Annotated in this window: 46 protein-coding genes, 1 tRNA gene and 3 pseudogenes; 23 read left to right on the top strand and 27 right to left on the bottom strand. The window is 69.7% G+C overall.

Translation table 11 applies throughout. The features are described 5' to 3' along the window. The first annotated feature begins 54 nt into the window (after positions 1–54). Positions 55–996 carry a helix-turn-helix domain-containing protein gene (locus tag ABT288_RS23195; RefSeq protein ID WP_351610870.1) on the top strand — a complete coding sequence of 314 codons (942 nt, stop codon included), beginning with the start codon at positions 55–57 and terminating at the stop codon, positions 994–996. A gap of 212 nt (positions 997–1,208) precedes the next feature. Here the strand turns inward: ABT288_RS23195 and ABT288_RS23190 are convergent, their stop codons facing one another. The 4 genes from ABT288_RS23190 to ABT288_RS23175 form a co-directional block, all read right to left on the bottom strand. Next, positions 1,209–3,440, bottom strand: a complete 2,232-nt coding sequence (locus tag ABT288_RS23190) for an ABC transporter permease (protein ID WP_351610867.1) — start codon at positions 3,438–3,440, stop codon at positions 1,209–1,211. Beyond that, entirely contained in the window at positions 3,437–4,123 is a 687-nt protein-coding gene (locus ABT288_RS23185; RefSeq protein ID WP_351610864.1) for an ABC transporter ATP-binding protein, read from the bottom strand. The genes ABT288_RS23190 and ABT288_RS23185 overlap by 4 nt, the downstream gene beginning before the upstream one ends. Further along, positions 4,120–4,644: a PadR family transcriptional regulator gene (locus ABT288_RS23180; RefSeq protein ID WP_351610861.1), complete on the bottom strand. Its 525-nt coding sequence runs from the start codon at positions 4,642–4,644 to the stop codon at positions 4,120–4,122. The genes ABT288_RS23185 and ABT288_RS23180 overlap by 4 nt, the downstream gene beginning before the upstream one ends. 90 nt (positions 4,645–4,734) lie before the next feature. Continuing rightward, entirely contained in the window at positions 4,735–5,079 is a 345-nt protein-coding gene (locus ABT288_RS23175; RefSeq protein WP_351610858.1) for a hypothetical protein, read from the bottom strand. 725 nt (positions 5,080–5,804) lie between these two features. Between ABT288_RS23175 and ABT288_RS23170 the strand changes: the two genes are divergently transcribed. Both ABT288_RS23170 and ABT288_RS23165 read left to right on the top strand, forming a co-directional pair. Next, complete coding sequence (locus ABT288_RS23170; RefSeq protein WP_450862497.1) at positions 5,805–7,070, top strand: PP2C family protein-serine/threonine phosphatase; 1,266 nt, start codon at positions 5,805–5,807, stop codon at positions 7,068–7,070. A gap of 242 nt (positions 7,071–7,312) precedes the next feature. After that, the gene (locus ABT288_RS23165; RefSeq protein WP_351610855.1) at positions 7,313–8,014 is read left to right on the top strand and encodes a TetR/AcrR family transcriptional regulator; all 702 of its coding nucleotides are present in this window, start codon (positions 7,313–7,315) and stop codon (positions 8,012–8,014) included. A 372-nt stretch (positions 8,015–8,386) separates the two neighbouring features. On the opposite strand, the gene ABT288_RS23160 is transcribed toward ABT288_RS23165, so the two are convergent. Beyond that, positions 8,387–8,824 (bottom strand): hypothetical protein, encoded by a 438-nt coding sequence (locus ABT288_RS23160; protein WP_351610853.1) that lies wholly within the window; start codon positions 8,822–8,824, stop codon positions 8,387–8,389. A 730-nt stretch (positions 8,825–9,554) separates the two neighbouring features. On the opposite strand from ABT288_RS23160, the gene ABT288_RS23155 reads away from it, so the two are divergent. From ABT288_RS23155 to ABT288_RS23145, 3 genes and pseudogenes are all read left to right on the top strand, one after another. After that, complete coding sequence (locus ABT288_RS23155) at positions 9,555–9,875, top strand: GYD domain-containing protein (protein ID WP_351610850.1); 321 nt, start codon at positions 9,555–9,557, stop codon at positions 9,873–9,875. 84 nt (positions 9,876–9,959) lie between these two features. Then, a pseudogene (locus ABT288_RS23150) lies at positions 9,960–10,061 on the top strand (IS5 family transposase); the annotation flags it as partial. Positions 10,062–10,114: 53 nt separating this feature from the next. After that, a complete protein-coding gene (locus tag ABT288_RS23145; protein WP_351610900.1) occupies positions 10,115–10,492 on the top strand; it encodes a hypothetical protein in 378 nt (125 codons plus the stop codon). Here ABT288_RS23145 and ABT288_RS23140 read toward each other — a convergent pair. Further along, the gene (locus ABT288_RS23140) at positions 10,476–11,018 is read right to left on the bottom strand and encodes a GNAT family N-acetyltransferase (RefSeq protein WP_351610848.1); all 543 of its coding nucleotides are present in this window, start codon (positions 11,016–11,018) and stop codon (positions 10,476–10,478) included. The genes ABT288_RS23145 and ABT288_RS23140 overlap by 17 nt on opposite strands. Positions 11,019–12,174: 1,156 nt before the next feature. Between ABT288_RS23140 and ABT288_RS23130 the strand changes: the two genes are divergently transcribed. Beyond that, positions 12,175–13,992: a hydroxysqualene dehydroxylase gene (locus ABT288_RS23130; RefSeq protein ID WP_351610845.1), complete on the top strand. Its 1,818-nt coding sequence runs from the start codon at positions 12,175–12,177 to the stop codon at positions 13,990–13,992. Positions 13,993–14,731: 739 nt separating this feature from the next. Here the strand turns inward: ABT288_RS23130 and ABT288_RS23125 are convergent. Genes ABT288_RS23125 through ABT288_RS23115 form a run of 3 tightly spaced genes read right to left on the bottom strand, consistent with a single transcriptional unit; the run spans position 14,732 to position 19,251 of the window. Then, the gene (locus tag ABT288_RS23125) at positions 14,732–15,703 is read right to left on the bottom strand and encodes an antibiotic biosynthesis monooxygenase (protein ID WP_351610842.1); all 972 of its coding nucleotides are present in this window, start codon (positions 15,701–15,703) and stop codon (positions 14,732–14,734) included. Between the two features lie 6 nt (positions 15,704–15,709). Further along, positions 15,710–18,427: a molybdopterin-dependent oxidoreductase gene (locus ABT288_RS23120; protein WP_351610840.1), complete on the bottom strand. Its 2,718-nt coding sequence runs from the start codon at positions 18,425–18,427 to the stop codon at positions 15,710–15,712. Then, positions 18,424–19,251, bottom strand: a complete 828-nt coding sequence (locus tag ABT288_RS23115) for an FAD binding domain-containing protein (protein WP_351610838.1) — start codon at positions 19,249–19,251, stop codon at positions 18,424–18,426. Before ABT288_RS23115 ends, ABT288_RS23120 begins: the two co-directional genes overlap by 4 nt. A 605-nt stretch (positions 19,252–19,856) precedes the next feature. Here ABT288_RS23115 and ABT288_RS23110 point away from each other — a divergent pair. Beyond that, on the top strand, positions 19,857–20,531 hold the full coding sequence (locus ABT288_RS23110) for a hypothetical protein (RefSeq protein ID WP_351610835.1): 675 nt from the start codon (positions 19,857–19,859) through the stop codon (positions 20,529–20,531). 638 nt (positions 20,532–21,169) lie between these two features. On the opposite strand, the gene ABT288_RS23105 is transcribed toward ABT288_RS23110, so the two are convergent. Then, a complete protein-coding gene (locus tag ABT288_RS23105; RefSeq protein ID WP_351610895.1) occupies positions 21,170–22,252 on the bottom strand; it encodes an endonuclease/exonuclease/phosphatase family protein in 1,083 nt (360 codons plus the stop codon). A 376-nt stretch (positions 22,253–22,628) separates the two neighbouring features. Here ABT288_RS23105 and ABT288_RS23100 point away from each other — a divergent pair, with 376 nt between their 5' ends. Both ABT288_RS23100 and ABT288_RS23095 read left to right on the top strand, forming a co-directional pair. Next, positions 22,629–23,324: a response regulator transcription factor gene (locus ABT288_RS23100; RefSeq protein ID WP_351610833.1), complete on the top strand. Its 696-nt coding sequence runs from the start codon at positions 22,629–22,631 to the stop codon at positions 23,322–23,324. Continuing rightward, positions 23,317–24,426 (top strand): sensor histidine kinase, encoded by a 1,110-nt coding sequence (locus ABT288_RS23095; RefSeq protein WP_351610831.1) that lies wholly within the window; start codon positions 23,317–23,319, stop codon positions 24,424–24,426. Before ABT288_RS23100 ends, ABT288_RS23095 begins: the two co-directional genes overlap by 8 nt. A gap of 297 nt (positions 24,427–24,723) precedes the next feature. Here ABT288_RS23095 and ABT288_RS23090 read toward each other — a convergent pair whose 3' ends face one another. Beyond that, entirely contained in the window at positions 24,724–26,955 is a 2,232-nt protein-coding gene (locus ABT288_RS23090) for an N-acetylmuramoyl-L-alanine amidase (RefSeq protein ID WP_351610830.1), read from the bottom strand. 564 nt (positions 26,956–27,519) lie between these two features. On the opposite strand from ABT288_RS23090, the gene ABT288_RS23085 reads away from it, so the two are divergent. Beyond that, positions 27,520–27,852 carry a helix-turn-helix domain-containing protein gene (locus tag ABT288_RS23085; RefSeq protein WP_351610828.1) on the top strand — a complete coding sequence of 111 codons (333 nt, stop codon included), beginning with the start codon at positions 27,520–27,522 and terminating at the stop codon, positions 27,850–27,852. A gap of 57 nt (positions 27,853–27,909) precedes the next feature. Here ABT288_RS23085 and ABT288_RS23080 read toward each other — a convergent pair whose 3' ends face one another. The 7 genes and pseudogenes from ABT288_RS23080 to ABT288_RS50280 all read right to left on the bottom strand — a co-directional run. Further along, the gene (locus tag ABT288_RS23080; protein WP_351610825.1) at positions 27,910–28,647 is read right to left on the bottom strand and encodes a hypothetical protein; all 738 of its coding nucleotides are present in this window, start codon (positions 28,645–28,647) and stop codon (positions 27,910–27,912) included. A gap of 1,672 nt (positions 28,648–30,319) precedes the next feature. Further along, positions 30,320–30,922: a hypothetical protein gene (locus tag ABT288_RS23075; RefSeq protein ID WP_351610822.1), complete on the bottom strand. Its 603-nt coding sequence runs from the start codon at positions 30,920–30,922 to the stop codon at positions 30,320–30,322. Positions 30,923–30,966: 44 nt separating this feature from the next. Then, positions 30,967–31,158, bottom strand: coding sequence for a NucA/NucB deoxyribonuclease domain-containing protein (locus ABT288_RS50285; protein ID WP_450862475.1), 192 nt, complete (start codon positions 31,156–31,158; stop codon positions 30,967–30,969). Between the two features lie 26 nt (positions 31,159–31,184). Beyond that, positions 31,185–31,433, bottom strand: a complete 249-nt coding sequence (locus ABT288_RS23070; protein WP_351610819.1) for a hypothetical protein — start codon at positions 31,431–31,433, stop codon at positions 31,185–31,187. A gap of 289 nt (positions 31,434–31,722) precedes the next feature. Continuing rightward, the gene (locus tag ABT288_RS23065) at positions 31,723–32,238 is read right to left on the bottom strand and encodes a DUF6083 domain-containing protein (RefSeq protein WP_351610816.1); all 516 of its coding nucleotides are present in this window, start codon (positions 32,236–32,238) and stop codon (positions 31,723–31,725) included. Positions 32,239–32,682: 444 nt separating this feature from the next. Next, positions 32,683–33,267 (bottom strand): TerD family protein, encoded by a 585-nt coding sequence (locus ABT288_RS23060; protein ID WP_351610813.1) that lies wholly within the window; start codon positions 33,265–33,267, stop codon positions 32,683–32,685. Between the two features lie 309 nt (positions 33,268–33,576). Then, a pseudogene (locus tag ABT288_RS50280) lies at positions 33,577–33,720 on the bottom strand (helix-turn-helix domain-containing protein); the annotation flags it as partial. Between the two features lie 273 nt (positions 33,721–33,993). Between ABT288_RS50280 and ABT288_RS23050 the strand changes: the two are divergent. Next, on the top strand, positions 33,994–34,413 hold the full coding sequence (locus tag ABT288_RS23050) for a DUF5959 family protein (protein WP_351610811.1): 420 nt from the start codon (positions 33,994–33,996) through the stop codon (positions 34,411–34,413). Positions 34,414–34,572: 159 nt separating this feature from the next. Here the strand turns inward: ABT288_RS23050 and ABT288_RS23045 are convergent. Then, positions 34,573–34,662 (bottom strand): annotated as a pseudogene (locus ABT288_RS23045) (IS5/IS1182 family transposase); the annotation flags it as partial. Between the two features lie 400 nt (positions 34,663–35,062). Between ABT288_RS23045 and ABT288_RS23040 the strand changes: the two are divergent. Genes ABT288_RS23040 through ABT288_RS23025 form a run of 4 tightly spaced genes read left to right on the top strand, consistent with a single transcriptional unit; the run spans position 35,063 to position 39,024 of the window. Continuing rightward, entirely contained in the window at positions 35,063–35,593 is a 531-nt protein-coding gene (locus ABT288_RS23040) for a (2Fe-2S)-binding protein (protein ID WP_351610810.1), read from the top strand. Beyond that, the gene (locus ABT288_RS23035) at positions 35,580–36,569 is read left to right on the top strand and encodes an FAD binding domain-containing protein (protein WP_351610807.1); all 990 of its coding nucleotides are present in this window, start codon (positions 35,580–35,582) and stop codon (positions 36,567–36,569) included. Before ABT288_RS23040 ends, ABT288_RS23035 begins: the two co-directional genes overlap by 14 nt. Continuing rightward, positions 36,566–38,773: a xanthine dehydrogenase family protein molybdopterin-binding subunit gene (locus tag ABT288_RS23030; protein WP_351610805.1), complete on the top strand. Its 2,208-nt coding sequence runs from the start codon at positions 36,566–36,568 to the stop codon at positions 38,771–38,773. Before ABT288_RS23035 ends, ABT288_RS23030 begins: the two co-directional genes overlap by 4 nt. An 8-nt stretch (positions 38,774–38,781) precedes the next feature. After that, positions 38,782–39,024 carry a hypothetical protein gene (locus tag ABT288_RS23025; RefSeq protein ID WP_351610804.1) on the top strand — a complete coding sequence of 81 codons (243 nt, stop codon included), beginning with the start codon at positions 38,782–38,784 and terminating at the stop codon, positions 39,022–39,024. Between the two features lie 171 nt (positions 39,025–39,195). On the opposite strand, the gene ABT288_RS23020 is transcribed toward ABT288_RS23025, so the two are convergent. Beyond that, on the bottom strand, positions 39,196–39,867 hold the full coding sequence (locus tag ABT288_RS23020) for a transglycosylase family protein (RefSeq protein ID WP_351610800.1): 672 nt from the start codon (positions 39,865–39,867) through the stop codon (positions 39,196–39,198). A gap of 711 nt (positions 39,868–40,578) precedes the next feature. Between ABT288_RS23020 and ABT288_RS23015 the strand changes: the two genes are divergently transcribed. The 6 genes from ABT288_RS23015 (at position 40,579) to ABT288_RS22990 (ending at position 47,742) form a co-directional block, all read left to right on the top strand. Next, a tRNA-Met gene (locus ABT288_RS23015) sits at positions 40,579–40,653 on the top strand. Between the two features lie 893 nt (positions 40,654–41,546). Next, positions 41,547–42,668 carry an alpha/beta hydrolase family protein gene (locus ABT288_RS23010; RefSeq protein ID WP_351610793.1) on the top strand — a complete coding sequence of 374 codons (1,122 nt, stop codon included), beginning with the start codon at positions 41,547–41,549 and terminating at the stop codon, positions 42,666–42,668. 506 nt (positions 42,669–43,174) lie between these two features. Then, positions 43,175–45,346: a SpoIIE family protein phosphatase gene (locus ABT288_RS23005; protein WP_351610790.1), complete on the top strand. Its 2,172-nt coding sequence runs from the start codon at positions 43,175–43,177 to the stop codon at positions 45,344–45,346. A 304-nt stretch (positions 45,347–45,650) separates the two neighbouring features. Further along, positions 45,651–46,271: a DUF6230 family protein gene (locus tag ABT288_RS23000; protein WP_351610787.1), complete on the top strand. Its 621-nt coding sequence runs from the start codon at positions 45,651–45,653 to the stop codon at positions 46,269–46,271. 11 nt (positions 46,272–46,282) lie between these two features. Next, the gene (locus ABT288_RS22995; RefSeq protein WP_351610784.1) at positions 46,283–46,810 is read left to right on the top strand and encodes a DUF6114 domain-containing protein; all 528 of its coding nucleotides are present in this window, start codon (positions 46,283–46,285) and stop codon (positions 46,808–46,810) included. Between the two features lie 533 nt (positions 46,811–47,343). After that, positions 47,344–47,742, top strand: a complete 399-nt coding sequence (locus tag ABT288_RS22990) for a hypothetical protein (RefSeq protein WP_351610782.1) — start codon at positions 47,344–47,346, stop codon at positions 47,740–47,742. Positions 47,743–48,059: 317 nt separating this feature from the next. On the opposite strand, the gene ABT288_RS22985 is transcribed toward ABT288_RS22990, so the two are convergent. From ABT288_RS22985 to ABT288_RS22960, 6 genes are all read right to left on the bottom strand, one after another. Continuing rightward, complete coding sequence (locus ABT288_RS22985; RefSeq protein ID WP_351610893.1) at positions 48,060–48,938, bottom strand: alkaline phosphatase family protein; 879 nt, start codon at positions 48,936–48,938, stop codon at positions 48,060–48,062. A 496-nt stretch (positions 48,939–49,434) separates the two neighbouring features. Further along, positions 49,435–50,547, bottom strand: a complete 1,113-nt coding sequence (locus ABT288_RS22980) for an ABC transporter substrate-binding protein (protein WP_351610779.1) — start codon at positions 50,545–50,547, stop codon at positions 49,435–49,437. Between the two features lie 253 nt (positions 50,548–50,800). Then, positions 50,801–51,871, bottom strand: coding sequence for a PP2C family protein-serine/threonine phosphatase (locus ABT288_RS22975; RefSeq protein WP_351610776.1), 1,071 nt, complete (start codon positions 51,869–51,871; stop codon positions 50,801–50,803). 286 nt (positions 51,872–52,157) lie between these two features. After that, complete coding sequence (locus ABT288_RS22970; protein ID WP_351610773.1) at positions 52,158–54,554, bottom strand: glycoside hydrolase family 65 protein; 2,397 nt, start codon at positions 54,552–54,554, stop codon at positions 52,158–52,160. Continuing rightward, positions 54,551–55,294: a beta-phosphoglucomutase family hydrolase gene (locus ABT288_RS22965; RefSeq protein ID WP_351610771.1), complete on the bottom strand. Its 744-nt coding sequence runs from the start codon at positions 55,292–55,294 to the stop codon at positions 54,551–54,553. Before ABT288_RS22965 ends, ABT288_RS22970 begins: the two co-directional genes overlap by 4 nt. 148 nt (positions 55,295–55,442) lie before the next feature. Continuing rightward, a complete protein-coding gene (locus ABT288_RS22960; protein ID WP_351610768.1) occupies positions 55,443–55,910 on the bottom strand; it encodes a winged helix-turn-helix transcriptional regulator in 468 nt (155 codons plus the stop codon). A gap of 89 nt (positions 55,911–55,999) precedes the next feature. Between ABT288_RS22960 and ABT288_RS22955 the strand changes: the two genes are divergently transcribed. Then, the gene (locus tag ABT288_RS22955; RefSeq protein WP_351610765.1) at positions 56,000–56,530 is read left to right on the top strand and encodes a PaaI family thioesterase; all 531 of its coding nucleotides are present in this window, start codon (positions 56,000–56,002) and stop codon (positions 56,528–56,530) included. A gap of 200 nt (positions 56,531–56,730) precedes the next feature. Here the strand turns inward: ABT288_RS22955 and ABT288_RS22950 are convergent. Beyond that, the coding region (locus ABT288_RS22950; protein ID WP_351610762.1) for a S1 family peptidase at positions 56,731–57,671 on the bottom strand (941 nt) is incomplete at its 5' end.

Here is a 57,671-nt window from a genome sequence, read left to right as displayed (position 1 = left end):
CCAGGTCCTGACAGGGCCCCCCACGTCCCCGGTCCACCTGCCACAATGGGCCGAATGGCAGCAGCAGACCCACGGGGCACCGAACTCGGCAGATATCTGAAAGCCCGCAGGGCGCAGGTCCGGCCGGAGGACGTCGGCCTCCCGGCCGGCGCGGGACTGCGCCGTACTCCCGGACTGCGCAGGGAGGAACTGGCCGCGCTGGCCGGAGTGAGCGTCGACTACTACATCCGTCTGGAGCGCGGCCGGGAGACCAACCCCTCCCCCGCCGTCGTGGACGCCCTCGGCCGCGCCCTGCGCCTGCGCGGCGACGCCTACGAACGCCTCCACGAACTCGCAGAGTTGGCCTCCGGACGGATCGGTGAACTGCCCGCCTCCTCCGAACACGCCGTCCGCGACTCGGTGCTGCGGATGCTGGAGTCGGTGCGTCCGCTCCCCGCCTACGTGGTCAGCCGCTACAACCGCATACTGGCGGCGAACCCGCCCGGCCGTCGACTGCTGCCCGGACTCTGGGACTGGCCGCAGGAGCAGCGCAACCTGACCCGCTATCTCTTCCTTCACCCGGTCGGCCGGACGCTCTATCAGCCCTGGGAGGAGACCGTCGCGCTCTCGGTGGCGCATCTGCGGGCCGTTGCCGGAGCCGATCCTGATGATCCCGAGCTGACCGCGCTCGTCGGTGAACTGGTGGTGAAGTCACCGGAGTTCGCTCGGCTCTGGGAGCGGTACGACGTCTGCGAACGCGGCGGAGGGCAGAAGTCCTTCCGGCATCCGCAGGTCGGACCGATGACCCTGACCTACGAGGTCATGCAACTGGCCCGGACGGGCGGCCAGCGAATGGTGGTCTACCAGGCAGTCCCCGGCACCCCGGACGAGACCGCCATGCTCCGCCTGGACTCCGCGGGCGCCCGACCGGAGTCGGTACCCTCGGAACATCCGGAGCCAGCCGACGAGCCATGCCCCACCGGCACGCTTTCCCCGGCCCACACCTCCGCCGGCTGAGCCTGGCCCCCCCGGACGGAGCCGGCAATTCCTGGAGGTCTTCGTCGGCACCGCGCAGTTGCGCGGTGCCGACGCTTCACGGAACGACGCTGGCCTTCGATCATGACGAGGGCGGTCGGCATCCCGCCCTTCGACCAGCCGAACATGCCTATGCGGTGCGCCACTTCGAGGATGTTCACCGCAGAACACTGCTCCATCAACGAGTTGGCGCGTCAGCCGTTGCGGGCGGCCCCTGGGCCGGTGATGCGTTTGAGCAGAGGGAGGGTCGAGGCGATGATGCCCAGCGAGGCGACGAGGCCGAGGGCGACGAGCGCGTAGTACGCCGCGCCCGGCGACACCAGGTCGTAGTGCATCTGCGATTTCAGGAACAGGGCGGAGGCGGCGAAGGCCGTACCGATCGAGATCGCAGCCACCGCCAGCAGCGGCAGCATGCTCTCCAGGCCGATCACCCGCTGCAGCAACCGCAGCGGCGCGCCGGTGAGCCGCAGCAACGCGAACGCGCGTCGGCGATCCGACAGTCCCGCGACGACGCTCACCGCCAGGCTGCAGCCTGCTATCGGCAGGGTGGTCAGCAGCACCACGTTGGCCAGTTGCCGCCAACCGGCCAGCTCTTGCTGCAAGTTGGTGCCCCAGTCGCCCACCGTGCGGGCCTGTTGGTGCGGGTAGGCGGTGGTGAGCAGGGTCCGTACGCGTTCCATGGCGGCTTTCGACCCGTCGGTGGGCACGTAGACCATCTGCACGGGCAGCCTGGCGAGGGCGGCCGTGCTGATCGAGGCGGCGCGCCACTGGTCCGGCCGCGACTGCAGGCTGACGAAGGCGTAGAAGTCGACGGCCGTGGCGCTCGCTCCGGCCGGGCAGCGGCCGACCATCGGGGTCTGCGCCAGGTCGGAGCAGGACACCAGCGCAGGCGCCTCCGGGCGGGGATCGGTGGGATCCTTGCCGATGCCGTCGGGGTTGGCGTGAACGACGGCCACGCCCCGCACGCCCGGGATCGCCCGCACCTCGGTGAGCAGCCGTGCCGGGATGGCCCCGGCCAGCGGCGCCTCGCCGTCGCCGCCGTCCTCCACAACCGTCCGGGTCTGCCGGTCGCCGCCCAGTGTGCCTCGGTAGTCGTTGATGGTGCCGATGATGCTGACTGTTGCCGTGGTCACGAACAGGGCCAGGACGAGGCCGCTGACCGCGCGGAAGCCGGTCTTCGGGTCGTCGGCGAGCCGGCGCACCGCGATCAGGGCGGCCGGGCGTCGGGTGCGCCGGGCCACCGCCCGGGCGGCGGTCATGGTCAGCCACGGCCCGGCGATCACCAGGCCCAGCATCACCACCAGGAATCCCGGGAGGTAGGCCGCCGTCTGGCCGTTCCCGGTCGCCGGGCGGCGGCCTGCGAAGACGAAGTACGCCAGCTCGGCGAGGCCCGCCAGCAGCGGGATCAGCCGCCAGGCGCGCGGCGGGCGCGGGGTCACCCGGCGGGTCACGCCGAGCGGGGAGATGGTGACCCGGCGCAGCGCGAGGCGCGCCGCGATCGCCGCCGCCACCGGCACGCCGACGACGACGCCGAGGGTCTGCGGGGTGCTGAGCGTCAGATCCGCAAGGAAGAACCGCTGCTGCCCGGTGAGCGGAATGGTGGCGACCAGCGGGCGCAGCGCGGCGTAGAGCCCGAAGCCGGTCACCGTCCCGGCGGCCGCCGCCAGCGCGGACTCCACCGCCGAGATCACCGACACCTGCCGGGGAGTGGCGCCGACCAGCCGCATCGCCGCGTACCGCTGCTCGCGCGTGGCGGCGGACAGACGGGTCGCGGTGGCGATGAAGATCAGCACCGGGAAGATCAGCGCCCCGGCCACCACGGAGGAGATGAGTGTCATCGCGTCGCCGCGCACGGCGTTGTCCCAGCACTCGTTGTCGCAGGTGGATGGCCGGGTGTCGGCGATGGTGGTGACCGCTCTCGCTCCTGGTGCGCCCTTGATCTGGGCGGGGTTACGGCCGATGACGGCGATCAGCGAGTCCGGGGAGGCCAGAGCGGCGTCGCCGATCGTGCCGGTGAGACGCCCGGGGAAGCGGTCGCCCAACTGGTCGGCCGGGGTGTCGCGGATCAGCTGGGCCAGCGCGGGGGAGGCGTAGTACTCGCCGGGCGCGGGCAGGTGCGTCAGGCCGGGCGGGACGGGCGAGTTGGGGCCGGTCGCGGCGACGTCGACCTCGGTGAGGGACTTGCCCTCGTAGTAGTCGCCGTGCGGCCACCACCACAGCCGGTCCGCCGACGCCCGCTCGGTACGGCTCGCGGCGCCGGTGTCGAGCCACACCTGCCGCTGGTTCGTCCGCTCGACGGCGTTCATGCTGGCGAAGGTCGACAGCAGCAGCCCGACGCCGATGGCGACCGCGGCGGCGATCATCGCCAGCCGGGCGACCGCCTCCCGGCCGCCGCTGACCGCGAGGCGGAGCGCGAAGGCGATCACGAGGCGATCCGTCCCGTCGTGAGCAGGCCGGCCTTGCCGTCCCTGACGATGGCCTCCCGGTCGGCGTGCGCGGCGACCCGGGGCTCGTGGGTCACCAGGACGACGGTGGTGCCCTCCTCGTGGGCCGCGTCCACCATCAGGTCCATCACCTGCTCACCGGTCAGCGAGTCCAGGGCCCCGGTCGGCTCGTCGGCGAACAGCACCTTGGGCCGGGCCACCAGACCGCGGGCCAGCGCCACCCGCTGCGCCTGACCGCCCGACAACTCCCCGGAGCGGCGCCGCTCCAGGCCGTCCAGGCCCAGCCGGGCGAACCAGGGCCGGGCCTCGGCGAGCGCGGCTGCCCGGCGCACGCCGGCGAACAGCAGCGGCAGGGCGACGTTCTCCTCGGCGGTCAACTCGGGGACGAGCTGGCCGAACTGGAAGACGAAGCCGAAGGTGTCGCGGCGCAGGGCGCTGCGCTCGGCCTCGCTCAGGGTGTCGATGCGGCGTCCGTCGAAGTGCACCTCGCCCGAGTCGGGGGTGAGGATGCCGGCCAGACAGTGCAGCAGCGTGGACTTGCCCGAGCCGCTGGGTCCCATCACGGCGAACACCTCGCCGGCCTCGATGGCCAGGCTGGCGCCGCGCAGGGCGGGGGTCTCGCCGAAGGAGAGAGTGAGGTCGCGAGCCTCGATCAGGGCGGTCATGTGCGCACCGCCGCTGCGAGCTTGTCCATCCGGGCCGTGGTCAGCTCGATCCATCGCAGGTCGGCCTCCAGGTGGAACAGTCCGTGGTCGGCGAGCAGGGCGTCGATGATCGGGCCGGTGCGGCGCAGCTGGTTCAGCTCGTGCATGCGCTGCAGATGGGCGGCCCGCTGGGTGTCGAGATACTGCTGGGCGTCGCGGCCGAGCATCAGGGCCAGCACGACTTTGGTGAACAGCACGGTCTGCAGGTTGGGCTCGGGGGCCACCGGCTCGGCGAGCCAGGTCTCGAACTCCGTCGCCCCCGCCTCGGTGATCACGTAGCGCTTGCGCTCGGGGCCGACTCCGGGCTCCGCCTCGCCGGCGATGACCTTCCCGTCCCGCGCCAACCGGCCAAGGGTCGTATAGACCTGCCCGTACGGCAGCGGTTTGCCGCGGTTGAAGAAGGCGTCGTAGTCGCGCTTGAGGTCGTAGCCGTGGCTCGGCTCCCGCTCCAGCAGCCCCAACAGGGTGAGAGGAACACTCATGCGAGGACCATACACCGGAGATATACTCTGAGTGTATATCTGCTGAGGGTGCATACTGGTCGTGGGGCCTCGCATCCGTTCGCGGGCCGGTCACCGGCGGCCGGCCAGTCGCCCTGAGCCGACTGTCAGGCACGCTGGTTCAGAGCGTTGGTCAGCGCCCGGTCGGCGGCTCTCGTGCGGCGGCGAGTTCGGCATCGCGTGCTTCCAGCCGGCTGAGGGCTCGACGTTGTGTTCTTCCACGCTGGTGACCGTGCGCCGGAGTTCGTCGATGTCGCCGAAGGCTTCGAGACCCGGCCCGCGCCAGACCTGCTCGCCCAGTGCTTCGGACAGCCGCTTCACCCGTTGCTGGATGCGGGCGGCAAAGCATGTGTTGCGGGCGACATGCGGGCCCTCGATACCGCACCCTGCCGCACGAGAGGAGGCGAGCAGGTACATGCCGTCGCGGCGCAGCCCCAGGGCCTCCCCGATCCGCAGGACCGCGCAGGCCTGCCAGGTCGGCGACAGGCATCGGCGGATCGCGGTTGCTCGGCGTCGCCTCCCAGCCGGCGCAGCAGGGTCCGGGACTCGCGATCGCCAACCGTTCCGCCGCGCCCCGGGTCCCCACCTCCGTGTGACCGGCAACGCCGTCCGGTGTGCCTGGCTGGGCGTCCACCGGATACACCACCCCGGTGGACGGGCTCGCGCCCGATCGGCAGGACCCTGCCGCAGGCTACGGCCGGCCCAGCAGACGCGCGGCCGGGTCCACGGTCGACGGCCTCCGTGTCTGCGTGGTCGGCGCGCCCAGACGCCGGGCGATGTGGCCCTTCCTCCGCCTCCTCGGCGCGCCGCGCAACCCTCCGGCCCGGACCGGACCGCCCACACCGGACCGCCCGCACCGCCTCGCCATGCCCAAGCCTCTTCGCACGCCGCCGCCACAGCACGGCCCAACGACAGCGCCGCGGGCAGGGGTGCACGCCACAGGCGGTCCTGCCGGGCGACCGCTGCGTCCACCCGGCGCCGGAACCAGCCGGGCCGGGAGAGGAACACCACACAACCAGGCGGATCCCGATCACGGCATACGTCCGACGGGCGTACGCCGCTGCCACCCGTGCCCACCAGCGAGCCGGGCGGGCGCGGGAGCCGGATTTCTCGTAGATTGAAGAGCGAGCGACTGGCAGGCAATGCGTGTGACACCGGAGATCGACTACCCAGGGGTGTTCGCAGCCCTTCCGAGCCCGTGCCTGGTGCTCAGCACGGACTTGGTGATCGCCGACGCCAACCCGGCCTTCTGCGAGGTGACCGGACGGAGCAAGAGCGAGCTGCTCGGGCAGTACCTCTTCGACGCCTTCCCGGACAACCCCACCGATCCGGAGGCCGACGGGGTGACGACGCTGAAAGCCTCACTGCACCGTGTGCTGTCCTCCCACCAGACGGATCACATGGCTCTGCAGAAGTACGACATCCCGGTCCCCGGCAACCCGGAGGTGTTCAAGGAGCGGTGGTGGACCGCGATCAACGTGCCCGTCCTCGGCCCGGACGGAAATGTCGCCTGGATCATCCACCGGTCCGAGGACATGACCGATGTCGTCCGCTCCCGCCGCACGGCGCACCTGCCGTCGGTCAGCCCCGGCCGGGAAGCGGCGATGGAGGCCGAGCTGTACGCCCGGGCGCGGCAACTGCAGCAGCTGAACGAGGAACTGCGGCAGGCCCACGCCCGTGAACGGCGCATCGCCGTCGCCCTCCAAGAAGCCATGCTCCACTCCCCGGACCTGGCCCGGCACCCGAATATCGCCGTGCGCTACCTGCCCGCGACCGGATCACTGAACGTGTGCGGCGACTGGTACGACGCGGTCGACCTGCCTGCGGGCCGCTTCACCGTCGCGGTCGGCGACGTGGTCGGCCACGGACTGACGGCAGCCACCGTCATGGGCAGGCTCCGCAGCGCGCTGAGCGCCGCCACCCGCACCGTCCACGGCCCCGCCCAAGCCCTGGAGGTCCTGGGCCTGTACGCCCGCTCGGTCGAGGGAGCACTGGCCGCCACCGCCGTCCAGGTCCTCGTCGACGTCCACAGCCAACTGCTCATCTACAGCAGCGCCGGTCACCCCCCGCCCGTCCTGCTTCACCCGGACGGCTCCTGCGTGCTGCTCGACCAGGCCACCGACCCACCGCTGGGCGCCCGCCCCGACCACGTCCCCCGTCCCCAGGCCAACGCCACCTACACTCCCGGCGACACCCTCATCCTCTACACCGACGGCCTGATCGAACGCCGCGACGAGGACATCGACACCGGCCTGGCCCGCCTGACCGCCATACTCGCCACCTGCACCGAGTTCGGCGCGGAACACCTCGCCGACGCCCTCCTCGCCCGCCTCAACCTCGCCGGCGGCGCCGACGACGACATCGCCATCGTCGTCGTCCGCCTGGACCGAACGACCCGACCGTTCTGACCGGGCCGATGTCGTCGGAGGGGATCGGCGTCCACGACCGCCCGGGCGAACGCTCCCGTGGAACCACGCCGAGGAAGTCCTTCGTGAGACGGCGGTCATCGCGCTCCGCCGACACCGCTCGGAGGCAGCGGCAGGGAACGGGCGCCCGCCTCCGCATCGTCCTGTTCGGCGGTCCCGTCCGCGGGCAATCTCACCGCCGCCCGCCACGATTTCGAGGGGGTCCTCATGTTACGGTGGAGTGCATGAGTGACCGTCCCGTCCCGTTCGCCGAAGCTCCGGCCAAACCGTTGCGCCGTGACGCGCAGCGCAATCGGGATGCGATCCTGGCCGCTGCGCGTGAGGCGTTCGCCGCCCAGGGTCTGGGCGCCTCCTTGGAGGGAGTCGCCCGCGAGGCCGGCGTGGCGATCGGAACCCTCTACCGCCATTTCCCCACCCGGCTCTCGCTGGTCGAAGAACTCTTCGCCGTGAAGTTCCTGGATCTGCTCGAGGCCGCGAAACAGGCCGCCGCGATGGACGACGCCTGGCAGGGGTTCTGCTACTACCTGGAGAAATTCTGCGAACTTCAGGCCTGTGACCGCGCCTTCAACGACCTGGTCTCGGCCCGGCTGCCCACTCATGTGCTCACCAGCCAGGTCCAGGAGCAGGCAAGGGAACTGTCCGGCCAGATCTTCCACAACGCACAGCAGCGGGGCGTCGTGCGCAAGGACGTCACACCAGAGGACATCGCTTTCGTGATCTGGTCCCAGGCGGGCATCATCCAGGCGACCCGCGCCGTGGCCCCCAACGCCTGGCGCCGCCACTTGCACCTGATGCTCGACGCCTTCCGCGCCGAGTGCGCCCACGAACTGCCCGAGCCGCCGCTGACGCCTCAGCAGGTCGAACAGACTCTGATCTCCTTGGAATGCCCCCGTGAGGAATGCCCCGAGTGCGACGAGGGGGAATGATGCGGCCGGGGCCTCGCGGCGCGCGGGGTTCCCGGCGCCGCTGACCGGTACGGGGCTTCCGCCCAAGGCGACAGACACCCGCGACTGACGGGCACCGGACAAGCCCGACGCCTCGAGCCTGATGATCAGGCGCGAGGCGTCACTGCCGCACCAGGGGCCGGGCTGAAGATCCGCTCCACCGTCCGGTCCTCGCCGACAGGGTGAAAGTCAGCACGGACGGCATACGGATCGCCGGGCTCGTACCGCAGTCCGATGCGCAGGTACACCGACAGGTCGTGCGCCACGACAGGCCGCACCGGCAGTTCGCACACCCCGCTTCGCAACGAGTTCACAGCCCTTGCTCCGATGGTCCAGCGTGACCCGCACCGTTGGTCACAGTGCGCCGTAGGCCGACGGCCGGACCAGCACGAGCTGGTCCGCATACCAACGGTCGACATCGACGGCTTCACGGAGCTGGTCCACATACCAACGGTCCACACCAACGGCTTCACGGAGCTGGTCCACATACCAGCGGTCCACACCGACGGACTCGCGGACCGGGGTCCCGCCCGTCCACCTGCCTTCGTGCCGGACGTACAGTCGGCGCCCGTCCGGACCATCGTCGCGTTCACCCTCGTGTCCACGCCCATGACGACCCGGGAAAGAGACCAAGCCACCGGCCTTCTCGGGCATGGCGTCGGCAACCTGGCCATGGGCAACAGGTGCCGCAATCGCCGTCCCAGCACTGCCGAGCAGGGCTCCGCCCGCGATCGCGGCGGCGGCGACGGCGACCTGGACACGCGCAAGCAACCTCTTCATCGTCATCTCCATGTCTCGTGCGTGACCGCGCAGGCAGGCGGTCGGCCTCTTCCGTTGGGCTGCGATGCACGCTCGCAGCAGTTCGTCGTGGAGCCGCCCGAACCAAACGGAGGAGGCCCTCATGTTCGACGTTGTCAGCGTAGTCGAGGGGTCCCTCATATTCGCGGTGAGGCTTGTCACAGCAGGTCACGCATCCCCTTCTGGCGTCACGGCCCTGGCGAGACAGCGAGAGCGTGCCTTCGCTCCGAACGCCCCGCTGGTGCTCGCCGGGCCCACAAAGGCCGGGCGTCCGGGCTCACCCCGCCCGTCGACTGAGAGGCGACGGGTTTCGTCCTGTGCGGCGACGGCCTGCCACCGTGTATGTCCGGCCGTTCAAGATGCGGGGGGGGTGATTCCCGTGCACGGCGACGGCTGGGCACACTCCAGCGAAGAACGCCCGACATGCTGAGTGACCTCGACGACGCGGGGCAGACCGGGTGCGAGGCGTCGGCAGCTCCGGCTGATCGTCAGTCATACAGGCGGGCGGGCTGTGGTGGTGCGGTGCAACAGCGGAGCAGAGAAGGGCCAGCTGAGGAGGTCTCGTCTTCCAAGGTGGTGGCCTTTTGCCGTTTCAGGCGCTGCCCCAGCAGGCACAGGCCGGTGTGCCGTACGAGTGAATCCAGCCGTCCGTTGATTGGCGGTCGGCGTGCCGGCGGGAAGGCCGATCTGCATACCGGACAAGTCACGGGCAGGGAGCGCCCCTATGCCGAAGTTCCTCATCCACGCCACCTACACGCCCGAGGGGACGAAGGGCTTGCTCAAGGAGGGCGCGAGTGGCCGCCGCGCCGCCGTCGACCACGTCGTCGCCGGTCTCGGCGGGACGGTCGAGGCCATGTACTTCGCCTTCGGAGAGGACGACCTCGTGTGCATCCTCGACCTCCCCGACCCAGTCTCCATGGCCGCCGTCAGCCTCAGCGTCAAGGCCAGCGGCGCACTCCACACGCGGGCCACTCCCCTCCTCACTCTCGAGGAGATCGACGAGGCTACGCGCCGACGGGTCACCTTCCGCCCTCCCGGCGCGTGAACCCAGATGGCCGGAAAGGTCGCGCATGATGCGTGCCAGGTCGTGCATCGAAAGTAGATCTTGAGCTGTGGATGATCTCGGTTCATGGGGCGGGGAGATCTCACGGATGAGCAGTGGGCGGTCCTGGAGCAGTCGTTGCCGAAGAGGAGGGATGTGGGGCGGCCGCCGCCGGTCTGGTCCCGACGGCAGTTGATCGACGGCATACGGTTCCGGGTCCGCACCGGGGGCCATGGCGGGACATGCCCGTCGAGTACGGGCCGTGGGGCCGGATCCACGACCTGTTTCGCCGGTGTCAGCGAGACGGCACCTGGCACCAGGTTCTCACCCGGCTCCAGGCCCTGTCCGATACGAAGGGCGCGATCGCGTGGGACCTGAGCGTCGACTCCACCGTGTGCCGTGCCGATCAGCATGCGGCCGGGGCCCGCAAGCAGGGTGAGCTGCAGAAGGAACCACCGGGCGGTGTCTTCGACGAGCCCGGTGATCACGGGCTGGGGCGTTCGCGCGGCAGGTTCAAGGCCAAGCTGCACTTGGCTGTCGAGCAGGCCACCAGGTACGACAAACTCGCGGTCCGCTACGAGGTTAACGTCCTCGTTGCCGCCATCAACGAGTGGTTGTGACGTATTGGTTCGACGACAACTCGAACACCCGAACTCGCCGACCGCCGGTGGGATTGACGGTCTCACGGACCGGACGCATCCCCAGCTTGGTCATGATCCGTTCGGAGGCGTCGTTGCCCACTTGAGCGATGCTGACGATCCGTTCCAGCCCTCGCTCTTCGAACCCGAACCGTACAGCGGCCGCAGCGGCCTCGGTGGCCAAGCCCTGCCCCCAGTGGGAACGTCCCAGCCGCCAGCCGACCTCAACCGCCGGCAGTACCTCCGGCAAGAAGTCGGGCACCGAAAGGCCGGTGAACCCGGCCAGCTCGCCAGTGGACCGGATCTCCACGGCGAACAGGCCGAAGCCCTGTGTCTCCCACTCGCTCTCCCATGCCTGAATCCCGTCGTGAGTCTGCTGTTCGTCACGGACGCTGCCGTCACGTATCCACCGCATGACCTCGGGGTCGGCATTGATGGCAGCCATGGGCGCAACGTCTTCCTCGCGCCAGCGACGCAGGATCAAACGGGGAGTCTCAAGCGTGACCATCCAATCATTCTGGATCACAAATGGGCTCTCCGCCAGCCTCACCAGGCACTTTCGATACACGCCTCAGACGGACCGCCCGCCCCGTGTTCCCTTGCGGCGCTGGGCGGCCTTGCTGTCGCGTTGCTCCGGAATCTCGTGGCGGATCCCGCGCCGTCGCAGGTAGGCACGGACGATGCCGTCGCTGTGGACACGGTCCGCGCTGACACTCTCCGGGGTGCGTGGTGGCCGACCCACCCTGTGCGGGCACGCACCCGGATTCGGTCCATCACCACTTCGAACTGGATGCGCCAGGCCCGCTCTCCCGGTGTGTCGACGAGCGCCAGTGGGCGGCACATGCCGTCCGTCGCAAGTGGAGTTTCGTGGTCAGCCCGCCGAGGGACCGGCCGAGCGCCTCGCCTGCCGGATCGCCTCCTGGAGCAGCCGGCCTCGTCGGCGACGGTCCGGACATCCGGCAACAGCTTAGGGACGGCGTTCAGTCCCGCACGGCCGCATTTCTCGGTGCTCGACGGACCGTTGGGGTCCTGTTCGACATCCGTCAGCAGATCGAACGCCGCGCTTCCGCTGGAGTCACGGATCGACGCCATTGCGTACTCGACGCAGCTCGTCTCAAATGACGGTTCTTCTCCGAGTTCCACTGGGTTCCGTCCATCGGTGGCCATGTTCTCCTGCATGAACCGGTGGTTGGCGCCGGCCGCCGGGTACAGGTTGGTGTCGACCGTCCATGCGGGCTGAAGCCGGGCAGGACACAGCCGGGATGGTTTCCTTGCCCGTGCCAGTCCACTGGGTCTGGACGTGGCCGAACAGAGTGTGTGTGTCCCATGTCGGTCGGCGCGGGTATGAACGACGCGTCCATGTGCCACGAGTGATCAGGAGCTGGTGGCCGAACTCGGCGAAGTTGCTGCCTCTGTCCTTCTTACTCGGGTACGTCCTCGAGCGCTGCTCGAACTCGAACTCGGCGTGGTCAACCGCGACTTGTCCGGCTCGCTGAGAGGTCGGGCCCGAACTCCGTCATATCCCGGCACCGGTTGGTGCAGGACCTCCTCGCCGACCTCGGTGATTCGTCGCATGTCTGTTTCTCCCCGTGGTGGTGAGGATGCTGTGGAGGACGGGAAACAGGCTTCCGGGCTGCCGGAACCCTCCCTACCCTCCCGGAAGCATGACAACAGAACACGCGCAGCAGCCCCGGCCGGCCGTCGGGCATTCCCGCAGACGTTTCCTCACGGCCGCCGGCGGCGCGGTCGGCGCGACCGCGTTACGGCCCGGAGCGCGGGCAGCCGCGGCCACGCCCTCCCGCCGGCGCGTCGCCGTCCTCGGCGGCGGAGTCTCCGGGCTCAGCGCCGCCCACGAACTCGCTGAACGCGGCTACGCCGTCACCGTCTACGAGTACTACGACACCCTCGGCGGCAAGGCCCGCTCGATGGACGTGCCCGGCACGGCCGCCGACGGCCGCAAGCCCCTGCCCGGTGAGCACGGGTTCCGCTTCTTCCCCGGCTTCTACCGGAACCTGCCGGACACGATGCGCCGCATCCCCTTCCCCGGCAACGCCGACGGCGTCCACGGCAACCTCCGCACCGCCACCGAGGAGTTGTTCGCCCGCGGCTCCGGCCGCCCCGACCTGCACTTCCCGCTGCGCAGGATCACGACCCCGCCGGCGCCCGGCGACATCACCGCGTCCTGGATCCGCGACCAGATCCTGTCCGCCCTGGACGTGGGCACCCGCCTGCCCGCCCACGAGGTCGCGTACTTCGCCGACCGTCTCCTTGTCCACCTCACCAGTTGCGACGCACGGCGCGAGGGCCAGTGGGAGAAGGTCGCCTGGTGGGACTTCATCCGCGCGGGGGAGATGAGCAGGGAGTACCAGACGCTCCTCGGCATCGGGCAGACCCGCAACCTCGTCGCCACCCGCGCCGAGGTGGCGTCGACCAGGACCGTGGGGCGCGTCATCATCGAGGCCCTGATCCTGTGGGGCCTGCTCGGCCGCGGGTTGGACGGCGACGCCGACATCGACCGCGTCCTGAACGCTCCCACCAGCGAGGCCTGGATCGACCCCTGGGAGACGCACCTGCGCTCGCTCGGCGTCGACTTCGTGACCGGCACGCAGGTATTGGAGGTCGGGTACAAGGGCGGGCGGGTGACCGGCGTCCGCGTCGCTGCCCGCGACGGCGGCCACGAGCGGACGGTCACCGCCGACCACTATGTCTCCGCCATGCCCGTCGAGCACGCCCGCGCCACCTGGGGCACGGCTCTGCGCGCCGCCGACCCGCAGCTCGGCCGGTGCGAGGCGCTGAAGACGGACTGGATGACCGGCGTGATGTTCTACCTGCGCACGCCCACACCCGTCGTGCACGGCCACATCAACTGCCTCGACTCACCCTGGTCGGTGACGGCCATCGGCCAGGCGCAGTTCTGGGACGTACGGGACTTCTCCCGCGACTACGGCGACGGGCGGGCTCACGACTGCCTCTCAGCAATCATCTCGGAGTGGGACAAGCCCGGCATCCTGTACGGCAAGACGGCCAAGGAGTGCACGAGGGACGAGATCGTCGCCGAGCTGTGGGCGCAGCTGAAGGACGGGCTGAACGACACGGGCAAGACCACGCTCAGGGACGAGGACCGCCTCGGCTGGTTCATGGACCCGGCGGTGACAGGCCTGGGCGGCCCTGACCCGCACAACCGCGAACAGCTCCTCATCCACCCGACGGGCACGCTCTACCATCGTCCCTCGGCGCGGACGGCGATCCCGAACTTCTTCCTCGCGGGCGACTACGTCCGCACCGACGTCGACCTGGCGACCATGGAAGGTGCCAACGAGTCAGCGCGGCGAGCCGTCAACGCCCTGCTCGACGCCGACCGCTCGGACGCCGAGCGATGCCGTGTGTGGGAGCTGTACCGGCCGCCGGAGATGGAGCCCCTGAAGCGGATCGACGAGGTGCGCTACAGACTGGGACTGCCCAACACCTTCGACCTGGGGTGAGCGGTTCTCTCCCCCGCGCCCTCTCCCTGTGCGTCAGCTTCGCGGTGTGCACCAGGCACCAGACGCAGGAGAAGGTCGAGGGCGTACCGGGCGGCTGTGCGGCGGTGGAGGGCGAAGGCTGCGGCGAGGGCAGGGCCACGGTGATCGCGCCGAGCGCGGCTGTCACGCGTATCTTCCCGGCGACGACACCGGCGAGGCCGACCTTGGTGAACGGTGCGGCGGGCGTGCGGCGCGCGGCGCCCGCCCGCAAGCCCTCCTGGCAGACGGTGTGGCGACCTGGGATCTCCCCTGCGATCCCCCGGTCGTCGGCCACGCACGAGCACTCACCGTCCCCGGCTCATCCGGCACCGGTCACTCGTCTGCGAGATCGCGGACGGCACAGGCGCGCCCCCGCGCGTAGGGGTCGCCTCCGAAAGCGGCGAACGTGGCCGCAGCCTCTTCATGGTCGCGCCGCCGGTCGACCGCCGGGGGCACCCGCTGCTCCGAGAGCGGCAAGACCATCTGGGCGGAGCAGCCGGCTCCCGCCGGCGTCCCGTAGCACGGCCGTGGCTGTCCGGATCGGTGTCCAGGGACCTGGCGATGTCCTCCCGGGCGACGAGGTACCCGAGCGCCGCGACGTGGACCACCACGTGCAGAACAAGGCTTTTGGTCAGCACCGAACCAGCACTCGCCTTGTCGGGCGACTACGGTCCGGACCAATACCGGGCCCCCGGACGACGACCGTCCGTGCGGTCGCCGGTCAGGGCAGCGTCCAGAACCGGACCGTGACGAGGTAGAAGACGACTGCCCAGAAGGCTATCGCCACCACGACGACACCGAGGCCACGGACGTTGGCCCTTGCCGGTTCGTCCGGCGACGGCCGCAGCCAGCGCCCGAGCAGCGGGTTCACGTAGTAGGGCATGGTGAGGAAGCTCATGAGGAAACTCGAGAGCAGGTTTCCCACGAGCAGGCCGATCCAGAGCGGCATGTGCAGCGGGGACAGAGCCAGCGTCAGGAGCACGACAGTCGGGTAGAGGCCGACCCAGACGGCGAGGGAGGTCCTGGTCTCGGAGGGCGGCGGCGGTGCCTCCTTGCCGTTGCCCTCGAAGGCGAACCAACTGCCGAACGAATTGTCGATCGTGTGCAGTTTGAAGTCGCTGAACTTCTCGCCCTCGGCCAGGATCTTCTGCCGTTCGGGCGATGTCAGCCAGGCGTCGAGGTGTTCGGCGCTGTCGTAGCGGTACAGCGTGGTCCATTCCTCCTGGAGCCCCTCGATGGGACGGAAGAGCTCCGTCCCGCGAAACCCCTCGAACTTGCTCTCCTCCTGGACCATGCGGTGCTGCCAGGCGAGGAAGTCGTCGACCTGGTTCGGGTGGACGCGGTGGGTGACCACCACGGTGACCAGCGGATCCAGTGCCTGCGTGCCGCTGCTGACCACCTGCTGGGTCGCAGGGCCGTCGAAGTACTTGGCGCCGACGTCGAGATACGTCTGCCTGGTCGCGCTGTTGATCCACGCCTGCAGATGCGCCACCGAGTCGAACCTGTACACGACGACCCAGTCGGGTTGCAGCGATGTCGGCGGTGAGATCTCGGCGCCGAGGAAGCCGGGGTAGTAGGCGGCCGCGGAGTTGAGGTCCTTCTGCCACGCCTCGAACTCGCGCTCCACACCGGGCAGGACCTTCTGCCCGATGATCGCCGTCGCCGCGGCAGCTATGTTCTTTCCGGTGTTCATGGTGGCTCAACCTGTCGACACCGACTGCTCTGCGGGGAGTCGGCCGTAGATGCGTTCCGGAGTCAGCGGCAGCGCACGGTAGCGGACGCCCGTCGCGTCATGCACCGCGTTCGCGAGCGCGGGGGCCACCGGGTTGATACAGCACTCGGCCATCCCCTTGGCCCGCATGGGCCCCACCGAATCCGCCGAGCCCACCAGGAGCACCTCGGTACGGGGGACGTCGGCGTAGGTGGGGATGCGGTAGTTTCGGAGGTTCGGGTTGACCATGACGCCGCTGTCGTCCACGTGGTGGTTCTCGGTCAACGCGAAGCCGATCCCCTGGGCGACACCGCCCTCCACCTGTCCCCGGACCTGTGCCGGGTTGATGATCACCCCGGCGTCCGCCGCGTGCACGCTGTACAGGATCCGTATCTCACCCGTCACGCGGTGCACGGCGACCCGGAACCCCTGCGTGTTGGAGGTGACGCTCCGGGGCGAGCCGTATGCCTTGCGTGCGGCGGTGAAACGGATTCCACGCGCCCGGGCCAACGCGACGAGTTCGGCCAGGGACACGCGCCGGTCCCCGCAGACGACACCGTCGTCGTCCATCGTGCACATCACGACATGGACGCCCGTGTGCGCCGCGGCGAATTCCAGGATGCGGTCGCGCACGGCATTGGCCGCCCGCAGGACCGCGTTGCCCGCCACGAAGAGGCCCGCGCTCGCGAAGGCACCGGTGTCGAATCCCGTGCGGTCGGTGTCGGACTGCACCAGACGGATCCGGGAGGGTGTCGTGCCCAGCTGGTTGGCTGCGATCTGGACATGGGCCGTGGAGGTTCCCTCCCCGAACTCGGGGGTTCCGACGGCCAGTTCGTAGATGAGATCGTCGCCCAGGGTGACCCAGGCTTCGGAGAGGTGTTCCGTCGGGGGCGCGGTCTCATGCAGGGAACTCGCCGCTCCGGCTCCGACGAGCCACTCGGGACCGGGAGGGGGCAGGTCGGCCGTACGGGCCAGGGCATCGTCCACGAGGTCGATGCACTTGGCGAGTCCGTCCTCGGTGAAGATGACGTCGTCGGGGCCGTCGTGCAGGGCGAGCAGGGGCTCACCCGGCCGCACGATGTTGCGTCGGCGCAGTTCCAGCGGGTCGATCTGAAGGGCGCGGGCCAGTTCGTCCATGGCCGACTCCACGGCGAACGCCGGCTGCGTCATCCCGTAACCTCGCAGCGCCCCGCTCGGCACGGTGTTCGTGTAGACGGAGTACGCGTCATATTTCTTGTTGCGGCAGCGGTAGATCATGACGGCGGCCCCGCCCGCGTACAGCGTTTCGCCGCCATGGTTGCCGTAGGCGCCGGTGTTCGACACGTTGCGTATCTGGAAGGCGGTGAGCGTTCCGTCGGCCTTCGCGCCGAGCTTGACCGTCAGGGTCATCGGATGCCGCGGGGAAGCTGTGGTGAACTCCTCCTCGCGGGTGTACTCGAGGCAGGTGGGCCGCCCGGTGTCCAAGGTGGCAAGCGCGACCAGGTCCTCGGCGATCACCTCCTGTTTGCCGCCGAATCCGCCGCCGACGCGCTTGCAGAACACCCTCAGCTGGTCCGGGCGCAACGCGAACAGGTACGCCAGTTTGACCTTCGCGATCGACGGTGACTGCGAACTGGTGCGGACGTTCAGCCGGCCGTCCTCCATCCAGGCGATGGAACCATGGGTCTCCAGATGCGCGTGCTGCACCCGAGGCGAGAAGTATGTGCCTTCGTGGATCACGTCGGCCGCGGCGAATCCCGCGTCGACGTCGCCGATGTGCGAGTGGAGTTCGAGCAGGAGGTTGTGGACGGGGTCCCGGACGAACGGATCGTGGGAGCCGTGCAGTTGGGGTGCCCCGTCCGCCATCGCCGCCTCCGGGTCGAACACCGCCGGCAGCACCTCGTACTCGACCGCGAGACGCCGGCAGCCCTCCTCGGCCGCCCCGACCGTGTCGGCCAGGACCGCGGCGACGCGCTGGCCGGCGAAGCGGACCGTGTCGTCGAGGATGTAGGTGTCGTCCGGGTCGACCAGGTGGTCGGTGTGGATCGCCGTGGTGAAGCGCCTGCGGGGTACGTCTTCCCAGGTGTAGACCCGGTGCACGCCGGGCACCGCGAGGGCGGCGCTCCTGTCGACCGAGAGGATCCGGGCGTGCGCGTGGGGTGAGTGCAGCACCTTGAGGTGCAACATGCCGTCGATGCGCGTGTCCATGGTGAACTCGGCGCGACCCGTCACCACGTCGTGGCCCGCGGGAGCGCCGACGCTCGTCCCGACGGCCTTGCCCGGTGCCGCCGTCTCCACCGCACTGACGCCCTTCACGGCGTCCTCGATCGCCCGGTATCCGGTGCAGCGGCAGAGGTTGCCCTTCAACGCCCGTGGCAGATCCGCCTTCTGGTCCTCGGTGAAGGTCGCCGACGTCATGATCATCCCTGCGGTGCAGAAACCGCACTGGAACCCCGGGGCGTCCTCGAACTGCCGCTGCATGGGATGGAGGGCGCCGGGCCGTCCAAGGCCTTCGATCGTGGTGACCTCGCGGCCGTCCGCGCGGAACGCGGGGGTGATGCAGCTGTGCACCGGTACGCCGTCCAGCCAGACCGTGCAGGCGCCGCAGTCGCCCGCGTCGCACCCCTTCTTGACGCCGAAGTGGCCGAGTTCGCGCAGGAAGGTGCGCAGGCACTGGCCGGGCGCTGGTTCCCGGTCGAATGCCTTGCCGTTCACGAGGTAGCTCATGCCAGGTCCCCAGCCGTGAGTTCGCGGCAGATCTCTTCGGCGAAGTGCCGTGTCAGATGCCGGCGGTGGTCAGGGGTCCCGTTGGGATCGGCGAACCAGACGTCGGCCGGCACGGCGTCGATGCTCTGCCGCAGGGTTCGAACATCGGGCAGGGAGTCGAAGGCGATGCGGACCGGCCGCGTGGTGCCGGCGGTGACCGTGAGTACCAGGTCACTCGCTCCCAGCCGTTGCGTGCCGACGAGGAACACCGTCGAACGGCCGAGCCGGGTCAGCGTGAAGCGACGGTGCGCGGTGCGTTTGCGCAGCGCGCGCTCCGGAATGGTGATGCGCCGAAGGATCTCCCCGGGGGCGAGAACGTTCTGGTGGTCGCCCGTGACGAAGTCGAGGGCGTCGACGAAGCGCACGGAGCCGTCGGGCGCCCAGAGTTCGTACTGCGCCTCCAGTGCGACCGACAACGTGATCATCGGTCCGGCGGGCAAGGACATGCAGATGTTTCCGCCGACGGTCGCCGCGTTCCAGACCTTGAACGAGGACAGGAATGCCTCACAGCTTTTCCGGAAGAGGATTCCGGCGGTCCAGGCCTGCGGCCATGGGAAGGCGTACAGGTCGCGAATGGTGCATGTGGCGCTGATCTCCAGGCCCTCGTCGGTCGGAACAAGAGGTTCCCAGCGCAACGCCGTCAGGTCGATCAGCCGTCGCAGGTCCGGCTGCTCCGTGGAATAGAGCCATGTTCCGCCTGCGAGCCAGGCGTCGCCCTCGTGCCAGTCCCTGCCTGGCCGCTCGGACGGTCGCCGGATGACTTCGGTGATGGTGTTCAGGTCCATGAAAACCGACCTACGGGAGAACGGACCCCGGGAAGGCAACTGTCCCCTGGCACTGTGGGATTTCCCGCTGACCGAGCAGGTGTCGGCCGCCATGCCGCGCCGTTCGGGGCGGCTGAGCCGCGAGGGACCGGCGAGCACACTCTCGCTACAGCTTATCGCAGCAGGCGGATGAGAGCCCGGCCAAGGAAAGCTGAAAGTAGCTGACCAACTCTGGACCGTAATGGCGCTCGTCGGGTGGCACGCCCACGCGAAGGGCCGGCATGCGGCCGGCACGACGGCCTGACATCTGGCCGCTCCCGGACTCGCCACAGCGAATCCGCTGCTACATGCGACGAGCGCCTCGGTCGCGTCACCACGGCGGGTGCCTCCAGCGGCGGCGAACCGCGGTCCTCGGCCGGGGAGAGCGGCACGCCATCGCGGAGGCGAGGCGGATCCCGCCGATCACTTACCGGCGGAAGGTGGTCCGCGGCTGGGATTTCTTCAACTGGTGGTGTAGATAGGTCAGTTGTTGCGACTCCTAGATCGCGACAGGCGGTGATCGCGGTAACTGCAGTTGCTCTTCCTGCGATCACCGACCCCCCTCATGCACAGCGAAAGGCACATGTATGGCGAACAACCGCAGGACGCGCTACGGCGGACGGATGGTGGCGCTCTCAGCGGCTGCCCTGGGCATGGTCGCGGCGATAGCCGTTCCGGCTTCGGCCGATGACCAGCCCACCCGGGCACAGCTCATAGCCGACTGCGACACGGGTGAAGGGAAGTGCACCTTCAACGAACCGCAGTTGGGCCAGGCGTACCTCGGAGAGTTCCACCGGGTCTCCGACTCGCTCTACAACTGCAGCACCTCGCCTGCCACCCAGTCGATGACCTGGTCCGACACGGTCGGTTCCACGGACTCGGCGGGCGTATCCGTGACGGCGGGCGGCAAGATAGCCGGAATCATCGACCTCAGCGTGACGGCGACTTACAGCCACACCTGGTCGAGCACGCACTCGGAGACCAGCTCCGTCAACATGACCGTGAAACCCGGTGAAGTCGGCTGGATCTCCCGTGCGCAGGTGATGCAGACCGTCTCCGGCACATGGCAGACCCATTACGACAACCGGAAGTGGGGTCACTATTTCTGGTTCGTCCCCGACGTCATCACCGGGCCTGCCCCGAACGGGACGGACGGCCAGAGCAACGCGGTGGTCGTGAAGTCCAGGAAGATGACCGCTGAGGAGAAGCAGTCCTGCTCCAGCCACTCCGGTAAGGCCAAGACGTTCGTCGTCCACGGCTGATCCCCCGATCGTGCTCCTGGCTGCCTCGCGGTCCGTATACCCGCGAGGCAGCCGGGGGCGGCTCAGCAGGGCGGCCGGCGAGCAGCCCCGATCCCGTGCGGCGGTTCGTGGACGGGAGGGAGCCTCGTGCCGGATGCGTGGCGCACGGTGGCCGCCTCGCTCGAACCCGGCGTGCTGTCGGTTCGTGCTGGACACGGCCCTGAGATCACGGCCACCGGTCACGTCCGCCGCCGGAGATCATTACGTGACATCCGATCTACGCCCGCCCAGGTTGGCCGGGGAGGCGTGCAGCCCTGTGAGACTGCGTGCCGTCACGTCCTGGACGGCGGGGCGGCACGGCCGCATCCGGCCCCGCCACATCCCGGAGGTCATGGCACTGCGCACGCTTATGCGGCATGCACCTGGCGGCCTCGCCACAGCGCAGCAGACCGGGCGCCTGAGCGACTGCCTCGAACAGCATCCCCTCACCGCGACCGCCTCGCCCGGGGAGATCGTCGTCGTGGACCCCGGCGCCCATGCTCCACCTCATCAACGTCGCAGTCGCCGACACCCCAAGGCACATGACCTTCTACCCGGAATTCCCGGAACGCTCGACCCACCTCGGGGGCACCACGCCATCCGCCTCCCTTACACGGTGTTCACCAGCTGATTCCGGCCGCCACCGCCAGGTGGTCGCTGCCGGTGGCCGGCAGCACCCACGAGCTCTCCGGCTTCACGCCTCTGACCAGGATCTGGTCGATCCGCACCATCGGGAACTTTGCCGGCCAGGTGAAGCCGAAGCCGTTCCCGGCCTCGTCCTGGGCCGAGCGCAGATGCGAGGTGATGGCGGCGAACGCGCGGTCGTCCGTGGTGCCGTTCAGGTCGCCAAGCAGCACCACCCGCGGACTCGGATCGGCGCCGATGGCCGTGCCGAGCGCCTGCGCGCCTCTGTCCCGCTGGTCCGTCCAGAAGCCTCCCCTGGGCATCACCCGTACGGACCCCAAGTGGGCCACATAGACCGCCAGCGGCCCGTGGTCCGTGGCGACCGTGGTGCGCAGCGCCCGGTTCGAGGCCATCTTGATGTCGGCCGGCTTGGTGTCCGCCAGCGGCCCGTAGTCCATCTTGATGTCGACCGGCCGGGTGTCCGACAGCGGCAGCCTGCTCCACAGCCCAACCGTGCCCTGCACCGTGTGGTACGGATATGGCTTCGCCAGCTCCTTCTCGTACGTGCCCGTGGCCTGCAGGGTCAGCTCCACCAGGGCCAGTACGTCCGCGCCGGAGGCGGCCAGGTCGCGGGCGGTGCCGACCGGGTCGGGATTGTCGGCATTGACGTTTTGTTCGGCCACGGTGAGGTCGCTGCCCGGGTGGGACTTGTCGCCGAGCAGCCCGCCGAAGAGGTTCAGCCACACGATGACCGGCAGCAGCAGCGCGACCACCGCGGAGGCGGAGCGGCGCCACAGCGACCCGGCCAGCAGCACCGGGATGAACAGGCCGGACCACGGCAGGAAGGTCTCTGCCAGGCTGCCGAGGTTCCCGATCCCCCGGTTCGGGATCTTCGCGTGCAGCAGCATGAGCAGCCCGAGCAGCAGCGCCAGCACCGCGAGCACCGGACCGCGTTTCCAGGGCCCCGGCCGGGAGGCGGCGCGTATCGCCCGGCGGATGGCCGTGCGCCAGGTCCCAGCGCCCGTATTCCAGCAGCCGGCGTCGGCTTGTCCGGTCTCCGCCATGTCCGCCTGCGGCATCGTCCGTCCGCGCTCACCGTCGGTGGTGTCGGTACGAAAAGTGCTGGTCACTGACTGCATCCTCGGGTCCTGGGTGGGGTGGCACACATGCGCGGGTGTCATCGAAGAGCGTCATGCCGTCGGGATGGAGGCAGTCTGTCGCACTGAGCGCACCACGGTGCTCATTGCGAGACGTATGCGGACAGCCGAGGGGTCCGGCGATCGCTGCGACGTCGGCTCTCAGGCAGACAACCGGACGCCGGTGATTCCGGCGGCTCGTTGTCCGCGCTGACGGCGGGGAGAGGTTCATGCCGCCAGTCAACGCAGCGTTGTGTTGCCGGCACGTATGGGATTTTCGATATGTCGGCGATATGCGTCGGCTCGTAGCATCAAGAGCATGCGCGTGTTGATCGTCGAGGACGAACCCTTTCTGGCGGAAGCCATCCGCGACGGCCTACGCCTGGAAGCGATCGCGGCCGACATCGCAGGTGACGGCAGCACCGCTCTGGAACTGCTGAGCATCAACACCTACGACATCGCCATCCTCGACCGCGACATCCCCGGACCGTCCGGCGACGAGATCGCCAAACGCATCGTCGCCTCCGGCAGCGGCATGCCGATCCTCATGCTCACCGCAGCCGACCGTCTCGACGACAAGGCCTCCGGGTTCGAACTCGGCGCCGACGACTACCTCACAAAACCCTTCGAACTCCAGGAACTCGCGCTCAGGCTCAGAGCACTCGACCGCAGGCGCGCCCACAACAGACCACCCGTGCGAGAGATCGCAGGCCTGCGCCTGGACCCGTTCCGCAGAGAGGTCTACCGCGACGACCGTTACGTCGCGCTCACCCGGAAACAGTTCGCCGTGCTCGAAGTCCTCGTCGCCGCCGAAGGAGGAGTCGTCAGCGCCGAAGAACTCCTGGAACGCGCCTGGGATGAGAACGCCGACCCCTTCACCAACGCCGTGCGCATCACCGTCTCGGCACTGCGCAAGCGTCTCGGCGAACCGTGGATCATCGCCACCGTGCCCGGCGTCGGCTACCGCATCGACACACAGCCAGAGGCCGGACACGAGGGAGGAGACCGTGGATAGAACGCCGGGGCTGAGCGTTCGCCTCAAACTCACCCTCAGCTACGCCGGATTCCTCATGCTGGCGGGTGCCTTGCTGCTTGCTGCCGTGTGGGTGTTCCTCCTGCGTTACGTCCCTGAACGTGCGCTCATCGTCTCCTCTGGCACCCTCACTCATGGGGTTTTTCCCGTCCGGTCCAACCTCCTCCGCGTTTTCGCTCCGAGGGCAGCCGCAGTGTTGGCATTCCTGCTGATGTTCGGCCTCGTGGGAGGGTGGATCCTCGCCGGGCGCATGCTCGCCCCCCTGACCCGCATCACCGACGCCACCCGCCTGGCCTCGACCGGAGAGCTCTCCCACCGAATCCGGCTACCGGGCCGCACAGATGAGTTCCGCGAACTCGCCGACGCCTTCGACACGATGCTGGCACGGCTCGAAGCACACGTCGCCGAACAGCAGAGATTCGCAGCCAACGCCTCGCACGAGTTGCGCACCCCGCTGGCGATCTCGAAGGCACTTCTCGACGTGGCCCGCACCGATCCGAACCACGACACCGGCGAACTCATCGCCCGCCTCCACGCCGTCAACACCCGGGCGATCGACCTTACCGAGGCATTGCTCCTGCTCAGCCGTGCTGAGCAGCGGTCCTTCACCCGAGAACACGTCGACCTGTCTCTCGTAGCGGAAGAAGCCACCGAAACGCTCCTGCCCCTCGCAGAGAAGCGTGGCGTCACCATCGAGACCTGCGGCGACATCACCCCCACGATCGGATCGCACGCACTCCTCCTGCAGCTGACCATGAACCTCGTGCAGAACGCGATCGTCCACAATCTGCCTGAAAAAGGCATCGTGTGGGTGAATACCAGCGTCCGCCCGCACAGTGCGGTGCTCACTGTCGAGAACACCGGCGAGCAGGTCACCCCAGAGCTTGCTTCGACGCTCACCGAACCCTTCCAGCGCGGCACCGAGCGCATACACACCGACCACGCAGGCGTCGGCCTCGGCCTGACAATCGTCAAAACCATCACCCACGCACACGACGGAACCCTCACCCTCACCCCGCGCCCCGCTGGCGGGATCCGCATCACTGTGGAACTACCCACGACAGACCCGCGCTCCGACAGGTAACGAGAGCACCGAGCAGGACCGTGCATCGTTCGGTGCAACTCCCGATCAGGGAAGTTCCATTCGATGACCAGTGAGCATTCTCAGCGTCGGCACTGATCGGGTGCACCGTCGGCACGGAGTGAACGTGCGGCTGGTGACCGACCCGAGCGCGCCCACCTGGGTGCCGGCCCGTGGGTGACAACTCCGGTCAGGTGCCCGCCCGGCGGCGAACAGCGATGATTGCCTCGCATGAAAGGAGCCCTCTGTCCGCGGACTTGCCGCGGACAGAGGGCTCCTTCGTCAGGTGCGGTCAACCGGTCAGCCGATGGTCGCGATACCGTCGGTGGTGACCGTCGGGCGGCCCGAGGTGCCGACCACGACGATCTTCAGGGTGTGCTTGCCGGAGCTGGACCAGGTCTTGGTCCAGATCGCCTGTCGGTACAGCGTGGTGGAGGACTTCAGGTCCACCGTGGTGACCTTGGTGCCGTCAACGTAGACGTACGCCTGGCCGGAGGTGGAGGCCCGCGAGACGATCCAGGCCACCGAGCGGCCGGTGAAGGTCCAGCTCATCGAGGCACCGGTCGAGGAGGAGCTGTAGGAGTAGCCGCCCAGGTAGCTGGTGCTGCTCTTGTGGGTCCAGGTGCCGGTGCGGGTGGTGGAGGTCTCCTGGATGATCGACGGCGTCCGGTAGACGGAGGCGCCGACGCTGTTTCCTGCCACGTCGTACGCCTTCAGCGCGAACAGGTCCGAGCTTCCGGGCTTGGCGCTGGTCGCCCAGGAGGCCACCGTAGGGCCGAAGGTGGCCGAGGAGGGCGAGGTCGCAAGGACCTTGGCCAGTGCCGCGTTGTCGGATGCCTTCCAGGTCACCGTGACCGGAACCGCTGTCGAACTCACCGTGCCGGTGCGCACACTCACGCCGGGAGCGGTCGGGAAGGTGGGCGCGGTGGTGTCGCCGACCAGGGTGACCGAACCGGACAGCGTGGTCGAGCCGCTGACGTGGGTGGCGCGCACCTGGACCGTGTGGCTGCCTGCGGCCACCGAGATCGAGGCGGAGCGGTCGGAACCGGAAGCATGAGCCACGGCCTTGCCGTCGACCAGGACGTCGAAGCCGGAGATCACCGCGGACGGCGTGGAGGTCGTCCAGCTCACCGTGGCCGCGCCCTTGGTGTAATAGCTCGTCCCGGACTTGGTCGCCCCGCCGGACATTCCGGTGACGGTGACGGCACTGACCGGGCCGGCCGCGTAGGAGCGGATCGTGCTCAGGGCGTTGTAGAGCTGGTTGCCGGGGCAGTCGGTGGCGAAGCCGTTGCGGTGCCCGGAGATCACATTGAAGTTGTAGCTGTTGCCCAGTGTGAAGCCGGAGCTGTCGGAGGCACCCTCGGGCAGCGACGCGGTACCGGTGCCCGGGTTCATCCCGGTCATGCCGAACTTCCAAGCCGCGATCCGGGCGATCGAGCCCAGCATCGCCTGGCTCGGCGTGGCCCCGGGGAAGGTGCTGGCCGTGGAGTCACCGCCGCTGAGGTCGGTGTACGTGCCGATGGCGGCCACGCCCATGCTGTTGGTGTTGAACCCGTAGGTCTGCGCGCCGACGACGGGCAGCGCCATCCCGCCGAAGCGGCCCTCGAAGATGGTGCCGCACTTGTCGACGAGGAAGTTGTAGCCGAGGTCGCGCCAGCCCTGGTTGAGGTGCTCGGCGTAGATGCCCCGCACGATCGCCGGGGAGTCGGCGCAGGAGTAGTTGTTCGTTGTGTCCGTGTGGTGGACGAACATCACCTTCGCCGACGAGCCGTATGACGGATATCCGGCCTCCCGGGCACACTCGTCCGCGCCCCAGCCGGCCCGGGTGACCACGGTCGGCGGCGCCACCGTCGAGGTGGTCGTGGCCGGCATCGGGTCCGGCGCGGTCGGGGACGCCGACGCGGAGGGGCTGGCCGAGGAGGCCGGGCAGGACGGATACGCCTGGTCCATGGTCGGCAGCTGACTCGGCCAGGTCGTCGGCGAGGCGCTCGCCGAGCCGGAGGCGGAGGGCGAAGTGCCGGTGGACGGCGCGGCGGAGGTGGAGTCCGTGGCCGTGGGAGTGGCCGAGCCCGTCGCCGTGGCCGTGTCGGTCGGGGCGGCGCTGTCGCTGGCCGTCGCGGTGTCGGCCGCAGTGGACGTGTCCGTCGGCGTGGCCGCGTCGGTGGCCGTAGCGGTGTCGGTGGCCGTCGCGTCCATGGCGTAGCCCGCCGGGGCCATGCCGGAGCCGGTGGCGCCCCCGGTGCCCGTGGCGGCCTTGCCCGGGTCGACCAGGTCCACCCTCAGCCCGGTCGGCAGCCCAGTCGTCTTGCCCGCGCCGGTTGCGCGGACCTGGATGCCGTTCGACGGCCCCGTCCACATCGGCGACATCCCGCCCCGTACCCCGGGACGGTTCAGCTCGGCCGGGTCGGGGACGTCGTCCGGCTGCTGCATCTTCAGCCACGGCGTCCAGTGGCCGCCGGCGGCGGAGCGGGTGCGCACCTCCACCGTGCCGCGCAGCTTGGCGTGCGCGCCGTTCCAAGTGACGCCCACCATGCTGAACGGATCCGTGGACTGGGCCCCCAGCGTCTTGAGTGACGCGCTCGCCCCGCTCAGAGCCAGCGACCGGACATGCGTCTTGATCGGTCCCGGCACGCCCGAAGCACGGCCCCCCGACCCGGCCATCGCGACGGTCGCGACAGCGGCACTGCCCCCGGCGATCACCGCCCCGAGCGCCACCCACGTGCGCGTTTTCAGCCCGGCCCGACGACCGCGCCGAACCCTGTGTTCAGTTCTCATTCCCACCCTGAAGCCCCGTTGTCGCCGTCACTGTCCGAGCAGGGCACAGCTGTCACATGAGCGCCCTGAAACAACAGCGCACCAGAATGTTCAAACGTCACACATCTCGAACCGGGCACGACTCGTCCCGAGTCGCCCACAGGATCACCGACCCAAAAGGGTGATTTCGCGGCAGTTTCACGCCGCACTGCTGCAGGTCAGTGGTTTGGACGGGAGTATCAGGCGTAGATTCTTCACCAACCGAGTTTTTAGCCAAAGCTAAAGGTGGCATGCTGATGGAGTGGCAACGAGCGTTGTCTCTCCATGAGTTGGGGGTGAATCATGGGCATTTTTGCCCGTGACGAGAGCCGGACGACGTCAGCGGCCTCCCGGATAGCGCGGCAGGCGACGGCCTCCCTGGCCGGCCTGCTGGCAGGGCAGGGCAAGACCCGCTCCGATCTGGCTGCGGCCATGGGCGTCAGCCCCGGCCGTGTCAGCCAGATCATGTCCGGCGAGGCGAATCTGACAGTCCGCACCCTCGCCGCCGTAGCGGAGGCACTGGATGCCGACGTCCAGATCACATTCTGTCCCCGAGGACAGACGACGGACGCCAAAGCCGGCCGCAGCGCGGACTCGTCGCCCATCAGGAGCAGCGGGCTCCCCGCCCGTCACTGATCCGGGGCCGGCACGTGTTGCCGCACAGCCATCCCGCCAACGGCTGACCGCCTTCTTTCAGCGGGCAAGCCAGCGTTCGAACCAGCGACGCTGTGGCGGCAGAACCGGACTGTGGAACGCGTCGTTGGACATCGCCTTGGCACGCAGGGTCTGAAGCTCTCCGTTCTCGCTGCGACGGCCGTGAGCGTACGCGAAGCGCAGCAGGTGTCCGCACTGCGCGAGGGCGGTGCCGAACGCCTGGCGGCGGGCGATGAGTTCATCATCGGTCGGTTCACGCCCGGCCTGGCGGCACGCCTCGTCGATTCCTGTCTGCACGTCCAGCGCCATGTCGATCGCCGCCTCCACCTCCGTGTAGATCGCGTTGATCGTCTTGGTCTCGGCGGCGAGCGGATACCGCTCCAGCAGGTACAGCTTGAGATCGTGGACGAACACCCTGAGCTGGGCAGACGTTTCGATACCGCACAGAAAGCGGTCCGACCAGGTACAGGCGTCGAGGTGCACACGCTGCACCAGCCGCTCCCTGACCAGAGCGATACCCAGGGTCATGAACTTGATGTACGGCTGCGCCGTCTCGTCCTGTTTGCGTCGGGGCAGCGCGGTGGCCCCCGTCGCGGCGCCCGCGATCACTGGAGGAATCGACGCCGCGTGCGGCAGCAGCACCACGGCACCGGCCGCCACCGCACCCATCAGCGCCAGCACGAGCAGCATCAGAGAAGACGACGCCCAGCTGCCGAGCATCCGCCCCTTTCCGGAGAACTCGCGCGCCAGCCCCACCCACGCGATGGCCGCGCTCACGGCAGCAGGTAGCACGTAGTCAGCCAGCCAGGTGTGGTGAAGCCAACTCATCGACGGCGCCCCCAAGACGTTCCACGGACAGACCGGACCGCCTTCAGCGTGCGGATTCCAGGAAGCCTCCCTCTCGGCACATGGCACACCAGCGCTCAGCCCTCTCGCCGCCCACCTGTCCTCGAGTGCTGCCGCGAGTGGAGTCGATAATGACAGCCAACGTGACACCACGCCGTCACTTTCAGCGACAATGGGCCAGCGTGTCCGGCCCATCCAGAAATCCGCTTGTCACGTCAGTAGCTGTTTTCCTTCTCATCTTGAGCGGTGGCCGTCGAACGGGAGTCTCGATCGTGATCGCGACAGGCGCTCTGGCTTGTTCGATCCGGGGAGGTCCGGCGAAGGACTGGCCGGCGAGGGCGGTCATCCCCGTCGGTGCCTGCGAAACGTCGGCCTTGGCCGTGGCCGGCGCCGCCTCCCTTCTCGCCTTCGTCCTCGACGTGTCACTCCCCCGCCGCCGATCAGCCCGCACTGCTGCCGTGGAGGAGGACGCCCGAACCGGCCGCGGGCCGCACACGCGAGTAGTCGACGGCAACCGTCGTACCGCCTCTCTGTGTGCCGGGAGGCGCAGTCGAGCCCGGACCGCCGGTGAGGAGTGGCCGGGGTCGCAGGCGAGGTCGTCGGAGAGTGTCCGCCGGACAGGGAGATCTACGCGCTCCGGTCGGCCTGCTGGGGACCTCCCCGGTACGGCACCGCCGTCCTCGCCGTAGCAGTCCTCGGACTTCTCGCGCAGCACCGCTCAGGCGGACGCGGCGGTCGTGCCTGAGCGGCGGCGGTGTACCGCGATCGCGCCTCCCGAGGCGAGGGTCAGGCCTCCCGCCGCCGGCCACCGTGACGTGCTGCTTGGTGGTCTGCTGCCCAGGATGGCTGACCGCGGTCAGCGTGTAGCGACCCGCGGGCACGTCGTCACGGACACGCGTCTGGCCCGCATGGACCGTGCCGCCGTCGTCGCATTTGCACCTCGGATGGTCCGCACTGCCGTCGTGATGGTCAAAGGGCCGTTGAAGACGGGCGAGGTGACCGTCAGCGAGCCCTCGTCTGGTACGGCCTGCAGATCGGTGATACCACCCGGACCTCGCTGCCGGGCCGTACAGAGGCGGATGGGTCGCTGCCGGGAAACGCGTCCGCCGGACTTATGCCGAACCGGCTGATCTCCGCCGAACCCTTGGCCGCGACCTTCAGTCGCGCTGTGGCGACGATACGGCCGTGACGGGTCGCGGCGACCGGATGACTGCCGGCGCGCAGATCCGAGCGGACGCGGGGTTCTTCCCCCGCCTTGTCGACCTGCGCCGACTGAGACGACCCTTTCGACACGGGAGTCAGGCTGACCGGCTCCTGCAGAGCCGGGGAGGCGACCTTGACCATGTCCCAACCCGGCGGCAGCCCCTGGATGCTGAACCAGAGCGTGCCGCCTGCCTCCAGGGTCCTGCCTTGAGGTACGAAGTACTCCAGGCGGAACAATGAGGCCCGCACCGAGGACGAACATCCGCCCCAGGCGCCGTACACAGTCCGACGCAAGGCGCTGGCGCTGAACTGCGCCCCCGCCCAGCACGGTCGCCGGGGCAGTGGTCCAGCAGGTCCCGGCCGGGGCGTCAGGACACGTGCCGGCGCGCTGACGGAGCTTTCAGGAGCCGCCCAGGACGTCGCCTGTCAGACACACCGTGTAATCGACCCCGTATGCCTCGGCCTGGCGTGCCATGGCGGTGGCGTACTCGGTACGGGCCTGGCGGTCTTCGTCCGTGACGGGCGGATGTACGGGGTCGGTGGGCGGGGCGGGCCACAGCTGGATCAGGTGGCGCTCGCCGCGGTCCCCGATGCCGGGCTCGTAGTCATCTGCACGGCAGTACATCCGCATCCTCACCCACTGTTCGGCATCAGGTGAGGGAGGCATCCGGAGGGCGGGGGCATCCTCGGGCCATGTGTCCGTGACGTCGCCCGGGGCGAGGAGCTCCAGGTGGGCGGGCTCACCGTCGCACAGCAGGCTGACCTCTTCAGCGGGCTCCCACTGGTTACCGGCTTCCGGTTCGGGGCGGCCGTCATGAACCTGGACCGTCACCTGCAGGGAGCCTGTGTCGGTGGTCGTCATCACCACGACGCTGAATTCGTCTACGGGTCCGCAGCGCCAGCCGAACGGCATCTGGGCCGGGTAGCCGTCGTGCTCGGCGAACCCGAAGATGTAGCCGTCTTCACCGAGGTCGACGGTGAAGGCCGACTCGTACACCAGCATGGATGGCTCCCTTCTCTGCACAGGTGGTGTTCCAGGTCAGACGATCACGTAGAAGGGGTTGTGATCCATGACGTGGAACTGGCAGCACCAGGTGTGATGATGGCACCGCCCTGGCTGATGTTCTCCTGCTCGGTCACCCAGGTGATCGTGCGCTGTTCGCCGGCAAGTGCGTGCTGCCCTCGTGGGAGCGAGGCGAACGGGTGCTCATCGCACGAGGTCCGTCCCACGCACCGCATGCCCGACGGCACCTTCTACGAACGGGTTATACGCCTGTTCGGCAGAGCGCATACAGAACGGCTGTGGTGTGCGTCGTGGTCCGGCAGGGCGTCTCAGCGGCGAGCGCGCGGCCGGCAGCGAGCAGTAAGTCCGCCGCGTCGCGCACCGTGCAGCATGCCTGGAACTCGCCTGCGATGCCGAGTTGCTTCGCCAGGCGACGGACCTCTTCCTCGTGCACGACGAGCTGACGGCGGAGGTTTGCGTTATCGAGAGGCGGCGAACTCTCTGTGTCCATCCGACCACGGTAGCGATCCGCCTTCGCTGACTGTGCCGGTTTCTAGATATATCTGCGCGGAGGTTTTTGGTACGCCGAAGGAATATGACACGGGCCTGGTTGCTCGATGTGGGTGCGCGCATGACCACCACCGCAGCGGCCTGTCAAGCAGACCGCGTTGAACGCTTATGGTTCCCTGGTCGCCCCCCACCGGTCCAGCCCAAGGTCGTGGTTCGAAGCGCCCCCCGCGCATGCTGAGAGCTGTTGGCCGTCGCAGGCGTGCAGCGCTTCCCGCGTGATCGCCATTTGGTCAGCCGGTGTCGGACAGTTCTCCCGCGTAGCCGCCCTCGTCCGACTGCTGCCGCGCCTTGAGGGCGTTCAGTTCTCGCACCTTAGTCAGCCACGTCCATGGCTGGACCTCATCGAGGGTGAGACCGGGGCAGGCCAGGCGATGCGGAATGCGGCAGCGCGCGCCGGCAAACGGCTCGTCCAGGACGGCGTTCCAGGCTCTCCCGCTGCTGCTGTCGATGTACCAACGGTGTCCGCCAGGGACGAGGTGGCCAGGCAGGATGAGGCGGGGCTCGAGCAGGACATGCCGCCGGGTGTAGGTGAGACGGCGCTCCCCGGGCAGCCCGCAGTTCGGGCACAACGGCGGGGCGGGAGGCTCGGGGCCGGTAGCGCCATCGACCATCGCCTGTGCCAGATCCGCTTTCTCCCAGGGCTGGGGAGTCCCCGTCGGCGGCTGCCGGTGCCCGTCCGGACCCGGCCCCGGTAACGGGATGATGCTGTCGTATGCCCCCATGCTGTCGAGGGTGCGGGCGGACACGAGACTGGGGGTAGGGCACGATTCGGGCAAAGCGGCGGCAGACGCGTGGGGCTCACAGTCACGTACGGCGGCTACGGAAGCATGGGGAGCACCCATGGGCTCTGCCGCAGCGGCCAAGACCCAATGGCTGAGCGCCCAACAGGTAGGTGTTGGCGGATCGTTGAGGGGCAGCCTGGCGAGGACACCGTGCTCGTTCCGAAGGTTGACGGCGGATCGCCGTGGTCGAACGGGGCTGGTGCCATCGAGCGGGCTCGATCGACCGCGCTGGAACTGAACGGCGACGTACAGGTCTCCGGGCGTGCCGCGATGCTTCCCCCGGGACCGCCGACCCCTCCCAACCGGACCCGACGGCCGTCCGGGCCGCCGTGACCGGCGCTCGGCCATCCCTTCCGGTTTGTTCGTCCCGCGTGCCCCTGGGCACGCGGGACGGACAGCGCAGCGGCACTACTTGCTCATCGCGAAACGCATCAGGGCATGCTCGTCGCCCTGCTTGATCTTCCCGGTCACATTGATCACTTCGAGCTTCCAGGTCTCGCCCACGCGCATGGCCTTGGCCACGGCGCAGCCGTTGTCCTGGGTGAGAAGGCTGGGCCAGATGTCGGCGACCTGCTGGGAGCTTCCGCCGGTGGCGTCGTACACCTTGAAGCTGATGTTGCGCGCCTTCTGAAAGGAACTGCCCCTCTTGAAGGCAGCAGCGACGAACACGATCGAGGTGATGTTGCCGGGGATGCGGGCGAACTCGACCGTCACCGTCTCATCATCCCCATCCCCGCGGCCGGTCTGATTGTCCCCACTGTGCACCAGGGAGCCGTTGCCCATGGGATCAAGAGAATCCAGGCCGGCCAGGCGCACCGGGTCCGAACCCTGCATGGCGATGGCGATCAGGTCCAGGTCGGTGCCGGCCTTGCGGCGGAGCACGCCCATGACTCCGCCACTGGCGCCCCCGGTGGGATCCCAGGACACCCCGATCGACAGGTGGGCGACTCCGTCCAGATCGGCCGGGCCGTCGTCCTTGGTCAGCGTGATCATGCGTGATTCATCCTCTTGGTGAAGGAACTGCGACACGGTGAGTGTGCTGGGAGCTTGCGGGGCTCCGCCCAACGGGTCAAGAAGTTTCTGCGCTTCGGGAGGCAGTGTGCGTTCGTATGGCCAGGTGGGGGTAGGAAGGCAGACAGTGATTCCGCTCAGCAGGCGGCAAGTCGTCTTGAGGCTCTGAGTCTGTCACGCGTGTCGAGGAAGCGATCGCTCGCAACCCTGGCCAACCCGTCAGACGGCAGCGTCTCGCTGACGGATGCGATACGGAGAGCACGTTGGTCGGCATGGTCCGGCATCGGCCGGGCGGGAGACGGGCTCGAGCGCGAGCAGCGGTCCCAGCCGTTGGGCGATACCGCACACGGCGGAGGAGGAGACGCCGAACAGCGGCCCCAGCTGCTGCCGCATGGTCAGGTTCGTGCGGTGGCACACCGCGACCGTCGGCACTCGCCCGCCCGGCGACAGCGACCCAACTGCCTCACCCGCAGCCCGGTGAACGTCTCCACCCACCCCCGTTCAGCCCTCAACGCCCGCCACATACCGGGGAGATGCCCAGCCGGCTTCGTAGGTGACAACGAAGAACGTCTGTCGCGAGTTTCGGCAGCATAAGGTGATCAACGGGTTGCGGAATGTTTGCGTGCATCGGTTGCACCCACCTCGGCGCGGTGTGTCGGCGGGCTCAGGAATGATGATGCTGTTCAAGGCCGACGGAGAGGGGCTGTGGTGGAAGAGGAGCTGGGCGAGCTGATTCATCTGGCCGACCCTCCTGGGACGAGCGGTCACGTTGTCTCTCTGCGGGTGCTGGAGCGGCCAACGCCGGGCAGGGACTTTCTGGACTGCGAGTTCGTCGTGCAGACCGAGACCGTCACGGGCAGCTTCCCCGTCTATGTCACATCCGATGACCTCGATGACTGGGAGGAGGCCCTGGGGGCGCTCGCCGGGAATCGGTTCGTGTCGTGGCTGAACTCGGGACGGACGGTTCAGCTCAAGATCAAGCCGCTGCGCCCTGGTGTGATCGGGGTATCAGTCCATGACGGCCCGTCGTCGCAGGTGACGGTCAGCTTGCCTCTCTACCCGGCTGCCGGCTGGATCGATGATCAGCGTGCGCGTCTTGAGAAGGTGCGGCGAGCCTTTGCTGGATGACCGTCCAGGTGCGGAGTTGCCCGGCGCGTTTGTCAGCTCTCCTCACGGCGGGCGGCGACGCAGGGCGCGGACCCTCTGGTCCGAGACGTCAACGGCGTCGCCAGGGCACGCTCAACGCGGGCCCGGACGCAAAGGCGGTCACGGATTCGCCGAACGCCAGTCGTTCCGGTTCCCGGACAGAGGCCGGCCGATCGAGATGACGAGTCTGGTCTCCGCACTGACCGGCACTTGCCCGTTGATGGAGTACCTGCAGTAGTACTCGGTCCCACAGCGGCAGCGACCGTGGACGTCCAGGTGGGGTCGGATCCGGTGTGTGCCCGCCTGCCCGGTGAACGGCCTGCCCGAGCCGTGGGAACCGGCGCGGCCGAAGCCCGGTGAGCACTTCAACGAGGTCGCGAGGTCCCGGGCCTGCTTGCCGAGGACTCGGCCCCGGCCCTCTGGGCGTGGCTGAAAACATACGGGTGTTCTCGCTCGGCGTGGCCTTGTCCGGGCGTGGTGTGCACCAGCGATCGGACCGCATGCCGATCAGCAGCTTGGCTTATATCGTGAAATGAAGTGGTCAATCTTCCCAAAGCTGTCGAATCGGCTCACCGGGTCTGCGCCGCGTGTGGGGCTGGAGCCGTGTGCGACCCGTCCCAAGGAGGACGCGATGACGGACGTGGCGAGCAGCCGGGACGTGGGTGAGCGGCCTGCGGCCCCGGAGCGGGTCGTGACACTCACAGTGAACGGACGGTCGTACGCCCTGCGCATGGACACGCGGGTGACCTTGCTGGACGCCCTGCGTGACCGGCTGGGCCTGGTGGGCACGAAGAAGGGTTGTGACCAGGGCGCCTGCGGCGCATGCACCGTCCATCTGGACGGCCGGAGGGTGCTGGCCTGCCTGACCCTGGCGGCGCAGGCGGAGGGCCGGGCGATCACCACCATCGAGGGCATCGCCGACGCCGACGGTCCGCACCCGGTGCAGCAGGCGTTCATGGAGCACGACGCCTTCCAGTGCGGCTTCTGTACGCCGGGGCAGATCATGTCCGCGGTGGCGCTCATGGCCGAAGGCCGGGCCGGCTCGGACGAGGAGATCCGGGAGTTCATGAGCGGAAATCTGTGCCGGTGCGGCGCCTATCCCAACATCGTGGCGGCGGTACGCGACGCGGCCTCCCGAGGAGGTCACGATGCGCGCCTTTGACTACGTCCGGGCCACCGACACCCGCGAGGCGGTGCGGTTGCTGGCGGAGGACCCGGAGGCGTCCTGCCTCGCGGGCGGCACGACACAGCTCGACCTGATGAAGGACGGGGTTCTGGAGCCGCCGCGGCTGATCGACATCACCCGGCTCCCGCTGCACGGCATCGAACGACGCGGCGAGGCCCTCCACGTGGGGGCCCTGGCCACCATGGAGGAACTGGCCGCCGACGCCACGGTGACCGAGCGCCTGCCCATGGTGCGCGAGGCCCTCCTGCTGGGCGCGTCGGTGCAGCTGCGCAACATGGCCACGATCGGCGGCAACCTGCTGCAGCGCACTCGCTGCCGCTACTTCCGGGACCCCACGGTCGGCGCGTGCAACAAACGCACGCCGGGTTCCGGCTGCGCCGCCGTGCAGGGCGCGGCACGTATGCACGCCGTGCTCGGCGCGAGCGAGCGGTGTATCGCGCTGCACGCCTCCGACCTGGCCGTCACCCTGGTGGCGCTCGACGCGGTGGTGCACATCCAGGGGCTGTCTCAGGCCCGTGCCGTGCCGCTGACCGAGTTCTACCTGACGGCCGACGACAGCCCCCAGCGCGAGAACGTCCTGGAGCACGCCGAACTGATCACCGAGGTCGAGATCCCGCTCCCGCCGCCGGCTGCCCGGTCGGGCTACCTCAAGGTCCGCGACCGGGCATCGTACGAGTTCGCCCTCGCCTCCGCCGCCGTGCTGCTCGTCGTGGAGGACGGCACGATCCACCAGGCCCGGGTCGGCCTGGGCGGCGTGGGGACGAAACCCTGGCGCGCCTACGAGGCCGAGCACGTGCTGACCGGCGCGTCCGCCACGACGGCCACGTTCCAGGACGCGGCCGAGGCGACCATGCGTGACTCCTGGACCGTCCCCGGAACGGCGTTCAAGGTGCCGCTCGCCCGGCGCACTCTGGTGCGCGCGCTGCAGACCGTCTCAGGAGTGACCGCATGAGCACCGTCGAAAGCAGGCCGCGGGTCGGTGCCGGCGTCAACCGGGTCGACGGCCCGCGCAAGGTCACCGGCACCGCCCCGTACCCGATGGACTTCAGCGTCCCCGGCCAGGCCTACGGTGCCCTGGTGCAGAGCACCGTCGCCGCGGGTCGGATCGTCCGTATGCACACCGACACGGCCGAAGGCGCTCCCGGTGTGATCACCGTCCTCACCCACGAGAACGCCCCGAAGGTCGGGAAGGGTCCCACGACGGTCCTCGGGGCGTCGCCTCCCGCACCGCTGCGCAACAACCGGATCCTCCACCACGGGCAGCACATCGCCTTCGTGGTGGCCGAGACCCCGGAGCAGGCCACGGCCGCGGCGCGGCTGGTGCGGGCCGACTACGAGACCGCGGAGCCGCTGCTGGACCTCCATGACCCGCGGGCCGAACAGCTCGTCGACCCCTGGGGAACGGACACCTCGCGCGGCGACACCGCGCGAGCGCTGGCAGCCGCCGAGGTGACCCTCCGGGCCACCTACACCACGGCGGACAACACCAACAACCCGCTCGGCCTGTTCGCCACCCTGGCCGCGTGGGAGGGCGACACCCTCACCGTCCACGACACCAGCCAGTGGCCTTCGATGGTGCGCACCACCCTCGCCATGGTCTTCGGTATCCCCGAGAGCTCGGTACGGGTCCTGGTGCCCTACGTCGGCGGAGGCTTCGGCGCCGGGCTGCGCGCGTGGCCGCACGTGGTGCTCACCGCCATGGCCGCCCGGATGATCAAGCGACCCGTCAAGCTGGTGCTGACCCGGCCGCAGATGTTCACCTCCATCGGGCACCGGCCCAGCGGGGTGCAGTGGCTGAGTGTCGGTGCCACCCGCGACGGCGAACTGGTCGCCCTGGACCACCGCAGCCTCAGCTCCCTGAGCATGGAGGAGTCGGACTACGAGCCGTTCGCGTCGGGAACCGCCTTCGCCTACCGGTGCCCCAACGTGATCACGCAGGACCGCCAGGCCCGTCTCAACATCGCCGTGCCGACATCGATGCGCGCCCCGGCCGAGGCGCAGGGCAACTTCGCGCTGGAGTCCGCGCTCGACGAGCTGGCCGGTGAACTGCGCATGGACCCGCTGGAGTTGCGGCTGCGCAACCACACCGACGTCGACCCCCGCAACGGGCTGCCCTGGTCCGGCAAGGCGCTCCTGGAGTGCTACGAGGTCGGCGCGCGACGCTTCGGCTGGTCCGACCGGAATCCCGAGCCGCGCTCCATGCGTGACGGCAACTGGCTCGTCGGCTACGGCATGGCGAGCGCGTGGTTCCCCTATTTCGCACAGCCCTGCGCGGCGCAGGCCACCGTCAACAGGGACGGCAGCGCGCTGGTGCGCAGCGCGGCGACCGACATCGGAACCGGAACCTACACCGTCATGGCCCAACTGGCCGCCGAGGAGCTCGGCCTGCCCCTGGACCGGGTCCGCTTCGACCTGGGCGACTCCGACATGCCCAACTCGATGATGGCGGGCGGCTCGGGCCTCACCGGCGCGCTGGGCAACGCGGTGCACGACGCCTGCCGGCGACTGGTGCGCACGTTCGCCGAACTCGCGCGCGGCGACAGCGACTCGCCCCTGCTGGGCATCTCCCCGGACGACGTGGAGTGCACCGACGGGAGGGTTCACCCCGCGGGCCGCCCGGGCCTCGGGGAGTCGTACGCCGACATTCTCGCCCGGCACGGGCTTTCCGAGCTCACGGCGAACGGCAACAGCACGCCGCCGGTCCCCACCGAGCTGGGCATGTCCCTCGCCGGCGCGTACGGCGCGAAGTTCGTGGAAGTCCGGGTCGACGCGGACCTCGGCCTCATCCGGGTCGTGCGGGTGGTGTCCGTGATCGACGGTGGCCGCATCCTCAATGAGAAGACGGCGAGGAGCCAGATCATCGGAGGCACGGTCGGCGGCATAGGCATGGCCTTGTTCGAGGACACGGTCACCGACCCGCGCACCGGGCGGATCGCCAACGGCACGTTCGCCGACTACCTGGTCGCGGTCAACGCCGATGTCCCGGAACTGGACGTGGTCTTCATCGGTGAGCCCGATCGCGGGACGGCCACCGGCACCAAGGGCGTCGGCGAGGTCGGCCTGGTCGGCATCGCGCCCGCGATCGCCAACGCCGTGTACCACGCCACCGGCAAGCGCATCCGCGAGCTGCCGATCACACTGGACGCTGTCCTCTGAGCGGCATCGTGACCGTGGTCGTGGCGTGTGCACTGATCGAACTCATGGTGCGCCGGTTCACAGACCACGATCCGCAGCGTCCGGCGGTGACATTCACCGAACAGATCGAAGCGCTGGGCGGATTACCGGAGTTGGGGCGCCCGGTCGATGGGTTGGCGCGCCGGGAGGCCGAACCGCTGGACACCTGGCTGAGCGGCCACCGCGAAGCGGTGGAGACGACACGTCGGCGCCCAACACGAGTGCATCCGTAAGGCGTTCACGACGGCCCCAATCGGCCGCCAGCCGGGGGGGACCACTCGACCGTACGGCGCGTCGCCCACCCATGACCCGTCGATGAACACGCCAAGACAACCACGCCTGACCGGCGGTCCGCGCCGTCGCGGCGGCGCGGACCCCCTACGGATGCGGACCGGCGCGATACCTCAGCGGGCTTCAGCGCCCTGCGGCCGCGGGTGCTGGTCGGCGGACGGCACAGTGAGTCGCTGCCCTGGGTAGATCACATCCGGGTCGGGGCCGATGACCTTCCGGTTGGCGTCGTACAGCCGCTGCCAGCCGCCGAAGACGGCGGCCTGCCGCGCGACGCTGGACAGGGTGTCGCCGACGTGCACCGTGTACGACGTGCCGGGGCGTCGGTCGGTGCCGCCGTGCGGGCGGGACTCGGGCACGGTGTGTCGTGGACCGGCGGGACGCGCCACTGGCTCGCTCTGCCCGCCGCCCCGCCCGAGGTGCGCCCGCACAGAGCAGACCGGCCATGCTCCCGGCCCCTGCCGGGCGAGGACCGCTTCGGCCACGGTGATCTGCTCGGCTCGGCTCGCCAGATCGGCTCGCGGAGCGTACGCGGTGCCGCCGTACGCCACCCACGTCGGCTGAGTGAACTGCAGCCCGCCGTAGTTGCCGTTGCCGGTGTTGCTGCTCCAGTTGGCACCGCTCTCGCAGTCGGCGACCCGGTCCCAGGTGGTGCCGGATGCCGCTTCGCCGGCGCCCGGGGCGAGTAGTGGCAGGACGACACCGAAGCTGCCGACGGCGAGAGCGGTGCGGAGCGACGACAGGAGCCGTGGGGACATGGTGCGGCGGTGCCGCGGCCGTGCGGTCATGGCCTTCCTCTCCACTGCGGATCCCGCCCACCGGTGGGCCCGGTGGGCTGAAGGCAGTACGGCAGTCCCGCCCGACCGCTCACAAGGCGTGAGGGGTTCACGGATGGTCATGCGCTGCTGTGCGCCACCTTGAGCGCCGATGACGATCCGTCAGTTCGCTGGGGGTGCCGGCACGCAAGTGGGCATGGGCGCACGGAAGTTCAACCGGTGTGGCTCGGGACGGCGTTGCACTTCGACGAGAAGCGGCAGGCGCAGCGCACATCCGTGGCCTGGATGGGAGCGCATCGTTCTCGTGCTGCGGTCGCGACAGCGCCGTGCCGTACCCGGCACCGCGCCAGTGGGCCAGGAGGCGCACACGACCGCCCGCCGCGCGATGATCCGCGTCTTGGGCAGGACCAGGGGTTGGGCTAGAGGGGGCCGATCCGCCGGAAAGGCGTCCGCCCCGCACCTCGGCCGGATGCCTTCCCCGGGCCGTGGCTACGGCCACCGCAGGCAACGGCGCGTGGCCCGGCGGGACGTGGGCACGCTGCGGAGGCGGCGGAGGTCTTCGTGGCGCACATGTCGGACGAGCGTCTATGCGTCCGATGTCTCTGTATCGCCGGGTCGGCTGCTGGGCGGCCTTCCGCACACCGCCGTACGACGGTCTCCGGCAGGCGCCCGCGGAAAAATCCCTGCCCGGCCCTGGCGCATGACGTACGCTGGGTACACCGACGCGGGGTGGAGCAGCTCGGTAGCTCGCTGGGCTCATAACCCAGAGGTCGCGTGGTTCAAATCCCGCCCCCGCTACGAACATCCGGCCCCCTCCCCTCTCAGTGGAGGGGGCCGGAGCGGTGTGCGGCGCCGGCCGGTGAACCGCTGGAGCGACCGCCACTGCTTGAGCTCGACGGTTGCGTGCTCGGCGCGGATCCGCGTCGAGGGCTGACGGCCCCGCTGCTCGCACCGTGCGTGGTGCTCGCCCACGCGGCGTCCGCCTTGGCTTCTTCGGCCGGGCGTTCACCCGCCCGGGGAACTCGTTGGCCAGGCCTCGGTAGCCCTCATCGGTCTCTGCCCTCACCTTGGGGTGCCGGCGGAACTGCTCGGCGATGCCCTGCGCGGGGTCGGCGGACCTGCACCTCGGTGCCGTCGAGCCGCAACCTGACGCCCCGGCGCCGAGCGTAGGCGCACCGGTCCTCCAGCGTGCGCAGCCTCAGTCCGGGGCGGGCGGGCACCGCGAAGCCGCGGAGCGGCCGGCAGCGGTCGGACTTCGCGGGTCGTCCCGCAGACGGTGGAGCACGGCCACCGCGTACAGCTGGGCCGGCGCCGCGTGCGGCAGGCAAAGCCGCAAGTGCACCAACGTGACCAGCAGCCGGTCGGTGAACACCACGCCGGTGCAGCCCCGGACCCGGGCGGACCGGACGGCCTACTTCCGCATGCCTGCCGGTCGCGAAGACACCAAAGTGGGACACAACAGGCCTGTTGGAAGGGAGCGTCCGCCCGTGGGGATCCCGAGCCCGTTTCGCTTCCTGAGGACAGGCGCAGACACGGGGCAGTGCCGGCCGAGGCGCCCCCGACTGCGTACCACCGCGGTCACGGTCGCGCTCGTGGCGGCAGCGGCCGGCTGTCCCGCCTCCCGCCCATCGGACCGCACCGGGAGTCCCCAGGTGACGGGGGACCGGCACCTGGCATCTGCTGTGACCAGGGTGAACCACGCCTACCAAATACCGGATCCGCTGCCGGCCGCGGAACCGGGCACACTGATTGCGGCTACCGACCATGGCCCTGATGCGCGGCTGGAGAACGCGCGGCGCTGGACGGTGCTGTACCACTCGACCAACGCACGCGGCGCGAACGTCGCCGTCAGCGGCACCGTACTGCTTCCGTCGGGCAGTGCTCCGCAGGGAGGCCGGCCGGTGGTGTCCTGGGCACATGGAACGACCGGCGTGGCCGACGCCTGTGCACCCTCGCAGTCTGCGAACCTGGGCTCGGAGGCCTTCGCTCAGGAGCTGCGCGCGTTCCTCCGCGCCGGGTACGCGGTCACTGCCTCGGACTACCCCGGACTGGGCACCCCGGGCCCGCACACCTATCTGGTCGGCGCGGACGAGGGCAACGCCGTGGCCGACATCGTCACCGCGGCTCGCCGGCTGGTGCCCAGCCTGGCGCCGGTGTGGTTCGCAGTCGGGCACTCACAAGGGGGCCAGGCCGCGCTGTTCGCCACCCACACCCAGCGCCGCACGGGCGGCCAGCGCCTCGGCGCGGCGGTGGCCGTCGCCCCAGCCAGCCACCTGGAGGCGATGCTCGCGGGGGTGAAAGCCTCCCATGTGCCCAGTGAGCTGTCCTTCGCCTTCTACTCGCTCGTCGGCCTGTCCGCCACCGAGCCCGGCGGCCCTGCGGCGGATCTGCGTTCGCTGCTGGGGCCTTCGGCAGCGGCTACGGCCTCCCGGGTCATCGCCGACTGCGTGACGCACAGCCATCCCGTGCTCAAGGGGGTGAACACCGAGCTGATGCTGCCGCTGAACGGGGATCAGCTGCGGCGCATGGGCGAGCGGATGGGCGCCTACGGCGATCCGGACCGCTCCGCCATCACCGTACCCACACTGGTCATCCAGGGTGGCGCCGACGAGGATGTGCCGCCTGCCTGGACCGACGAGGTCGTGGCGCGCCTGCGTCGCCTGGGCTCCCCCTCACTGGTCTACCGCGCCTACCCCGGCGCGGGCCACGATCAGGTCCTCGGCCAGTCCGTCTGCGATCTGCTGGCCTTCCTCCATGCCCACGGCGGAACCCGCCCCGGTGCCTGCACACCGCCCCCGAGCACCGACGGTTGAACCGGTCGGGCAGGCCCGCGGCCCCGTCTCGAGTGCGAGGACGCGCTCCGACCACGCTCGCGTCACCCTGCGCCGTGAAGGCGCGCTCATGGACCTCCAGCGGGGGTGGGCGGGCCGCCGCGATGTCGTTCACCGACGACGTCAGGGCTGGTCAGGGGGCTGCCACGGCAGTTCGCCGAGACGCGGCTCGGGTACGGCAGCCGCCGTCCCGGTCCGCGGTGATCAGCATTCGGGTGGCGTACAGGCCGCCGTGCGACCCGCCGCCTGCCACCGGCGGCGGAGCGATGCCATGGCGAAGGCTGTCGTGCCGTGCTCGCACGCCACGTCGACCGGCCGGTATGCGCGGCGAGGTCGCGGATCGCGAGGGTGGTCCTCCGGCGCGGCCCGGGTTGCGCCACCGGGGTCGGTCTGACGCCCCTCTGGCAGCAGCGGGGACATGTGTCAGAGTGGAGGCATCGGAACGACGCGGTCAGCGCGCGGACGAGACAGGAGAGAGGGCGCCTGTCATGTCCACATATTTCCGTCCTCGCAGCGCGGCGACGGCACACTCGATCTCCGTCGACCGGCGGAGCGAGGAGTACGCGGACCTGTTCGGGCAGGCCCCGGTGATCTTTGCTGCGCTCAATGGCCCGAAGCATCTCCTCGAAGCCGCGAACTCGGCATTCTTCGAGACCCTCGGGTGCGACCACGAGCGCCTCGGCGAGCCGGTCGGAGAGGTGATTCCGGAACTGGCTCCGCAGGGCGTCCTCGACCGGCTCGATGCGGTCTATCGCACCGGCGTGGCATACAGGGCCAGGGACGGGCGGCTTCTGCTGGGCAGGCCGGGCATACAGCGGGAAGGATTCTTCGACTTCACCTACGAGCCCCGCCGGGACGTCGCCGGCCGGATCGACGGGGTCGTGGTGATCGCGGTCGAGACCACCCCGTACCACCACGCGCATCTCCTGGCCGCCGAGCAGCGCGCGCTGCTGGAGCAGATCGCGCGTGACGCCCCGCTGGACAAGATCCTCCGTGGGATGGCCACGGCGATCGAGGAGCTCTCCCCGGACATGCTCGTCTCGGTACTGCTCGTCGATCCCGACGGACAGCGTCTGCGGCACGGCACCGGCCCGCGCCTGCCCGACTTCTACAACGAGGCGGTCGACGGGGCACCGATCGCGGAGGGCATCGGCTCGTGCGGCACGACCGCTTTCCGGCGGGAACCGGTGATCGTCACGGACATCGCCACCGATCCCCTGTGGAAGGACTACCGCGACCTGGCACTGCGGGCCGGGGTCGCGGCGTGCTGGTCCACACCCATCCAGGACGCGGACGGCCGACTGCTGGGCACGTTCGCGATGTACCACCGCGCGCCCAAGGCTCCGACGGACAAGGACGTGGCGCTCAGTGCCTCCTTCGCCCGCATAGCCGCGCTGGCCATCGAACGCCACACGGCGGTGGAGGCGAGCCGCGCCGCCAAGGAACGCGAGAAGGCCGCCCGGGAGGATCTGGCGTTCCTTCTGGAGGCCAGCACCGCCATCACCGGCGAGACACACTATTCGGACAGCCTCCAGCGCATGGCCCGGCTGACCGTTCCGGCCCTGGCGCCGCTGTGTGCCGTCCACGTATCCGAGTGCGGCCAGACCCAGCGCATCGCCATCGCCGCGTCGACCCGGGAGGGGGAGAAGCTCCTCTCCTCCCCCGCGCTGTGTGACGAGGTGAACGCCGCTGTCGCCCGCGTGCTTGCCTCCGGCGCCACCGAGTCCGCCCACGCGAGCGGCCTGCGCGCGCAGCTCGGCGTCAAGGACTACGTGTGCGTGCCGCTGGCCACGAGGGGCCGTACCTTCGGAGCGCTGACCCTCCTGGCCACCGGCCTGCCCCTGGACGAACACAAGGTCGCCCTGGCCCAGGAACTCGCCCGCCGGGCCGCTTCGAGTGCCGACAACGCCCATCAGTTCACTGACCGCGTCCGGCTCTCCCACGATCTTCAGGCAGGACTGTTGCCACCCGAGTTGCCCAGCATTCCCGGCGCCACCCTGGCGGCCTCGTACCATCCGGCGGGTGAGGGCCTTGAGGTCGGGGGCGACTTCTACGACGTCTTCCGGCTGCCCGCCGACCGCTGGGCACTCATGATCGGCGACGTCTCCGGACGCGGCGCGCTGGCAGCCACCACCACCGGCATGGTGCGCCACACCGCACGCGCCGCCGCCCGCCTCCTCGACGACCCTGCGGCCGTGGTCACCGCGATCAACGACGCGTTGACGGGCAACACCACCGATGACGACCAGTTCGTTTCGCTCGTCTACGGTGAGCTGCGGCACACCGCGTCACACCTCACGCTCGACCTGATCCGAGCGGGCCACGTACCGCCGCTCGTCCGCCGCGCCGACGGCACGGTCGTGGAGCACACGCAACCGGGCCTGCTGTTGGGTATCGGTCCTGATCCCGACTTCTGCCCGTGCCGCATCGACCTGCACCCCGGCGACAGCCTCGTCCTGGTCACCGACGGCATCACCGAGGCCCGTTCCCCCGACGGCGAGTTCTTCGGCGAGGAGCGCTTGTCCGACGCGCTCGTCGCCGTCCGGACCACGACGCCCACAGCCACGGCCGTCGTCGAGTCCATCACCACCGCGGTCACCGCGTTCGCGGGCCATGCCACCCTCGACGACCAGGCCGTACTGGTGATCACCGCCATCTGACGGTCCCGATGGCGCGGCATCCGTTCCGCCGCCCTCGCCCACCGCCGACAGTGGCCGCCCCAGCGGCACGGCACCATCCTCCCGCGCACGATCAGTGCGGCGATCTTGACCGCGCTGTTCACCAGCGGACCCGACAGGGCGAGTCACCCGGAAGGACCAACAAGCGTCACAACACTCGTACGGCGGACCTGGCGTGCCGTCGGTTGACGCTTCCGGAAGCCTAGGATCCGGCACCGGACGAAGGGGTGTCGTCCGCCCTGCCAGGCACGGGCGGGCTCACTTCACAACCGGAGGAGACGGGATCTTGCACCACGCCGGCAGAACCTGCTGGAGGCGCTTCGCCGCCGTCCTGATCCCCGGCATCGTGGCCTCCGCAGCCCTCGCCATCGCCATGGCACAGGGAGCCCTGGCCGCGTCCTTCTTCATCTCCGGCCAGCGATTCCAGGTGACCGTGGACACGCTCACCATGCGCGGCTTCAGCCTCTACAGCATGGTGGACGTGCCCAAGAAAGGCACCCCCGTGCCGGTCATGGTCATCGGCGCGCGACACGCCACGGCCAGCGGACTGTGCCAGTCCGTGGTGGTCGACCTCCCGGTACTGGGCCCACAGACATTGCGACTCACCGGCGGCAACGGACGACCGGCCGAGGCGACGGACCTGTTCATCGACGCGACATCCGAGTCCGCCGGACAGGCGAATTTCCGAGGGGTCGACACCGGTGTCGCGCAGGGGGCGATCACCAAGGGACCGATCAACCCGGGCGACAGGGACTCCCGGTTCTTCGACCCCAACGGTGTCGGGCAGCAGGCCACGTCGGTCACGCTGACCAACGTGCGCGTGACGGCGGTCGCGGTCTCGGCCGGCACGTTCAACGTTCCCGGCCTCGACGAACAGGTCAAGCAGGGCCGCCACGAATGCTTCTGACCCCGTTCGGAATGTTCTCGCCCATCCTGATCAGGACAGGACACGTGTTCCTCGACTTCCTCCGCAGCCCCGCGAAACTGCGCGTCACGGCCGCCGATGCCCGGCGCAGGTTCAGAACCTGGCGCGGTGAGCGTCCCTTCTGGGCCGGGATGTTCACCTTCAACGCAAGCCTGCCCATCCTGTATCTGCCATACGCTCACCTTGATCTCGGCGGAATGCCGCTGGCCTTGTCGACCACCTCGGGCGCCGGATCCCTGATCATCGGCGTTCTGCTCATGGCCCTGGGGCTCAGTCTCTGGTACCAGCAGCACCTTCGCGTATTCGCCGGCATCGCCACCCTGCTGCTCGCCCTCGCCTCCTTCCCCGTCGCGAACTTCGGCGGCTTCCTGCTCGGACTGATCTCCGCGCTGATCGGCGGCTCCCTGGCCTGCGCCTGGATCCCGCCCACCGCCGCCGAGCCGACGGCAACTGCGGGAACGACCGCGACTACGACGAACAACGACTCCTCTGCCGTTCCGGCGGCGGGAGAGCCGACGTGACCAGTGGCAACCGCTCCGGACAGGCCGCGGACGCACCGGTTCCCGAGCCCCGCCACCCGAGCCGCGCGGAGCCGCGCACCAGTCGCGTGAAAGGCCGAGTACAGCGCCCCATCGCCTGCACACTGGCCGCGGCAGCCGTCCCCCTGGCCCTGTGCCTCGCCACCCCCATGGCGACGAACACGCACCTCACCCCTGCCGACACGGCCGGATCCGAGACCCCGTCGAGCTTCGCGCCGACACCCACGGACGCCGGACCGACACACACGAGCGACACGCCGACACCCACGGACGCCGGACCGACACACACGAGCGACACGCCGACACCCACGGACGCCGGACCGACACAGACGAGCGACACGCCGACGCCGTCGAGCTCCGCGCGGGCATCCGTGAGCACCGCACGAGCAACCACGAGCGCGTCGCCGGCTCTCTCCGAGGCTCCACTGGATCGGCCGCCCGTCCGCCCCGCGAGCCCCGCCTGGGTACTGCGAACCGACAGTCTCGTACTCCGCGGCGCCGGCTTCGAAGGTGTGGTGACCGTACGCACCGCGGCGGGGCCCGTGCGGGTGCTGAAGTTCACGGCCAGATCGGTGACCGCCGTCGACCTCGACGTGACCGCGGGCCGTGGCCGCGCCGCGATGCGGCTGCGAGCCGGACCCAGGACCACGGCCACACTCAAACGTCAAGGCAGCAGAGGTGTGGTGACCCTCTATGTGCGCAAGGTGTCCGGCACGGTCACCGGCCTCGGCGGCGCCCCGCTCCCGGCCGACCGAACCGTCACCATCACCCCCGATGCCGTACCGAGCTGGCTGTCCCACCCGGCCGTTCCCGTTCGCACGTTCTCCTTCAACGACGCGACCGTTGCACAGATCGCCCAGTTCGGGGGCGACCTGTCCATCACTGGGGCGGGGTATCAAGCCACGGCCGGGTGACCGCCGACGAACAGCACAGGCCAGAAGTACCGCCGTCCGGCGGGCTGCAGCGGCACGACCCTCGTCGGCCGAGGGTCGTGCCGTTCCCATGACCGGGGCGTCCTGAGGAGGCAGAAGGAGCGTCAGGAGTGCCGGACCTCGGCAGCCCCCTTGGATCGAGAGCACCAAGCGCTCCGAGCCACGGTGTGCTCCGGCGCCTGCCGAAGCGGTCAGCCTCCGCGGGTGCCAGCACCGCAAGTCCGCCGCCTCGCGCGAGGCGGCGGACTTGATGCTGTTTCACCGCCGCAGGCAGGACATGCGTGAAGCCTGCCGCAGGGTCAGTTCCAGATGCCGGTGATGTCGGAGGCGTTGGCCGCGGCCCCGGCGTGGGTGGTCAGGCCGGCCAGGTCCTCGAGGGTGCGCAGCGTGTCGTAGTGGTTGTAGTGCGTCGAGGTCGAGCTGCCCGGTGCGACGTGCGCGCCGTAGAAGACGGTGGCGATGTGGTTGCTGTGCGAGCTGTCGTCCTCGTCGAAGGTGACGGCCAGGATGCTGTTGTGCGTCTGGGCCCAGGTGGCATACGAGCTGAGGTTGTTCTTCAGCCAGTTGTCGCCGGTCGCGATGGAGCAGTCGTGCATGTCGTTGCACAGGTTCGGAACGACGAACGAGACCTTGGGCAGGGTGGAGTAGTCCGTCGGGAACTGCGTGAAGGTGTGCGCGGTGTTCAGCGGGACGTTGCTGAAGGCGAACCACGGATTGTGCTTCCGGGCGTACTTGGTGGCGGAGTTGGTGCACACCGTGGAGCCCGCCGAGGGCAGGCCCTCGTTGTAGCTGCCCCAGGTCTTGCCTGCGGCGATGAGCTCGGAGCCGAGGTTCGCGGCGCTGCTGAACTGCGGGGTGTAGCAGTTGTCGTTGGTGATGCCCTGGTTGTTCCCGGAGAACAGGTCCAGGTAGTTCGGCTGGCTGGGGTGGGTGATGGCGAACGAGTTGGTGAGGTTGCCGCCGCCGGCCTTCAGCGTGTTGTTCAGGTACGGGGCGCTCGTGCTGCCGATGACCTGCTCGTAGGAGTGATTCTCGAACACCACCACGACCACGTGGTCGGGGGTGGGCAGCGCGGCGGCCTGCGCGGCCGGGCCAGCGGCCCAGACCCCGACCAGGGCGGCGGGGAGGGCGGCGACGAGGGAGAGAGCGCGGCGCGAGCGCTTGGCGCGGGAGAGCATGGACACGGTGGACCTCCTTGGTGAGCGGTGAGGCGGGGGAGGTTCTCCACTGATCAGGCCCTTTCTGATCAGGCGGTACGAGCGTAGGGGCACGTGTCGGGGCTTTCAGGCGACCGGTAGTGAAGACCCGTCAAACAGCCGCTGCCTGCCAATGGCCGTTGCACTCCTCGTATTCATCTGCCCGAGGGTTGCCTCCACGTCGGGCCTGGCCGGGACGCGTCCCGGAGTGGGAGAAGGAATCAGGCAAAGCATCGACCGCGTGCGGTCTCGGGGGGCCTTGTCCGGCCCGAGGCCGTCGTCCGACCGGCCGCAGGCAGTCGCCCGGAGTGCTCCCGCGTCCGGCTCGCGGGGCGAGGCGTGCGTGCCTGCGCTGCTTCTCGACCACCCTCGGGGCGGACCAGAGCGTGCCACGCGTGCGCGGCGGCACCGGCGTGGCCGGGGCACGAGGCGGGCCGCCAACAGCTCGGTCCGGGCGGGCCGTGGCCTCCGTGCCCTCTCAGCCGGCGTGGAGGATGCGAAAGCGATCGGGTTCCGCCGGATCCCGATCGACGACTTGGGTCGGCGCCCAAGCCCATTGCCAAACGCCGATGCCCGCCGTGCGGGAGAACTGGATCTGCCCGCGGGTGCCTTCGACTGCAACACGCGACCAGGATTCGGCGGTGCGTGCCCGGTCCACACCGTGAGAACGCAGCACATCGGCGAGGACGGCGACCGTGTCGTAGCCCTCGAAGGCGACGAAGGAGGGCGGTTCGGCCAGCCGCTCGCGCAGGGCCGTCTCGACTCGGGCACCGAGTGGGCTGAGGTGCTCGGGGAGGTAGCGCAAGAACGGGATCGCGGCCCCGTCGTCGCCCAGCGACGTCGCCCATTCGGCGAACTCCGGTTGCCCGGCCGGAGCACCGATCATGATCTCGTCGAGGCGCCTGTCGCGGCGGACGGACTTGACGATCGACACCGCCGGCTCCGGGTGGCCGACCAGAAGAAGGAGGACTGTCGCGCGACTGCCGACGAGTTCGTCGCACACGGCTGTGGGGTCGAGCGCGCGCATGTCGAGTTCGATGACGGTGCCGCCGCGTGGAGCGAGGTAGTCCCGCAGAATGCGGGCCCCGGATGCCCAGTAGACACTCGGCTCGGTTGCCACGGCGATTCGGTTGTGGCCCGCCCCGAGGAGGAAGTCCGCGTAGATCTGCCAGCCGTGAGACTGGGCCGGGGCGAGGCGGGCGACCCATTCGGTCGGCTGTTCGGTGAGCGCGTCGAGAACCGCGGACGAGCAGAGGAACGGCAGGCCGAGCGCGTCGGCCCTGGCGGCAGCGGCGCGAGCGACGACGCTGTGATACTCGCCCGCCAAGGCAGCCACGCCCAGGCGAGCCAATTCGGCTACGGCCGCCGCGGCCCTCTGTGGGTCAGCCCCGGTGTCTCGGACCACCAGCTCGAGGGGCCTTCCGGCGATGCCGCCGACGTCATTGACGTCGCGAACGGCCAGCTCGAGTCCAGCGAGCAGGTGTCGGCCCGCGTCGACCCAGCCAGGCCGGGTCAAGGGAGCGAGAGCGCCGATCCGGACGGATGATCCGTCAGTCCGTTCCGTTCCGGGTGGAGATGGTGGCGTGTTCATGCGTTCTCGTCTCGCCTCGGCGGGGGCACCTGGGTGACCATGCCGGACATTGCATCCACCACCATCGCCGACAGGCAACCGATTATCTGTTCACTGAGCTGCCAGGCTTCACGCGGAGCCGGGCCTGCCGAGCGCCCATGCCGTCAGCCCATGGCTCGGCCGGCTGACCGCAGCCGTCGTCCTGACGAACGTGTGCTTTTCCTCTCCCTGACAGCCGGGCTCTGTGCCCGATGTGCCGGGCCCGGCCTCGGGCTCAGCGGCTCGGGTGCCGCTGGGCGAGGAGGGCGGCGATGTCGTCGTCGAGTTCACCGCCGCTGTAGTCGATCAGGTCGCGGTGGAGGTGGTGGAGGATCTGGTGGGGTGACTCGCCGCTCCACGAGCGGATGCGTTCGGCAAGGGGGTAGAAGGCGCCCGAGCGGTCGCGGGTCTCGGTGACCCCGTCGGTGTACAGCAGGAGCTTGTCCCCGGGGTGGAACGGGGCGAGATCGACGTGGTAGCCGTCGCCCATCAGCATGCCCAGGTTGAGCGGCGGCGAGGGAGCAGTGAGCTGCAGCTCCCGGACCTCGCCTTGGTGCAGCAGCGGGGGCGGGTGGCCGCAGGTGACGATCCGGACCACCGGTTCATCGTCCGGGATCTCGGCAAGGAGAGCGGTGATGAAACGTTCAGCGACCTCCGAGCCCGGGACCCCCGGGAAGTGGGCAGCGTAGCGGCTCATGCTCGTCTCCAGGCGGCACGCGAGGTGGGGCAGGTCGGGCGCGTCGTGGGCGGCCTCGCGGAAGGCGCTGAGCAGCGTCGCGGCGGTCTGGATCGCGAGCAGTCCCTTGCCGCGTACGTCGCCGATGAGCAGCCGTACGCCGTGCGGGGTGTGGATCGCCTCGTACAGGTCGCCACCGATGCGGGCCTCCGCCGCGGCGGCCAGGTACAGGCTCTCGAGCGTGACGTGCCCTAGGTGTCGCGGTACCGGATGGAGCACCGCCAGCTGGGCGGTCTCGGCCACTGAGCGGACCTGGACCAGCTGATGGGCGCGTCGGCCGAGCAGGCGGTTGAAGAAGACGGCGAATGCCGCAATCGCTGCGAGCGTGGCCAGCTCGGAGTAGGCGGTCGCGTCCCGCAGCCCGTTGAAGTCCACCATCAAGCCGAGAAAGGTGGCGCACGCGCCCACTCCGATGAGCACCGTCCCCCACAGGGGCAGCAGCGCGGCGGCAGAAACCATGGCCGAGGCGAGGAAGGCGTCCGGCCTGACGTCGCGGGGTGTGGCGAGGCCGACGACCAGGCCGATGAACAGCAGCAGAGCAGGCAGGACGGGCAGCAGCCTGCCCCGCACACCAGCACTGTGCGTGACTCCGCGTTCCTCAGGAGACCTCGCCACTGTGCCGCTCCCCAAGGTCGTACAGGTCGAGCGGCAGCCCAGGTCCGGAAGCCGGGGCACCGATTCGGGTCATTTTATCGCTGTTCGCCCGTGACCTGGTAACACCGTGGTGACCGGTGGTGACGCGCAGGTGCCGCGACGTCACCGTGCCGCTTGACGGCAAGATCGCGGGCTGGCGGCATGGCGTTCCGGGCAGCTCAGGTCGTCGAAACCCGCCCAGGTCGCCTGCCCGCGGCTGCGGCTACTCCTGGGTCTCTGCCCGGCGTTCCTCCCCCGCGGGAAGGCCCTCCGGACGTCGGCCCGGCGGCTGCTGCGGCTCGGGGCGGGCGGGCGTGGGAGGCAACGGGCGGTCCACCGGGGCGTCGACGGTCACGGTCATCGGCTCGCCGTGATGCAGCAACGTCATCGGTTCGCCTTCCAGCAGGCGGTAGCGAGCATGGGACGGGCCGATGTCCACCTTCAGTCTGCGGCCGCACACCAGCACCGTGAAGGCCACCCGGGACAGCGCTTCGGGCAGGCGCGGTGCGAACGACAGCAGATCCGGCTTGCCCTCGTCGTCCAAGTACCGGCGCATGCCCCCGAAACCCGTGACCAGGGCGATCCACGTGCCCGCGAGGGAGGCGATGTGCAGCCCGTCACGGGTGTTGTGCTCCAGGTCGTCCAGGTCCATCAGCGCGGCCTCGCTCAGGTAGGCGTAGGCCAGCCGCAGATGTCCGGTCTCGACCGCGAGCACCGCCTGGCAGCACGCCGACAGGGAGGAGTCCCGGACGGTCAGCGGTTCGTAGTAGGCGAAGTTGCGCGCCTTCTGCTCGTCGGAGAAGAGGTGCGGGCACTCCATCATCGCCATGACGAGGTCGGCCTGCTTCAGCACCTGTCTGCGATACAGGTCGAAGTAGGGGTAGTGCAGCAGCAGAGGGTAGTTCTCGGGTGGGGTCGCCTCGAAGTCCCAGTGCTGGAACGTGGTGAAACCGGCCGACTGCTCGTGCACGCCCAGGGACTCGTTGTACGGCACCGCCATGCGGGCCGCGGCGTCCCGCCACCCCGCGGTCTCCTCCTCGTCGACACCGAGCTCCTCGGCACGTTCCGGATGGCGCGTGGCCACGTTCGCGGCGGCGAGCATGTTCTGACGGGCCATCAGGTTGGTGTACAGATTGTCGCGGGCGATGGCGCTGTACTCGTCGGGGCCGGTGACCCCGTCGATGTGGAAGACGCCCTCCGTGTCGTGGTGTCCGAGGGACCGCCACAGACGGGCGGTGTCCACGAGGAGGTCGAGTCCCTCGCCGCGCTCGAAGTCCTCGTCCCCGGTCGCCATGACGTACCGTACGGCGGCCAGGGCGATGTCGGCGTTGACGTGGAAGGCGGCGGTCCCGGCCGGCCAGTAGGCGGAGCACTCGGCGCCGTCGATCGTCCGCCAGGGAAACGCCGCTCCGGCGAGCCCCAGCTGACGGGCGCGTTCGCGCGCCGCCGGCAGCATCCGGTGGCGCGACCTCAGTGCCGATGCCACGGCCTCCGGCGCGGTGTAGGACAGGACGGGCAGTACGTAGGACTCGGTGTCCCAGAAGCAGTGCCCGTCGTAACCGGTTCCGGTCAGGCCCTTCGCGGGAATCGCCCGGTTCTCGCCGCGGGCCGCCGCCTGGAGCACATGGAAGAGGGCGAACCGCACCGCCTGCTGGATCTGCGCATCGCCCTCCACCTCGACGTCCGCGCCGGCCCAGAAGCGGTCCAGGTACGCCCGCTGCGCGGCGACGAGCCCTTCCCAGCCGGTGCTGACCGCGGCCGCCACCGCTCCGTCCACCTGATCGTGCACGGCCGGCAGCGAACGCTCTCCCGACCAGCCGTACGCCACGAACTTCACCAGCCGCAACGGCTGTCCGGGCACGAGGTCCGCCGTCACCGTCAGCCGGCTGACATCGGGCTCGCTCTGCGCCGTCCAGCTCGTGCTCTCCGGTCCGTCGACGAGATGGTCGGCTGCCGCCGCCACCCGCAGTGCGCTGCCCCCGGTGCAGTGCACGAGCCGCAGCCGGGTCTCCTGCGCGAAGTGCTCCTCGGGCACCAGCGGCGACTCGGTCGCCGCGGCGACACGTGGGTCGCCCTCGAAGCGGGGCAGTTGTTCGTTGGCGACGAGCTCGGACTGTACGGCCACCGTGGTGGGCCCATCGATCGGCTCCACCTCGTACACGATCGCGGCCACCGCCCGCTGGGTGAAGGACACCAGGCGGCGTGAGGTGATCCGGACCGTGCGGCCGCCGGGCGAGGTCCACTGGGCGCTGCGGCTGAGCACACCGGACCGGAAGTCCAGCACCCGTTCGTGCGCGCGCAGCCTGCCGTAGCGCAGATCGCACGGGTGGTCGTCGACGAGCAGCCGGATGACCTTGCCGTCGGTGACGTTGATCATCGTCTGGCCGGACTCGGGATATCCGTAGCCGGCTTCCGCGTACGGCAGCGGATGCTGCTCGTAGACGCCGTTGAGGTACGCGCCGGGCAGTCCGTGCGGTTCTCCCTCGTCGAGGTTGCCGCGCCATCCGATGTGCCCGTTGGACAGGGCGAACACCGACTCGCTCTGGGCGAGCACGTCCAGGTTCAGCTCGGTCTCGCGCAGGCACCACGGCTCGACCGTGAAGCTCGGATGGGTGATCACGGCGCCTCCAGGAGTTCGCCCAGGTCGCGGACCACCACATCGGCGCCGTGCGCCCGCAGCTGCTCCGCCTGGCCCACCCTGTCGACCCCCACGACGACACCGAACCGGCCCGCTCGGCCCGCCTCGACGCCGGCCAGGGCGTCCTCGAACACCGCTGCCTCGTACGGATCCGTCGCCAGGCCTCGGGCCGCCTCCAGGTAGGTGTCCGGAGCCGGCTTGCCCCTTAGCCGGCGCTCACGCGCCACCACTGCGTCGATCCGCTCGTCGAACAGGTCCTCGATGCCGGCCGCCACCAGGACGTCCCGGCAGTTCGCGCTGGACGACACCACCGCGCAGCGCAGACCGGCCGCCCGGACGGCGTGCAGGAACCGGACCGAGCCCTCGTACGGCTCCACGCCGTCCTCGCGGATCCTCCGCAGCACCAGCTCGTTCTTCCGGTTGCCCAGCCCGTTCACGGTCTCGGCCCCCGGCGGGTCCTGCGGCGATCCCTCGGGCAGCTCGATCCCGCGTGCGGCGAGGAACGTGCGCACGCCGTCCGCGCGGGGGCGCCCGTCCACGTACTCGTCGTAGTCACCGACCGCGTCGAACGGCACGAACGCGGCCCCCTCACGCGTCGCACGCTCGCGGAGGTAGCCGTCGAACATCTCCTTCCACGCCGCCGCGTGCACTTTCGCGGTCTGCGTGAGCACCCCGTCGAGGTCGAAGAGGCAGGCACGGACATGAGCAGGAAGCCCCAGCATGTCGCCGAGGCTAAGAGCCGCCCGCGGATGCCCGGCACACGACAGCGTCAGGCACGCCGGAAGACACCCGCTCGGTCCAGGCCCCGAGGGGCACCGGAAGCGCTGTGAGCGGGGCGTCCCCGACGCCTTCCGGACCGGCCGGCGTCCCTCAGGTCACGGCGTGCGCGGAGGCACCAGGGCGCGTGTAGGCCTGTCGTGGGACGAGCGGCCCGTGCTCGCCCGAGCAGATGACCACGGCTTCCACCTGCTCGCCGCAGTCACGGTGGCGTACTTCCAGCGGCGGCCCCTCCGGGTCCGCGGTGTAGCGATCGCCCCACTGCTTCAGGGCGATCATCACGGGCCACAGGTCCCAGCCCTTCCGGGTGATCCGGTACTCGTGGCGAGTGCGGTGTCCCGGCTCGCGGTACGGGACGGTCTCCAGGATCCCCGCGGCCACCAGTTTGCGCAGCCGGTCCGCCAGCACCGCCTCCGACAGTCCCACGTGCCGACGGAAGTCGTCGAAACGGTGTACGCCGTTCATGGCGTCACGCAACACCAGCAGCGACCACTTCTCGCCGATCAGGTCGAGGGTGCGCTGCACCGTGCAGTTCTCCGTACTGGTCTCCAGCCAGGTCATGGGGTCATCGTAGGCTGGCTTCGGCATTGACAGCCAGATGTCCGACTGGCTAGCTTCGGAGAGTGAAGCCAGCGGGGAGGAAGAGGCCGATGACGAGGTCACGTACGTACGACTGGGAGGATCCGAGCATCTCTGCGGCCGCCGTCGGCCAGGAGAGCGGTCTCGACTTCCTGCGCAGGGTGCTGTCCGGACGCCTCCCCGCCCCGCCCATCGCCGCGACCCTCGGATTCACGCTGGAACAGGTTGAGTTCGGCAGCGCCGTTTTCGCCCTGGAACCGGGCGAGGAGCACTACAACCCCATCGGCAGTGTCCATGGTGGGGTCTACGCCACTCTCCTCGACTCAGCGGCGGGCTGTGCCGTGCAGTCCGTGCTTCCGGCGGGCACGGGATACACCTCGCTCGACCTGAGTGTGAAGTTCCTGCGGCCGATCACGGTCGACACCGGCAAGGTCCGGGCCATCGGCACCGTCCTCAACCACGGCCGCCGCACCGCCCTGGCACAAGCCGACCTGGTGGATTCCGAGGACCGCCTGCTCGCCCATGCCACCAGCAGCTGCATGCTCTTCCCCGTCCCTCCGAGCCGGCCGGGGCGGCGGCCGGCTGCGCGGGAGCTGGGCTGAGGCGGTGGGCGTGCCGCAGCTTCGGTGATGCCGCCGAGCCGCATGCGGCCTGTGCGTGCCTGGTCATGATGACCTGGTGATGACCTGGTGACCGGCGTTGGCCGGTCCATCGGTCACGCTGCGGGAGGAAACCTCAACCGGACCTGTGACAGGGCCGGTTGAGGTGTTCCGGGTCGGCCGGAGAAAGAGCGGGCGCCCGGCTATGGAAGGGTCGCGCCCTCCGCGCTCAGTGCCGCCGGCACCGGCTGGAAGAAGGTCTCACCACCGGAGGTGCAGTCACCGCTGCCACCCGAGGTCAGCCCGATGGCCGCGTCGCCGTCGAAGAGCGCGCCGCCGCTGTCGCCGGGTTCGGCGCACACATCGGTGTCGATGAGCCCGGAGACCGTGCCCTCCGCGTAGTTCACGGTGGCGTCCAGTGCGTTGACCGTCCCGCCGTGGACGCCCGAGGTGCTGCCGCTGCGCTGGACCGATTCGCCCACGTAGGCGTCGGCGGCGTGGGTGATCTGCTGGCTGCTGCCGTCGTAGAGGTCGACGGCGCTCGAGGGGGCGCTGTTCGCGTCGTCGTACTGGACCAGGGCGTAGTCGGTGCCGGGGAACTGGGAGTCGACGGTCTGGCCGACCTCCCCGCCGCCCTGCGAGTCGGACCAGGTCGAGGAAGCGTTGCCGCAGTGCCCGGCGGTCAGGAAGTACGGCGCGCCGTTCACTGTCACGTTGAAGCCGAGGGAGCAGCGGACACCGCTGCCCCAGATGGCGTCGCCGCCCGCGACGAAGGGCTTGAACGCGGAGGCGGCCCGGCGTACGACCACCTTGTCGCCGAGCGAGTCGACCACGGTGTTCAGCCGGGTGCGCTTCGCTCCGGTGACCGTCGGGTCGACGGTCACGACCACCTTGTCCTGACGGGGGTCGATCGCCCAGGCGGTGCCCGCGATGCGGGCCCGCTGCTTCAAGGTGCCGAGCGCGCCACGGAGTTGGGCCGTGGAGTAGCGCACGGTTCTGGGCACGGCGCCGGCGTTGCGGACCTGGCCGGCCGCGGCCGGGTCGGTGATGCCGACGACGAACCGGCGGGCCGCGGCGTCGTAGTAGGAGCCGGCGGCACGGTCGCCCAGGCGGGCGACCAGGTTCGCGGCGGACGCGGCACGGG

The sequence above is a fragment of the Streptomyces sp. NPDC001093 genome, from assembly GCF_040298985.1.
Taxonomy (GTDB): domain Bacteria; phylum Actinomycetota; class Actinomycetes; order Streptomycetales; family Streptomycetaceae; genus Streptomyces.
Note: the sequence above shows the minus strand (reverse complement) of the source record. Positions and strands in the feature narration are given on the sequence as shown.

Bases quoted from the DNA above. Each gene is read 5' to 3' on its own strand.
- ABT288_RS22955 (WP_351610765.1), top strand. From the start codon at position 56,000: ATGACGAGGTCACGTACGTACGACTGGGAGGATCCGAGCATCTCTGCG.
- ABT288_RS23170 (WP_450862497.1), top strand. From the start codon at position 5,805: ATGCGTGTGACACCGGAGATCGACTACCCAGGGGTGTTCGCAGCCCTT.
- ABT288_RS23115 (WP_351610838.1), bottom strand. From the start codon at position 19,251: ATGGACCTGAACACCATCACCGAAGTCATCCGGCGACCGTCCGAGCGG.
- ABT288_RS22985 (WP_351610893.1), bottom strand. From the start codon at position 48,938: ATGCTCTCCCGCGCCAAGCGCTCGCGCCGCGCTCTCTCCCTCGTCGCC.
- ABT288_RS23125 (WP_351610842.1), bottom strand. From the start codon at position 15,703: ATGAACACCGGAAAGAACATAGCTGCCGCGGCGACGGCGATCATCGGG.
- ABT288_RS22995 (WP_351610784.1), top strand. From the start codon at position 46,283: ATGTTCTCGCCCATCCTGATCAGGACAGGACACGTGTTCCTCGACTTC.
- ABT288_RS23185 (WP_351610864.1), bottom strand. From the start codon at position 4,123: ATGACCGCCCTGATCGAGGCTCGCGACCTCACTCTCTCCTTCGGCGAG.
- ABT288_RS23130 (WP_351610845.1), top strand. From the start codon at position 12,175: ATGACAACAGAACACGCGCAGCAGCCCCGGCCGGCCGTCGGGCATTCC.
- ABT288_RS23175 (WP_351610858.1), bottom strand. From the start codon at position 5,079: ATGTACCTGCTCGCCTCCTCTCGTGCGGCAGGGTGCGGTATCGAGGGC.
- ABT288_RS23035 (WP_351610807.1), top strand. From the start codon at position 35,580: ATGCGCGCCTTTGACTACGTCCGGGCCACCGACACCCGCGAGGCGGTG.
- ABT288_RS23145 (WP_351610900.1), top strand. From the start codon at position 10,115: ATGCCCGTCGAGTACGGGCCGTGGGGCCGGATCCACGACCTGTTTCGC.
- ABT288_RS22960 (WP_351610768.1), bottom strand. From the start codon at position 55,910: ATGACCTGGCTGGAGACCAGTACGGAGAACTGCACGGTGCAGCGCACC.
- ABT288_RS23005 (WP_351610790.1), top strand. From the start codon at position 43,175: ATGTCCACATATTTCCGTCCTCGCAGCGCGGCGACGGCACACTCGATC.
- ABT288_RS23155 (WP_351610850.1), top strand. From the start codon at position 9,555: ATGCCGAAGTTCCTCATCCACGCCACCTACACGCCCGAGGGGACGAAG.
- ABT288_RS23100 (WP_351610833.1), top strand. From the start codon at position 22,629: ATGCGCGTGTTGATCGTCGAGGACGAACCCTTTCTGGCGGAAGCCATC.
- ABT288_RS23105 (WP_351610895.1), bottom strand. From the start codon at position 22,252: ATGCCGCAGGCGGACATGGCGGAGACCGGACAAGCCGACGCCGGCTGC.
- ABT288_RS23110 (WP_351610835.1), top strand. From the start codon at position 19,857: ATGGCGAACAACCGCAGGACGCGCTACGGCGGACGGATGGTGGCGCTC.
- ABT288_RS50285 (WP_450862475.1), bottom strand. From the start codon at position 31,158: ATGCGGTGCGTGGGACGGACCTCGTGCGATGAGCACCCGTTCGCCTCG.
- ABT288_RS22965 (WP_351610771.1), bottom strand. From the start codon at position 55,294: ATGCTGGGGCTTCCTGCTCATGTCCGTGCCTGCCTCTTCGACCTCGAC.
- ABT288_RS23060 (WP_351610813.1), bottom strand. From the start codon at position 33,267: ATGATCACGCTGACCAAGGACGACGGCCCGGCCGATCTGGACGGAGTC.
- ABT288_RS23090 (WP_351610830.1), bottom strand. From the start codon at position 26,955: ATGGTGGGCGTCACTTGGAACGGCGCGCACGCCAAGCTGCGCGGCACG.
- ABT288_RS23180 (WP_351610861.1), bottom strand. From the start codon at position 4,644: ATGAGTGTTCCTCTCACCCTGTTGGGGCTGCTGGAGCGGGAGCCGAGC.
- ABT288_RS23195 (WP_351610870.1), top strand. From the start codon at position 55: ATGGCAGCAGCAGACCCACGGGGCACCGAACTCGGCAGATATCTGAAA.
- ABT288_RS23140 (WP_351610848.1), bottom strand. From the start codon at position 11,018: ATGGTCACGCTTGAGACTCCCCGTTTGATCCTGCGTCGCTGGCGCGAG.
- ABT288_RS23040 (WP_351610810.1), top strand. From the start codon at position 35,063: ATGACGGACGTGGCGAGCAGCCGGGACGTGGGTGAGCGGCCTGCGGCC.
- ABT288_RS23020 (WP_351610800.1), bottom strand. From the start codon at position 39,867: ATGACCGCACGGCCGCGGCACCGCCGCACCATGTCCCCACGGCTCCTG.
- ABT288_RS23030 (WP_351610805.1), top strand. From the start codon at position 36,566: ATGAGCACCGTCGAAAGCAGGCCGCGGGTCGGTGCCGGCGTCAACCGG.
- ABT288_RS23070 (WP_351610819.1), bottom strand. From the start codon at position 31,433: ATGGACACAGAGAGTTCGCCGCCTCTCGATAACGCAAACCTCCGCCGT.
- ABT288_RS22980 (WP_351610779.1), bottom strand. From the start codon at position 50,547: ATGAACACGCCACCATCTCCACCCGGAACGGAACGGACTGACGGATCA.
- ABT288_RS23165 (WP_351610855.1), top strand. From the start codon at position 7,313: ATGAGTGACCGTCCCGTCCCGTTCGCCGAAGCTCCGGCCAAACCGTTG.
- ABT288_RS23085 (WP_351610828.1), top strand. From the start codon at position 27,520: ATGGGCATTTTTGCCCGTGACGAGAGCCGGACGACGTCAGCGGCCTCC.
- ABT288_RS23120 (WP_351610840.1), bottom strand. From the start codon at position 18,427: ATGAGCTACCTCGTGAACGGCAAGGCATTCGACCGGGAACCAGCGCCC.
- ABT288_RS23075 (WP_351610822.1), bottom strand. From the start codon at position 30,922: ATGCTGGTGTACGAGTCGGCCTTCACCGTCGACCTCGGTGAAGACGGC.
- ABT288_RS23160 (WP_351610853.1), bottom strand. From the start codon at position 8,824: ATGGAGATGACGATGAAGAGGTTGCTTGCGCGTGTCCAGGTCGCCGTC.